The organism is Bacillus sp. MT94 (assembly GCF_058792475.1).
In genome coordinates, this window is the sequence record NZ_JBXAEZ010000009.1 from 57,672 (window position 1) to 115,342 (window position 57,671).

Annotated in this window: 37 protein-coding genes and 1 pseudogene (1 of these 38 only partly in view); 21 read left to right on the forward strand and 17 right to left on the reverse strand. The window is 31.7% G+C overall.

Annotated features, from left to right (window positions below; genetic code table 11):
- Both AC1Q51_RS24825 and AC1Q51_RS24830 read left to right on the forward strand, forming a co-directional pair.
- Window positions 1-846, forward strand: the 3' portion of a protein-coding gene (locus tag AC1Q51_RS24825) for a VanW family protein (RefSeq protein WP_000488980.1). It extends 66 nt beyond the left edge of the window; 846 of the gene's 912 nt are visible here — the last part of the coding sequence; its start codon lies off the left edge, out of view; it ends in the stop codon at window positions 844-846.
- Window positions 847-1,019: 173 nt separating this feature from the next.
- Window positions 1,020-1,928: a VOC family protein gene (locus tag AC1Q51_RS24830; RefSeq protein WP_000249880.1), complete on the forward strand. Its 909-nt coding sequence runs from the start codon at window positions 1,020-1,022 to the stop codon at window positions 1,926-1,928.
- A gap of 47 nt (window positions 1,929-1,975) precedes the next feature.
- Here the strand turns inward: AC1Q51_RS24830 and AC1Q51_RS24835 are convergent, their stop codons facing one another.
- Window positions 1,976-2,494: a GNAT family N-acetyltransferase gene (locus tag AC1Q51_RS24835; RefSeq protein WP_001054138.1), complete on the reverse strand. Its 519-nt coding sequence runs from the start codon at window positions 2,492-2,494 to the stop codon at window positions 1,976-1,978.
- 289 nt (window positions 2,495-2,783) lie between these two features.
- Between AC1Q51_RS24835 and AC1Q51_RS24840 the strand changes: the two genes are divergently transcribed.
- Window positions 2,784-3,461: an MgtC/SapB family protein gene (locus AC1Q51_RS24840; protein ID WP_000109722.1), complete on the forward strand. Its 678-nt coding sequence runs from the start codon at window positions 2,784-2,786 to the stop codon at window positions 3,459-3,461.
- Window positions 3,462-3,662: 201 nt separating this feature from the next.
- Window positions 3,663-6,578, forward strand: a complete 2,916-nt coding sequence (gene colA, locus AC1Q51_RS24845; protein ID WP_492331783.1) for a collagenase ColA — start codon at window positions 3,663-3,665, stop codon at window positions 6,576-6,578.
- A gap of 307 nt (window positions 6,579-6,885) precedes the next feature.
- Here colA and AC1Q51_RS24850 read toward each other — a convergent pair whose 3' ends face one another.
- The gene (locus tag AC1Q51_RS24850) at window positions 6,886-8,139 is read right to left on the reverse strand and encodes an ATP-binding protein (protein ID WP_090977443.1); all 1,254 of its coding nucleotides are present in this window, start codon (window positions 8,137-8,139) and stop codon (window positions 6,886-6,888) included.
- A 618-nt stretch (window positions 8,140-8,757) separates the two neighbouring features.
- Here AC1Q51_RS24850 and AC1Q51_RS24855 point away from each other — a divergent pair.
- Window positions 8,758-9,198 (forward strand): hypothetical protein, encoded by a 441-nt coding sequence (locus AC1Q51_RS24855; protein ID WP_071714644.1) that lies wholly within the window; start codon window positions 8,758-8,760, stop codon window positions 9,196-9,198.
- Between the two features lie 372 nt (window positions 9,199-9,570).
- Here the strand turns inward: AC1Q51_RS24855 and AC1Q51_RS24860 are convergent, their stop codons facing one another.
- Window positions 9,571-9,924, reverse strand: a complete 354-nt coding sequence (locus tag AC1Q51_RS24860) for a hypothetical protein (protein WP_000913814.1) — start codon at window positions 9,922-9,924, stop codon at window positions 9,571-9,573.
- Between the two features lie 584 nt (window positions 9,925-10,508).
- On the opposite strand from AC1Q51_RS24860, the gene AC1Q51_RS24865 reads away from it, so the two are divergent.
- On the forward strand, window positions 10,509-13,790 hold the full coding sequence (locus AC1Q51_RS24865) for a VaFE repeat-containing surface-anchored protein (RefSeq protein WP_090977445.1): 3,282 nt from the start codon (window positions 10,509-10,511) through the stop codon (window positions 13,788-13,790).
- Between the two features lie 78 nt (window positions 13,791-13,868).
- On the opposite strand, the gene AC1Q51_RS24870 is transcribed toward AC1Q51_RS24865, so the two are convergent.
- Window positions 13,869-14,123 (reverse strand): SunI/YnzG family protein, encoded by a 255-nt coding sequence (locus tag AC1Q51_RS24870; protein ID WP_000900689.1) that lies wholly within the window; start codon window positions 14,121-14,123, stop codon window positions 13,869-13,871.
- 258 nt (window positions 14,124-14,381) lie between these two features.
- Here AC1Q51_RS24870 and AC1Q51_RS24875 point away from each other — a divergent pair.
- From AC1Q51_RS24875 to hlyIIR, 4 genes and pseudogenes are all read left to right on the forward strand, one after another.
- Window positions 14,382-15,124 (forward strand): annotated as a pseudogene (locus AC1Q51_RS24875) (M15 family metallopeptidase).
- Between the two features lie 750 nt (window positions 15,125-15,874).
- Window positions 15,875-17,107, forward strand: coding sequence for an N-acetylmuramoyl-L-alanine amidase (locus tag AC1Q51_RS24880; protein ID WP_000875659.1), 1,233 nt, complete (start codon window positions 15,875-15,877; stop codon window positions 17,105-17,107).
- Between the two features lie 303 nt (window positions 17,108-17,410).
- Window positions 17,411-18,649 carry a hemolysin II HlyII gene (gene hlyII / locus AC1Q51_RS24885; RefSeq protein WP_000709371.1) on the forward strand — a complete coding sequence of 413 codons (1,239 nt, stop codon included), beginning with the start codon at window positions 17,411-17,413 and terminating at the stop codon, window positions 18,647-18,649.
- 385 nt (window positions 18,650-19,034) lie between these two features.
- Window positions 19,035-19,640 (forward strand): hemolysin II regulator HlyIIR, encoded by a 606-nt coding sequence (gene hlyIIR, locus AC1Q51_RS24890; protein ID WP_090977449.1) that lies wholly within the window; start codon window positions 19,035-19,037, stop codon window positions 19,638-19,640.
- A 152-nt stretch (window positions 19,641-19,792) separates the two neighbouring features.
- Here the strand turns inward: hlyIIR and AC1Q51_RS24895 are convergent, their stop codons facing one another.
- Window positions 19,793-21,271, reverse strand: coding sequence for an Lsa family ABC-F type ribosomal protection protein (locus AC1Q51_RS24895; RefSeq protein ID WP_000061792.1), 1,479 nt, complete (start codon window positions 21,269-21,271; stop codon window positions 19,793-19,795).
- 947 nt (window positions 21,272-22,218) lie between these two features.
- On the opposite strand from AC1Q51_RS24895, the gene AC1Q51_RS24900 reads away from it, so the two are divergent.
- The 8 genes from AC1Q51_RS24900 (at window position 22,219) to AC1Q51_RS24935 (ending at window position 38,002) form a co-directional block, all read left to right on the forward strand.
- Complete coding sequence (locus AC1Q51_RS24900) at window positions 22,219-24,948, forward strand: sensor domain-containing protein (RefSeq protein WP_139213273.1); 2,730 nt, start codon at window positions 22,219-22,221, stop codon at window positions 24,946-24,948.
- Window positions 24,949-25,101: 153 nt separating this feature from the next.
- Window positions 25,102-25,332, forward strand: coding sequence for a hypothetical protein (locus tag AC1Q51_RS24905; protein WP_029948057.1), 231 nt, complete (start codon window positions 25,102-25,104; stop codon window positions 25,330-25,332).
- Window positions 25,333-25,844: 512 nt separating this feature from the next.
- Complete coding sequence (locus tag AC1Q51_RS24910; RefSeq protein WP_090977453.1) at window positions 25,845-27,113, forward strand: glycoside hydrolase family 5 protein; 1,269 nt, start codon at window positions 25,845-25,847, stop codon at window positions 27,111-27,113.
- 568 nt (window positions 27,114-27,681) lie between these two features.
- Window positions 27,682-29,922, forward strand: coding sequence for a M60 family metallopeptidase (locus tag AC1Q51_RS24915; protein ID WP_090977455.1), 2,241 nt, complete (start codon window positions 27,682-27,684; stop codon window positions 29,920-29,922).
- Between the two features lie 141 nt (window positions 29,923-30,063).
- Window positions 30,064-32,430, forward strand: coding sequence for a putative mucin/carbohydrate-binding domain-containing protein (locus AC1Q51_RS24920; RefSeq protein ID WP_090977457.1), 2,367 nt, complete (start codon window positions 30,064-30,066; stop codon window positions 32,428-32,430).
- 104 nt (window positions 32,431-32,534) lie between these two features.
- Window positions 32,535-35,258, forward strand: coding sequence for a putative mucin/carbohydrate-binding domain-containing protein (locus AC1Q51_RS24925; protein ID WP_492331784.1), 2,724 nt, complete (start codon window positions 32,535-32,537; stop codon window positions 35,256-35,258).
- A 324-nt stretch (window positions 35,259-35,582) separates the two neighbouring features.
- Window positions 35,583-36,131, forward strand: a complete 549-nt coding sequence (locus AC1Q51_RS24930) for a fascin domain-containing protein (RefSeq protein WP_000834557.1) — start codon at window positions 35,583-35,585, stop codon at window positions 36,129-36,131.
- A 1,535-nt stretch (window positions 36,132-37,666) separates the two neighbouring features.
- Window positions 37,667-38,002 carry a hypothetical protein gene (locus AC1Q51_RS24935; protein ID WP_000524431.1) on the forward strand — a complete coding sequence of 112 codons (336 nt, stop codon included), beginning with the start codon at window positions 37,667-37,669 and terminating at the stop codon, window positions 38,000-38,002.
- A 260-nt stretch (window positions 38,003-38,262) separates the two neighbouring features.
- Here AC1Q51_RS24935 and AC1Q51_RS24940 read toward each other — a convergent pair whose 3' ends face one another.
- The gene (locus tag AC1Q51_RS24940; RefSeq protein ID WP_000088962.1) at window positions 38,263-38,637 is read right to left on the reverse strand and encodes a hypothetical protein; all 375 of its coding nucleotides are present in this window, start codon (window positions 38,635-38,637) and stop codon (window positions 38,263-38,265) included.
- Between the two features lie 387 nt (window positions 38,638-39,024).
- Here AC1Q51_RS24940 and AC1Q51_RS24945 point away from each other — a divergent pair, with 387 nt between their 5' ends.
- From AC1Q51_RS24945 to AC1Q51_RS24955, 3 genes are all read left to right on the forward strand, one after another.
- Window positions 39,025-39,150 (forward strand): hypothetical protein, encoded by a 126-nt coding sequence (locus AC1Q51_RS24945; RefSeq protein WP_002026153.1) that lies wholly within the window; start codon window positions 39,025-39,027, stop codon window positions 39,148-39,150.
- A gap of 33 nt (window positions 39,151-39,183) precedes the next feature.
- Window positions 39,184-39,468, forward strand: a complete 285-nt coding sequence (locus AC1Q51_RS24950; protein ID WP_090977645.1) for a hypothetical protein — start codon at window positions 39,184-39,186, stop codon at window positions 39,466-39,468.
- A gap of 869 nt (window positions 39,469-40,337) precedes the next feature.
- Window positions 40,338-42,320 (forward strand): methyl-accepting chemotaxis protein, encoded by a 1,983-nt coding sequence (locus tag AC1Q51_RS24955; protein WP_141549199.1) that lies wholly within the window; start codon window positions 40,338-40,340, stop codon window positions 42,318-42,320.
- Between the two features lie 161 nt (window positions 42,321-42,481).
- Here AC1Q51_RS24955 and AC1Q51_RS24960 read toward each other — a convergent pair whose 3' ends face one another.
- The 11 genes from AC1Q51_RS24960 to AC1Q51_RS25010 form a co-directional block, all read right to left on the reverse strand.
- Window positions 42,482-42,634, reverse strand: coding sequence for a hypothetical protein (locus AC1Q51_RS24960; RefSeq protein ID WP_000724110.1), 153 nt, complete (start codon window positions 42,632-42,634; stop codon window positions 42,482-42,484).
- On the reverse strand, window positions 42,634-43,749 hold the full coding sequence (locus AC1Q51_RS24965) for a Rap family tetratricopeptide repeat protein (RefSeq protein ID WP_090977461.1): 1,116 nt from the start codon (window positions 43,747-43,749) through the stop codon (window positions 42,634-42,636). The genes AC1Q51_RS24960 and AC1Q51_RS24965 overlap by 1 nt, the downstream gene beginning before the upstream one ends.
- Before the next feature lie 1,103 nt (window positions 43,750-44,852).
- Window positions 44,853-45,941: a CDP-glucose 4,6-dehydratase gene (gene rfbG, locus AC1Q51_RS24970; RefSeq protein ID WP_000934344.1), complete on the reverse strand. Its 1,089-nt coding sequence runs from the start codon at window positions 45,939-45,941 to the stop codon at window positions 44,853-44,855.
- 28 nt (window positions 45,942-45,969) lie between these two features.
- Window positions 45,970-46,929: an NAD-dependent epimerase/dehydratase family protein gene (locus AC1Q51_RS24975; protein ID WP_000561952.1), complete on the reverse strand. Its 960-nt coding sequence runs from the start codon at window positions 46,927-46,929 to the stop codon at window positions 45,970-45,972.
- Window positions 46,930-47,011: 82 nt separating this feature from the next.
- Window positions 47,012-49,078 carry a glycosyl transferase gene (locus AC1Q51_RS24980; protein ID WP_492331785.1) on the reverse strand — a complete coding sequence of 689 codons (2,067 nt, stop codon included), beginning with the start codon at window positions 49,076-49,078 and terminating at the stop codon, window positions 47,012-47,014.
- Between the two features lie 20 nt (window positions 49,079-49,098).
- Window positions 49,099-49,848 carry a sugar phosphate nucleotidyltransferase gene (locus AC1Q51_RS24985; RefSeq protein ID WP_000864429.1) on the reverse strand — a complete coding sequence of 250 codons (750 nt, stop codon included), beginning with the start codon at window positions 49,846-49,848 and terminating at the stop codon, window positions 49,099-49,101.
- A gap of 563 nt (window positions 49,849-50,411) precedes the next feature.
- Entirely contained in the window at window positions 50,412-51,086 is a 675-nt protein-coding gene (locus AC1Q51_RS24990; protein ID WP_016512478.1) for a papain-like cysteine peptidase, read from the reverse strand.
- A 430-nt stretch (window positions 51,087-51,516) separates the two neighbouring features.
- Complete coding sequence (locus tag AC1Q51_RS24995; protein ID WP_000619978.1) at window positions 51,517-52,644, reverse strand: Ger(x)C family spore germination protein; 1,128 nt, start codon at window positions 52,642-52,644, stop codon at window positions 51,517-51,519.
- Window positions 52,641-53,744 carry a GerAB/ArcD/ProY family transporter gene (locus AC1Q51_RS25000; protein ID WP_000527368.1) on the reverse strand — a complete coding sequence of 368 codons (1,104 nt, stop codon included), beginning with the start codon at window positions 53,742-53,744 and terminating at the stop codon, window positions 52,641-52,643. Before AC1Q51_RS25000 ends, AC1Q51_RS24995 begins: the two co-directional genes overlap by 4 nt.
- A 1-nt stretch (window position 53,745) precedes the next feature.
- On the reverse strand, window positions 53,746-55,239 hold the full coding sequence (locus AC1Q51_RS25005; protein ID WP_000055701.1) for a spore germination protein: 1,494 nt from the start codon (window positions 55,237-55,239) through the stop codon (window positions 53,746-53,748).
- An 857-nt stretch (window positions 55,240-56,096) separates the two neighbouring features.
- Window positions 56,097-57,140, reverse strand: coding sequence for a Fic family protein (locus tag AC1Q51_RS25010; protein WP_001204217.1), 1,044 nt, complete (start codon window positions 57,138-57,140; stop codon window positions 56,097-56,099).
- Window positions 57,141-57,671: the final 531 nt, after the last annotated feature.

Below are 57,671 nucleotides of genomic sequence, written 5' to 3' on the forward strand. Positions count from 1 at the left end.
GCAAAAGTAAGTGATGTTGCATTGGTAAGTGATATTGGTGGGCACACTGTAGAGGCTAAAGCAGAAGTGCAAGATACTATTAGTTTAGTTGATGGTCGAACTGGTACTGAAGTGAAAAAATTAGATTTATCTGGTTTAGGCTATTTTGAAGATGAAGCGAAATTTAAAAAGTCTGTAACAAAGGTTGTTGGTGAGGTTGGAAAAAGCGTCGACAAAAAAATGGTTCCTTCACGTATAGCACCTGATGGAAGTTGGCAAGAAGGAAAACCTTCTTATGAATTAATGGAAAAAGAATTAGTAGATAAATTGTTAAACGTTGGTATGTGGGATGCTACGTATCAGTTGCCGATTGTGGAGAAAAAACCAGTCGCAACATTAAGTGATGCGCAAGGAAATGGTACGGTAATTGGTAGATATGAAACGAACTTAGGTGGTTCAACAGGTGGCCGTATTGAGAATATTCGTTTGTCAGCAGCGAGCATAAATGGAGTTGTGTTAGCAAAAGGAGATCGTTTCTCTTTTAATTCATTAATCGGTGATACGACACCAGATAAAGGATATCAATTAGGGAAAGAAATAGTTGATGGTAAATTAGTAGATGGATATGGCGGTGGTGTTTGTCAAACATCTTCAACTTTATACAATGCAGCAGATCAAGCTGGCCTGAAAATGGTGGAGAGAACTACACATTCTAAAACGGTAGGTTATGTTCCACAAGGAAGAGATGCTACAATTGCATATCCATATTTAGATTTAGTATTTGAAAATACGAATGATGCACCTGTGAAGCTTTATATGGGCATTCAGGGTGGAAAGCTAGTTGCTGAAGTACATAAAATGAGATAAGAGTTAAAAAGCCACCTTTTCTAAAAGTTAGAAAAGGTGGCTTTTTATTATGAAAATAAAAATGCATGTAAATTCTGACTTTTCTTATTTACATAGGATGATTTTAGTTGTATCCTTCATAGTAACGGTTATATGTAATGGGAAAATATAGGGATAAGGAGATGAAGTTATTCATGGTACAAATTCATCCGAAAACACGTATTGGTCATGTTGAATTTAAAGTGAAAGATTTAGAGCGTCAAATTGCTTTTTATGAGAATGTTGTAGGATTAGAGGTAATTAAGCAAGAGGGGAATAAAGCATATTTATCTGGAAAAGGTGGAAAGAACACGTTACTTGTTCTTGAAAAGTTAGAGGACGGGGTACTGCAAGAACCGCGTACGACTGGTATATATCATGTAGCCTTTTTAGTTCCGACTCGTGAAGCTTTTGCTTCTGCGCTATTTGGGGTTCTTCGTAATAAGAATGTAATTGACAGCCCGGCTGAGCAAGAAGGGCGTTATACATATTCAAATGAAATTTTACCAATTTCAAGGTTTAATAGTGCAAGTGATCATACATATAGCGAAGCTTTTTATTTGCAAGATTTAGAGGGGAATGGTATTGAAATTTATGCAGACCGTCCGCGCGATCAATGGGGAGAAGGACCAGGAGGAAGTACACCACTTGATTTAAAAGAATTGGCAACACTCGTTGATTATGAGTTTGATGGTTTGCCTGCTAATACTGTCGTTGGGCACGTACATTTAAGAATAGCTGATGTAGAGAAATCACATGAATTTTATGTGGAAACAGTAGGTTTTGAAGTACAGCAGCGTGAAGAGGATTGCTTATTTATTTCAGCAGGGGGATATCATCACCATATTGGTGCAAATACGTGGAACGGAGTAAACAATCCACACCCACCAGTACATGCAACTGGACTAAAGGTATATGCGATTGTACTACCGCATAAAGAAGCGTTAGATGAAGTGAAAGAAAGATTAATAGAAAAACAACATGAAATAAATGAAACTACAAATGGGTTTGCGGTAGTAGATCCAAGTGGTATTACAGTGCAGTTTGAAATAGAAACAGTGTAAAAGAAGCGAGAAAGTGTATAATCACTTTCTTGCTTCTTTGTGATCATTCATATCTCAATCCAATATCTTCTTACTACATTCCCATCTTCCTCAGTGAAATCATCATTACGAAGCCCACCGTTATGTAAAATCGTTTTTTCAGAAGCGGTATTCACTGCGTCGCAAACGACAAGTACTTTCTCGATGTTTAATTCCTTCGTTTTTTCTAGCGATAATTTTAATAACTTTGTAGCATAACCTTTTCTTCTTTCAGAAGGGCGAATGCCATAACCAATATGACCGCCAGCGTTAAATAAATGTTCGGTTAAACTATGACGTATATTAACAGCTCCCACAATTTTATTTTCATCTGTAACAAGCCAATATGTAGAGTCTGGTACCCAAGTTTCAGGGATATTTATTCCGTTATGCGCATCGAGAAGTTCTTGAACCATAGCTGGGAAGTTGGCAGGATTTTTTGTGATAACCCACGGGATCATTGTTTCACCGCTATCTTTCCATTCGTTATAGAAATCTAAGTATTCTTCTTGTAAATCAGTAGTAGGTGTAAGTAATGAGAGGTTCATTGTTAGTAAGCTCCTTTAGTTATGTAGTTTTTATAAAAAATTATGAAACAAAGTGAAAGCGTTTTCTAAAATTTCTCAACCTAATTTCATGCAATCCACCTTTGGTTTTTTAGAAAATTAGTGAAGGTTTAAAATTAGGAGTTATTTATTTTATGTTAATATTTAAAATATTAACATGAAAAGTCGGAGTATTAAGTGTATTTTAGTGGTATTCTTTCATGTTGATAAATGGATGTTTGTGATAATTTTTGTTTTATCTATCTATAATGAATGAAAGGGGGAAGTGCCCGTGAGTGTAGATTTTGATTTTATTATACGAATCGGTGTTGCTGGCTTGTTAGGAGCAATGATTGGTATTGAAAGAGAAATTCGATCGAAAGAAGCTGGATTAAAGACTCATTTCCTCGTAGCGGTAGGAAGTGCGTTAATAATGGTTGTTTCGAAATATGCCTTTTCAGATATTGTGTTTGAAGAGCATACGTCTCTAGACCCAAGTCGTATTGCAGCACAAGTCGTTAGTGGAGTTGGTTTTTTAGGTGCAGGCACAATTATTATTCAAAAGCAGGCGGTGAAAGGATTAACGACCGCGGCTGGTTTATGGGCTACTGCCGGTATAGGATTAGCAATTGGAGCGGGAATGTATGTAGTAGGCATTGGAGCGACGATTCTCGTTTTAATTGGTTTAGAAATTGTAAGTCGTATTTTTAAGGTGCAATTTTTATTTCCACAAAATATAACAGTGCAAATGTTTGTAAATAAACATGAAGCGGTACAACAAATATTAGAAACACTACAAGTGAAAGGCATCCCAATACTCTCATATGAGGTGGAAGCTTCACAGCAAGGTACAGAAACTGTTTATAAGGTAGGGATGCAACTGAAAAATATATCGTCAGAAGAAAAGAATGAGTTTATTCAGCATATGCAAACATTACCGGAAGTTACGTTTATAAAGTTAAAATCATAGTGTTGAAAACGTGGGTAGATGTAGCAGGAATTTTGCTATTATCTATCTTTTTTGATATAAAATGCACGGAAAGTCAAGCGTTAATTTTACATGAAATGAATATATGTGTGAACGTTACCTTATTTTTTCTCAATACAGGACAAAAAGTAAAAATAGTAAAATAATGGAGCGGGACACTAAAAATGTAAGGTAGGGGAGAGTATGAAAGGCTATTCAAAGAAAATGTTAGTAGGGGTAAGTTTTGCTAGTTTAATGTTAGGGAGTTTTCAAGGGGTAAGTTTGGCAGAAGATACTAAGGGAGAGCAAGTTTCTTATCGAAATGTGCTCAAAATGGAGCCAGTCGGTGTACAACTACCAGTACAAGAATTAGCTCATTCATCGAAAGTGCTCGAAAGCAAGTCTTTTGAGAAAAGGCTACAATTTGCCGATTTATCACAAAGACCACCTGAGGTGAAAAAAGAAAGTAAGCAATTAGCTGTAGCGAAAACTTATACAATTGCTGAATTAAATCAATTAAGCAATCAGCAGTTAGTAGATTTACTTGTAACAATTGATTGGGAGCAAATTACGGGGCTATTTCAGTTTAATACAGACAGTCTAGCATTCTATCAAAATGATAGTAGGATGCAGGCGATTATTGATAAATTGAAGCAGCAAGGACAAGCCTATACGAAGGATGATTCAAAAGGGATTGAGACATTAGTGGAGGTATTACGTTCAGGATTTTATTTAGGATTTTATAATTCGGAACTTAGTAAATTAAATGAACGGAGTTATCATGATAAATGCTTACCTGCATTAAAAGCGATAGCTAACAATTCAAATTTCAAGCTGGGTACATTAGAGCAAAATAGAGTGGTATCATCATACGGAAAGTTAATAGGAAACGCTTCGAGTGATGTGGAAACGATAACATCAGCTGCAAAAATTTTTAAACAATATAATGATAATTTTTCTACATTAGTAGATAATCTTTCAGCTGGAAATGCTATTTACGATATTATGCAAGGTGTTGACTACGACATTCAATCGTATTTGTACGATACGAGGAAAGCACCGAAAGATACAGTATGGTATCAGAAAATAGATAGTTATATTAATGAATTAAGTCGTTTTGCATTAATGGGAACGATTACAGCAAAAAACGGTTGGCTTATTAATAATGGCATTTATTATACAGGTAGACTCGGTACGTTCCATAGTACAGGAACGAAAGGGTTACAAGTTGTAACAGATGCGATGAAAATTTATCCGTATTTAGGGGAGCAATATTTCGTAGCTGCTGAGCAAATCGCAACGAATTATGGCGGAAAAGATGCAAATGGTAAAGTGGTGAATTTAGATCAAATAAGAGAAGATGGAAAGAAAAAATATTTGCCAAAAACGTATACGTTTGATGATGGGGCAATTGTTTTAAAAGCTGGAGATAAAGTGACAGAAGAAAAAGTAAAACGTTTATATTGGGCGGCAAAAGAAGTGAAGGCACAATTCCATCGTACGGTTGAAAGTGATCAACCTTTAGAAAAAGGAAATCCTGATGATGTACTAACGATGGTTATTTATAATAGCCCAGCAGAATATCAATTTAATCGTCAATTGTACGGTTATGAAACGAATAACGGTGGTCTTTATATAGAAGGAACAGGTACGTTCTTTACTTATGAGCGTACGCCAGAAGAAAGTATTTATAGTTTAGAAGAATTATTCAGACACGAGTTCACGCATTATTTACAAGGTAGATATGAAGTACCAGGGTTATGGGGACAAGGGAAAATATATGAAAATGAAAGATTATCTTGGTTTGAAGAAGGGAATGCTGAATTTTTTGCAGGGGCAACGAGAACGGATAATGTTGTACCGAGAAAGAGTATTATAGGAGGATTATCTTCAAATCCAGCAGAGCGTTATACGGCAGAGCGAACGTTAAATGCAAAGTATGGAACGTGGGATTTCTATAATTATTCCTTTGCTTTACAATCGTATATGTACAATAAGAGATATGATATGTTCGATAAAATACATGATCTTATTAGGAAAAATGATGTAACAGCATATGATGCATATCGCTCTACATTAAGTAAAGATGCGAATTTAAATAAAGAATATCAAGATTATATGCAAATGCTAGTTGATAATCGTGAGAAATATAATGTGCCATTAGTATCAGACGATTATTTAGCGAATCATGTATGGAAGCCAGTTTCAGATATTGCGGCAGAAATCACAGCGGAAGCAAAATTGAAAAATGTATCAGTAAAGAAAAATAAATCACAGTTCTTTAATACATTCACACTACAAGGAACATATACAGGAACCGCAGCAAAAGGAGAATATGAAGATTGGAAAACAATTACACAAAACGTTAATGATACGTTAAAACGTTTAAGTGCAAAGGAATGGACAGGCTATAAAACAGTAACAGCATACTTCGTAAATTATCGCGTGAATGCATCAGGACAATTTGAATATGATGTTGTGTTCCACGGTATTAATACAGAAGAAGGTGCAGAGAATAAAGCACCAGTTGCAGTTATAAACGGTCCGTATAGTGGAAATGTAAATGAAGCAATTTCATTTAAAAGCGACGGATCAAAAGATGAAGACGGGAAAATTACTTCGTATAAATGGGAGTTTGGTGATGGAGCAGTAAGTAATGAGCAAAATCCAACTCACGTATATACAAAAGAAGGAACGTATACAACGAAATTAACGGTAACAGACGATAAAGGAGCAACTAATACTGCTACAGCGACTGTAACTGTTCAAAAGAAAGAAGATAACAGTGTAGAAAAAGAACCGAATAACTCATTCCAAACAGCAAACAAACTGCAGTTAAATCAAGTTTTACGTGCTAGTTTAGGAAATGGCGATACAAGTGATTTCTTTGAAATTAATGTGGAGACTGCTAAAAACCTTCAAATTAACGTAACGAATGAAAATAATATCGGAATGAACTGGGTACTTTATTCTGAAGCAGATTTAAATAATTATGTTACGTATGCTCAGCAACAAGGGAATAAACTAGTAGGTAGTTACTACACGTATCCAGGGAAGTATTATTTACATGTGTATCAGTATAGTGGTGGAACAGGGAATTATACGGTGGAAGTAAAGTAGTAAAAAGGGAGTTGTCTTTTTCAATGAATGGCATAAGGTCTGTACTTTAATGGAAAAACAATTGTAGGAAATGTCTATAATGATAATAACAAATTAAGTGCCGAGAGATGTTATATTTACATTAAACAAATCTAATCAGTAAATGAGATAAAGTCGATGAACTATTCTTTCATCACGATGTAAGAATAGTTATAAATATTAAGTGCGTTTAATGTAATTAAACTAAAGGATTAGAGTTTATCTGTAACAATAGATAAGCTCTGATCCTTATTATTTTTAATTAACTAAACAGAAAATTTTTGTCGCATTAGCAAGGGATACTAATAGAAAAGCGTGTCCCTTTACCTAAGTTACTCTCTATCTCTATATCTCCGTTTAATTCTTTAATAATACTATAAGCAATCATAGTACCAAGCCCAGTTCCTTTTTCTGTTGTTGAATAGAATGGCAAAGCAATTCGTTTTATTTGTTGAGATGACATCCCAATTCCTGAATCAATAATATCAATTATGATATTTCCTTTTACTTTTTGTATATTTATTTGTAATAATCCACCATTTTTCATAGCCTCAATTCCGTTTTGGATGATGTTGTTTAGACAGAGTTTGAATTTTTCGGGGTCCCCATTTATATAAAAGGAATCTGTACTATTTTGTTTGATTTCAACTTTGTATGATAGAGCGAGTGGTGAAATAGTATCTTTCACCTGATTTAAAATGTGATTAATATCTATTTTCTCTTTTAGGGTGTTCTGTGGTTTGGTTAAAGATAAATAGTTATTAATAGTAGATTGTATTTGCTGCATTTCAATTAACATGATTTCTAAGTATTGATCCTGAGATAGCTTAGAGGCATGTTTTTCATTTAATAATTGAGTGAATCCATGTACCGTGGTTAGTGGATTGTGGATTTCGTGTGCAATTGACGCTGCTAGTTCGCTAGCTATATAAAATTTTTCAGCTCGTTGTAGCTTTTCTTTCATTTTATATTTCTCAATCATTCCCTCTATTAAATAAACTGATAATAATACTGTGAAAATATTAATGATTATGTAATTTAATAAAAATTCTATGAGAGTAGAGTCTATTTTCCCTCCTGTATGTATTTGAGTTACAATACCGCAAATAGAAAGTGAAGTTGTACATACTAAAATAAGGAGTAAGCTTAATAATACTTTTTTTTCTTTAACATACATAGGTAATAAGTAACGAAAGAGCATTGTTATACCAAAAATAATAGTGAAGATAATAAATGATGGAAGAACGCCATTTCCGCCTAAGTAAAACCGATAAGAAAGATATAAAATTCCTATAAAAACAATGTTTTTTGTATTTCCATATAGAAAAACTAATATTATAGGAATAAAACGTAAATCATAAATAAATCCCACATGTAAATGAAAAGGAAAAGTCATACAAAAAATAATAGCAATGGAGGAAAGGATAGAAAATAATATATTATTACATGTTGTTTTTTCTTTAAACTCTAGCCAAAATACGTGATAGCTAAGGATACAAATTATTATAATAAAGGTATTTAATAAAAGAGTAGAAATTCCCATAGTTTTGCATCTCCAATAGTTTGTAAGTAGAATTATGTATGAGTTGGACATAGATGTTTAGTATTAGTAGACTTTTTATCTAAAAAAGGAAGGGTACTTGAAAAATGCTGTTATATTACTCGTATTAAAATTGATAAGGAAAATAGAAAAAATCTATTTAAATTTATGTACATATGAAATTATAAACTAACTTGTGTATAGGTAAAATTGGGATTAAGTTACTGATAAAATAAGGTTTTTTAAGTATGAATATTCTGTAAAAATGATATACATGGTGACTCCTGTTTTGTAGCCTTCGTTATATTAACATGGAATATATCAAATTACAAAGTGAAATTTTAGAAAAATTTTATTAGTACATTTTATCTGAAATAGAAATGCTATTTATGTGAGTATTTTGGTACTTACTCGTATAAAACTTTGTTAGAAAAAGACTTTAAAATTCACATGTTTTTTATGAAGCGTAATATTGTAGCTTTATCTATGTGGGTTTCTCAATAACTATTAAGGTGAAAAGTTAAGATATATAGGTTTATAGATATGAATTATTACATAAAAACGTACTTGGAAAAGGATGTATGATGGTAATAGAATACAAACATCAAGGGGGAACTTAAAATGAAGTTAAATAAACTAGTGCTTAGTTGTGGAGTAATTTCAGCATTAACACTTGGTGTGTTAGGGAATAATACTTATGCTGAAGAAGTACACAAAACGAATGATCCAATTCATGTAGTTGAACATGTTTCTGCAGACTTATTATTAACCCAAACAATGGATTATAGTGGCGAGGCTGAAACTTCTTTCGTATATGATGGGAGTACTGACTTAAGCTTCTCTATGAAAAATAATGGTCAAAATACAATGGGATATAGTGTAAAAGGTCCAAATACAGAGCTAATTGTTGGTGGTTATATAAAACCTGGAGAACAACAAATTAATGTTACAAATGTACGGAATGCTTTATCTCCATTACCGAATGGAACATATAAAATTTACGTTTCAAATGATGATGGTTCTAAGGGGCAATTCCAAGTTTCAGTAAGATCTATGAATTAAATTTAAAACGCTTTGCTTTTAAGTTAATTTAATCTTTACTTATTGGAAAGAAGCTAAATTGAATTGAGAATTACCGATAAAAATGAAAACGAGCACCTTATCTAATTGTGAGAGGGTGTTCGTTTTTGGCTATTAAACAGAAAACAATTATAAATACATTTTGATATTTCCATTGCTAACCTACTAGATTGTGTCAACGAGAGAATGTCTACTATAAAAGATATCAAAATAAAGATGATGTAACATTCCGCTAAATTATATGGGGAAATAGAAAAACCACTCTTATATGAGTGGTTTTTAGTAATTATTTTTAGGTTATACATTTAAAATTAGGCTAAGTTATAGAAATAATAAACATTTAATCCGTTGTTATTATTTTGGTTCTGGATAATGATTGTAGTATGAGATTCTAATAAATTCTTGGTAGACATTTGTTAATTTGGCATCTCTAAGAGCATCGTTGAATTTTTGCATACGTACACTCCCTTGAGCGTAGCCTCCACCTGGAGTATAAGGGTTTCTTGCTTCAAAGTCATCCAAAAATACTTTTAATTTTTTATAGTCTTGAGATTGATAGAAAGCCACGGCCTCTTCAGGAGTGACATCAAAGTAAGAGGATGACGTTGAGTTATAAGAAGCTGCTTGAGCAGTAGGTGCCTCTAGCATAGTTGCAGCTCCACCGAACATAGTAAGCGCCATAGAAGATACAATAATTTTTTTTAACATAATAAAACCTCCATGTAGAATATTGGATTAACAGTAACCCTGTAATCATTGTAGTTACATTGAAAATGATTATCAAATGCAATATTGCATAATGTATCCCGCTATTTGTGGGCAGTAAGACTCACGCCCAAAAATTCAATGAAAGTAAAGAAGTTAGATGGGGATCGAGCTGAATAAAGTTTTACTTTATTCTTTAAATGAGGAGTCACCCTTATATCTCAATGAAGGAGCGTAATAGAGAATTAATAGATTAAAAGAGGTGTATAAATTATTCGGATTAACCAGAAAATGAAAAGGCTATTTTTAATAGGGAGAAAGCTTAATAACTGAAGTGAAGGAATTGGTATTTATATATTTAACATACATATTTGTCTTTTAACTTGTAGGCGTGTTTTAGAATTTGTATATAGTAAATTCGTTAAAAAACTTGATAAATAATAAAATGTGTAAATTTTTTTGACTATTTCATTAAAATTATTTAATATTTGTAATTTATTGTTTTATAATGATAATCGGGTCGATCGTGAATGTTTTAGATATTGCGATATATACTCGGATTAATTTATTCTAGGGAGGTTACAAAATTGGGTAAGAGAGTCATTATAAGAGTTTTTACATTATTATCAGTACTGGCATTATTCCTTAATGTATTTTTACCTAGGGCTAGTGCAGAGGTTATGACGCATGAGAAATATTCAATGGACTGGAGTTATAGTAATAGTCTAGGTAAGTACATTCGCACTGAAATGATTAAAAATTCAAGTGGTCAAATTGCTTATTGCTTAACTCTTGGATTAAAATCACCAAATGGTGAAGATCTTCCTGAAATGGGGAAAACAGATAATGTAGTATATAGAGTCTTATTAAATGGTTTCCCACAAAAAAGTGCTGAACAGCTGGGAGTAACTAATAAAAATGAAGCGCATTATGCAACGCAACTTGCGGTTTGGAATGCATTAGGTCAACTCGATGTAAATGAATTAAAACATGAGAATAAAAATGTTGAAAAAGCAGCTAAGGCTATTATTAGTAATGCTAATAATAGTGAAGAGACTCAAGATGTTTTTATGAATGTGATTCCTGCTGAAAAGCAAAAAGCAGAATTAAAGGGTGAATTCTTCGAAACAAATCTATATTCAGTACAAACAAATGCTAAGAGTGGTTCTTATAAGGTAGTAGCGAAAAATGCACCTAATGGAGTTAGAATTGTTAGTGAAAATGGAGAAGTGAAAGATCAGCTTTCAGTTGGAGAAAAATTTCGTATCCAAATTCCTAAGAATACAAAAACGGGTGAATTTAATTTAAGTGTAGCTGCTAATTTAACTAAAGTTCAAGCAATTGCTTACCGTGGTACGGATACTGTTCAGAACGCTACAGTACTATTAGAAAGAAATGAAGAAAAGCTTAGTAGTGATCTTGCAGTAAATTGGGAAGCAGCTGGTTCTTTAAAAATTAAAAAGGTTGGAGAAAATGGAGAAGTTTTAGCTGGTGCAGTATTTGAGGTCTTTAATGCAAATAATGAATCAGTTGGAAAAATCACGACTGGTGCTGATGGTATGGCAGAATTAAACAACTTACCAATTGGTATTTACACATTAAAAGAAATTAAAGCACCAACAGGCTATGTTTCAGATGATAAACCACAAACTATTGAAGTTAAGACAGGAGAAACAGGAGCTGTCCAAATAGTAAATAACAAAGTAAAAGGTAACATCGAAATTAAAAAGCTCAGTGATTCAGGAAAGGTTTTACCAAATGTTGAATTTACAGTCTTTACTGAAGATGGAAAAGAAGTGCAAAAAGTAGTAACAAAAGAAAATGGAATTGCAAACGTTGAAGGTCTTACGTATGGTAAGTATTATTTCTTAGAGACAAAAACACCTAATGGATATATTGGAAATAAAACAAAGTATCCTTTTGAAATTAAAGAGCACAATAAAACACTTACTTTTACAGTGGAAAATACCGAAGTGAAAGGTAGTGTAAAATTACTAAAAGTAGATAATGAAGATATTAGCAAAAAATTAGAAGGTGCAGTATTTGAATTGAAAGATGAAAGTGGAAAAGTAGTTGGGGAATATAAGACAGATAAAAATGGCGAGATTAACGTCAAAGATTTAGCGTATGGTAAATATTCATTTGTAGAAAAGGCTTCTCCACATGGTTACGTTCTTGTTAAAGAACCAATTATGTTCGAAATAAAGGAACATGGGAAGATTATTGAGTTATTGGCAGTTAATCATCTTATCAAAGGTGATCTAGAAATTACAAAGGTAGATGTAGCTGATGGAAATAACAAGCTTCCAAATGCAGAATTTACGATTTATAACGAAGCAGGAAAAGAAGTAGTAAAAGGAAAAACAGACGATAAAGGAATCGCTAAATTTGAAAAATTACCATTTGGAAAATACACATATAAAGAAACTGTTGCGCCAAAAGGTTATGTATTAAATGAAGAAACGTTCTCTTTTGAAATTAAAGAGAATGGTCAAATCATTAAACACATTGTCAAAGATGAAAAGATTCCTTCAATAAAAACAACAGCTACTGATAAAACAGATGGTACAAAAGAAATACACACGTCTAAGTCTGTAACAATCCAAGATAAAGTGGAATACAAAGACCTACAAGTAGGTAAAGAATACACTTTAAAAGGTAAATTAATGAATAAAGAGACTAATAAACCATTAGTTGTAAATGGAAAAGAAGTAACAGCTGAAACGAAGTTTACACCAAAAGAAGCAAATGGCTCTATTACATTAGACTTCACATTTGATGCAACTGGTTTAGAAGAAAAAGAGGTAGTAGTATTCGAAGAGTTATTGAAAGAAGGAAAAATTGTTACAACACATGCTGATATCAATGATAAAGGTCAAACAGTTAAGTTCGTTAAGCCATCAGTAAAAACGACAGCAACAAACAAAGCTGATGGTGGAAAAGAGATTCATTCAAAGGATTCTATCACTATTCAAGACAAAGTGGAGTATACTAACTTAGTTGTAGGTAAAGAGTACACTGTAAAAGGTAAACTAATGAACAAAGCTATTAACAAACCATTATTAATTGATGGAAAAGAAGTAACAGCTGAAACGAAGTTTACTGCAAAAGAAAAGAACGGTTTTGTAACATTAGACTTTACTTTTGTTGGTGCTGAACAGCAAGGAAGAGAAGTAGTCGTGTTTGAAGACTTATTACATGAAGGTCAAGTAATTGCAACACATGCTGACATTAACGATGTAGGTCAAACAGTTCGATTTGTAGAACCTTCTATTAAAACGACAGCAACAAACAAAGCTGATGGTTCTAAAGAGTTAGACGCTTCTAAATCTGTAACAATCCAAGATAAAGTGGAATACAAAGACTTAATCGTGGGTAAAGAGTATGTTGTAAAAGGTAAACTGATGGATAAAGCAACAAACAAGCCATTATTAGTTGATGGAAAAGAAGTAACAGTAGAATCTAAGTTTATTGCTAAAGAGAAGAATGGTTCTATCACACTAGATTTCACATTTAATGCTTCTGCATTACAAGGTAACGAAGTAGTAGTATTTGAAGAACTGTATCAAGATAATATATTAGTAGCTATTCACGCTGAAATTGAAGATAAGGAACAAACAGTGAAATTTAAAGAGGTAAAGCCGGAACAACCTAAACCAGAACAGCCAAATTCAGATAAAAATACTCCAACACCAGAGCAGCCTAACGAGCAAGTAAAAGAACAACCACAACCTAAGCAAGAAATTCAATCTAAAATTGGATGGTTACCGCAAACAGGTACTAATCTTACAAGTTGGATCTCTATGGCTGCAGGCGCATTACTGTTAATTGTTGGTGGAGTGATTTTCTTAAAACGTAAAAATGCATAGAAATTAAAAAATAAGCACATCTGTTTTTATAACAAGATGTGCTTATTTTTATCATTTTAGCCAAGAAGACTCCTATATTCAAGCGTGAATGGCATTTAAAATAGCAAATTTATTTGTAGTAAATAATACATAATTTTGTTTTACTGTTTTAATTAAAATACGGTCTGTTGTCCCATAAGCTGTTCCAATACGTATGACATCTACTTCTTCAACACCAGCATAGGTAGCATCTTCGGTAATCTCAATCACATCACGTAATGGAATTGTAATCTCCGCCAATTGCCATGAAATAATTAACTCTTCATTTGTTTTTTTTACATTAATGCCTAGCATTATACCAAGACCCTTCAATAATAATACGCTACACTTCTAATCTTATTATATAAATTTTTAGATTTTTTATCTATATGTAGGAATAGAATTTATTTATATTTGTGAGCATCTTAATGATGTCAAACAAATAGAAGGATATACAGTCTTTCTATTAAGAAATATGGTAAGAACAAAAGTTCACTTCAAATTAATATGAATTTGATATGGTTGAGATATTATGAACGAGAAATAGTAAGAGTTGCAGGAAGGAAATGAATAATGAGACTTAAATTAGTAGGAATTTTCATTTGTGTAATTATGATGTTAGGTATCTTTATAATTACACCAATCAATCTATTGGTAAAGAACCAGATAAGACGAACTATGAATCTCGTGAAAACTCCATAAATAAAGAGAAAGATAGTAGAGGAAAAGGGCAATCCAAATACAATGAAAGTTCTTTTGCTAGTATACAGGCTGTAGTTAATAAGGAATATGGATTACCCGAAGACTATAAACCAGAGGATTTAGTTGTACCAAATGTACCATTCTCATTTAGTGGAACGGTAGAAAAGAGCCACCTCCGTAAAGAGGCGGCAGAAGCACTGGAAAAGTTATTTGATTTAGCAAAGCAGGAGGGGATTCAGTTAAATGCTGTTTCGGGATTTCGTTCCTATGACTATCAACAACGATTGTATACAAACAATGTGAAAAGAAAAGGACAAGAGCATACGGATCGCTTCTCGGCAAAACCAGGACATAGCGAACATCAAACAGGGTTAACAATGGACGTTTCTTCTAAAAGTGCGAACAATGAACTAGAGTTATCCTTTGCTAATACGAAGGAAGGAAAATGGCTGAAAGAAAACGCGCATTGCGCAGGGTTTATCATTCGTTACCCTAAGGGAAAGGAAAGTATTACAGGTTATGCATATGAACCTTGGCATATTCGCTATGTAGGAGATATTGCTGAAAATATATATAAACAAAAGCAGACTTTAGAAGAATACATGAATCTATGAAAATAGAATTGAAGAATTAAACTGGCTATCAATAGACGTGAGATTGTAAAAGGCAGGGGATATAAATTAAGGTGTTTTTTAATTTTTTTGGTGAAGAGGGAAGGTCTCCCTCTTCTTTTTTCATTCCTTGTAAAATTTGAGGATGTCTTAAGGGAATGAAAAGATGGATTGTGTGAATTTATTAATATAGGCTACTTTAGGTGGCTTCTAGAGATGTTTTTTGAGGGAATACAATGTTATAAGTTTGTAGTATTCATTGCAGCAATTGACTATATTATAGGAGCATTCACGTTGGAATATAACAGAGAATTATAGAGTAAAGTAGGATTCAAAAGCATTGTTAAAAATGTTGGTGTTATAAGTTATTTTCCTATCAAAATAATTAGTCTTTTTTCAAAATTTAAGGTTGTTATTTTATTATATCTAGTAACTATTTATATTATTTAATAATTACTTTGTTTACTATTAAGGTGATTATCTTACAAAATTGTAAGGTTATTTTAATTGACACTCGTATGTATAAGTAACTATACTGGTTACACAATATTGGTGAGTATATTTAATAATCTCTATCTATAAGTGTATGTCCGAGGATTATTTTTGGAGTAATAGTTCGATTTTAAATTCGTTATACGATATATAGCGATATAAATAACGTGATCTATTCTTTATTCAAAGTCGTATTATTTAAAGATTAATTATAAATGATATATTTACCAAATTGTAATAAATTGATAGAGGTGTTACATTTTGAAATATAAATTAATTGCTACAGGAATTCTTGCTGGAAGTCTATTATCCTACTCATCTAATACATTTGCAAATACTCATAAGTTCCCAGATGTTCCTGCATGGGCGGACAAATCCGTTAATTATTTAGTTGATAAACAGGTATTGAATGGCTATCCAGACGGAACTTTCGGTTCAAATGACTCATTAGACAGAGCTTCGGCTACAAAAATTATGACAAAAGTTTTAGGTATACAAATTGACTCTAATGCAAAACCATCATTTACAGATTCACAAAACCACTGGGCTACTCCGTATATTGCTGCTGCTGAAAAAGCTGGTATTGTTAAAGGTGAGGGTAATGGAATCTTCAATCCATCCGGAAAAGTAACTCGCGCTGCTATGGCTACGATGCTAGTAAATGCATATAAACTACAAAGCACATCAAATCATAACGAGCAGGTTAAATTTGAAGATTTAAAAGGGCATTGGGGAGAAAAATATGCCAATATTTTAATCGGTTTGAAAATTTCCAATGGTACTGAGAACGGTTGGCAACCAAATAGATTTATAACACGTGCTGAAGCTGCTCAACTTACTGCAAAAACAGATATGATGCAACATCGTCCAAAAAACCCATTAGAAAGTAAAACAATCATTATTGATCCTGGACATGGTGGCGAAGATCCTGGGAAATCCACAAAGGGATTACCTGAAAGTAAGATTGTACTAGACACTTCTTTACGTCTACAACAATTACTTGAAAAGCATACACCATTTACAGTTTTATTAACTCGTCAATCTGATAATAGACCAGGACATGATCAAAAAAGTTCTTTACAGGAACGTGTTAAATTTGCTAAGAAAAATCAGGGTAATATCTTTATAAGTGTACATGCAAATGCTTTTAATGGTAATGCAAAAGGGACAGAAACATATTACTATAAATCTTCTAAATCCGAAAAAACAAATCCTCATGTGGAAGAAAGTCGCGTTTTAGCAGAAAAAATTCAAACACGTTTAGTAGAGGCACTTCAAACACGAGACAGAGGAGTTAAACATGGAGACCTTCATGTTATAAGAGAAAATGACATGCCAGCTGTGTTGACGGAACTGGCGTTTATAGATAATGGTATTGATTACAGTAAATTATCTACGGAAAATGGCAGACAAATTGCAGCAGAAGCCATTTATGAAGGAATTTTAGATTATTATGAATGGAAAGGAAATAATGTATCTGAATATAGGCTGTAATAAGTAATTGAAAATATAGTAATTCTCGAAATGAAGAATTCTATAATTTTTTTGTATTTTTTTAAACAACAATTTTAAATTTGTATTTAAAATTGTTGTTTAAATCGTTACTTTATGTTTTAATAATATTGATAATAGTTATCAATAATAGTGAGAGGAAGATTAGTGAAACATGTGTTTTTAGTTAGTGTCATAAAGTTAATGAATTTCTATATTGTATGGCTATGAATCTATCTCTATTTTTGTGAACTAGAAATAATATATTTATATCTTTTAAATGTTTAAGAAGGAGTGGCTGTCTGTATGAAAAAAGCAAAAGAAATAGCTAAATGCGTTGCGGTAGCGTCCGTTATTATGTCTGGATCATTTGGTTTACAAGCAACATCTGCATTTGCAGAGTCTAAAGGAACTGTAGAAAATCTTCAAAATGGTGGGAAGGTCTATAATAGTTTTAAAACTACTTATGACATGAAGCAAAATATCAAAAATTCAATAAAGGTTTCTTTTATTGAGGATCCTTACGCAGATAAAAAGATTGCAATTGTTACCACCGATGGTAGTAATATAGATGCTAAATATACAATTAATAGCGGATACTATAACGCAGGTTTAAAATGGCCATCAGCCTATCATACTGAAGCAGAAATAACAAGTGGTGATAGTGCTCAATTCCATAAAGCTGCCCCAGTTAATACAATGACTTCAGCAAAGGTCACTTCTGAGGTAGGGTATACACTTGGTGGAAGTGTTAAAGTAGGAGTAAATGATAAAGGGCCAAATGCCGATGCAAGTATCACAGGTAGCTTTGCTTGGAAAGAAAGTGTATCTTATGATCAAGTAGATTATAAAACGGTATTGGAGACTCACACAGATAAAAAATTAAATTGGAAAGTAGGATTCCAATCATTTAATTTCCCAGAGTGGGGAATTTATAATCGTGATTCATTCAATACTTTCTATGGTAATCAACTATTTATGAAATCACGTAGTTATAATGAAGGAACGAATAATTTTGTTTCAAAAGATACAGTACCAGCTTTAACAGGATATGGTTTTTCTCCAAACGTAGTAGCGGTTATTACTGCTGATAAAACAGAAACTACATCAGATTTAAAAATAACAAATCGTAGAATTTCAGATCAGTACAATATCGAATGGGTAAGTTCAAAATGGTGGGGAACAAATAATAAAGATACATATAATGAATTCTTTACGAACCACTATAAATTAGACTGGAAAAACCATCAAGTTACTCTTGATAAACAAAAAGCCCTTGAAGAACAAATGAATAGTATCAACAGTGTGAATGATAAACTTAACAAAGGAAAAGGGAAATTATCTCTTTCAATGAATGGAAATCAACTCCAAGCTACGTCTAGCAATGCTGGTTATGGTATCAGTTACGAAGATAAAAATTGGGGTATCTTTGTAAATGGTGAAAAGGTCTATACTTTTAATGAAAAATCAACTGTAGGCAATATATCTAATGATATTAACAAATTAAACATTAAAGGACCTTATATCGAGATTAAACAGATTTAGTCAGAAAATGATGGACGATTGATGGACAATTATCTCATCAAGATACGAGTACGCTAGTTTATTTTAAATTTGTATAATGTAACGAAAGGACCAGATCTTATTTATTTTATAGATAAGATCTGGTCCTTATTACTTTTTTGTTTGCACACGAAGTTAAGATAACATTAGATGTTTTTTGTCCAGACTTTCACTCGATTAGAAAAGAGCATAAAGTATTTGAAAGCTATTGATGCTACGCAAGGGGATATTGTTTAAAGTAATCAGAACTTCATCGGTTGTTAAGTTACCACTTTAAATATATAATTAAATTTCATTAAAAAGATACTCTATTCAAAGTCCTTATTGGGTTTTTGAAGTGAAATATATACTATTTGAGGTGTGTGAAATGGGGAAATCTCGAGAGCAGACGATGGAAAATATCTTAAAGGCTGCTAAGAAAAAATTTGGAGAGCGTGGCTACGAAGGTACGAGCATACAAGAAATTGCAAAAGAAGCGAAAGTGAATGTTGCTATGGCCTCTTACTATTTTAATGGGAAAGAAAACCTATATTATGAGGTGTTTAAGAAATATGGTCTTGCTAATGAGCTACCCAATTTTCTTGAGAAGAATCAATTTGATCCTATCAATGCCCTTAGAGAATATTTAACGGTTTTTACTACACATATAAAAGAGAACCCTGAAATTGGATCATTGGCATATGAGGAGATTATTAAGGAAAGTGCACGATTAGAAAAGATTAAACCGTATTTCATAGGTAATTTTGAACAGTTAAAAGAAATATTACAGGAGGGTGAAAAGCAAGGAGTTTTTCATTTCTTCTCTATAAATCATACGATACATTGGATCACTTCTATTGTTTTATTTCCAAAGTTTAAAAAGTTTATTGATTCTTTAGGCCCAAATGAAACGGATGATACAAATCATGAATGGATGCCAGAAGACTTAGTGAACAGGATTGTTACTGCATTAACAGATAAACCTAACGTGTAAATTATTCAGTGTATATGAATTCTATTATTACTATTTAAAGCCTAATTTCTCAATGTATTGTAGAGAAATTAGGCTTTTTTCAACACGTCATTAAAGTATTTATAATTCAATGACTCAATTTGCTGATTATATTTTCAAGTATTCGTTTTGAGCTACATAGATATAGTTTTTGTTGCAACTGTTTGTTGAAATGCTTTATCATGCTCAACAATAACCATTGTGGGATTAAATTGTTGAATAAGCTCTTCGATTTGCATACGGGAATAGATATCTATAAAATTTAGTGGTTCATCCCATATATATATATGAGCTTTTTCACATAAGCTTTTAGCGATAAGCAGTTTTTTCTTTTGTCCACCAGAATAATGAGATATATCTTTCTCAAATTGAATTCGGTCAAAGTCCATCTTACGTAGGATGGATTTAAATAAGGTCTCATCAATCTTGTGCTGTTCAATAAAGTCTGATAGCGATCCCTTTAAATGAGAAGTATCTTGTTGGACATAGGAAATGATGAGTCCTGTACCTAAAATAACTAAGCCTGTATGCTGTATCGGATGTCCTAGAATTAGTTTTAGGATACTACTTTTTCCGCTCCCATTCGTTCCATCAAGTACAATTCGGTCACCTTGTTCAACTATGAAGCTAATCGAATCATTCACAATTTGGTCATCGTACTTAACGGACACATCAACCAAAGTAATCAATTCATTTGATTTAAATTGTAATTGTTCCAATTTTAAGGACTCAGTTTTCTCCACATTTTTTAGTAATTTTGACTTTTCTTCAATAGCTTTTTGTTGTCTTGATTCAAGGTTTTTTGCTCTTTTCATCATCTTGGCTGCTTTATGACCTACAAACCCCTTATCCAACTTAGAGCCTGAATTCCTCGTTCCATTTTTTGAAGCTTCCACATCATGAGACCAACTTGCTGAACGCTTGGAAGACTGTTTTAATCTCCCTATGTCTTTTTGTAGACGCTCATTTGTAGCCTCTTCGTGCTCTTGCTGTCTATCAAAATTTAACTTCCAAGAAGAATAGTTACCACTCTGAACTTCAATATTTGCTCTATTTATAGATAGGATATGGTCAACGCACCCATCTAAAAAGATTCTGTCATGTGAAATTAAAATAAATCCTTTTTTCTTCCTTAGATAATCAGAGACTATCTTTCGTGCATCAGTATCTAAGTGATTTGTTGGTTCATCAATTAATAGGAATTGGCCCTCATTTAAAAACAGTGCAGCAAGCAACACCTTTGTTTGTTCCCCATTTGATAATGTTTTAAATGGTCTGTATATGACCTCAGCATCAACATTTAAATAGGATATCTCACGCAGAAATTCCCAATCTTCTGCTTGGGGACAAATTTCTTCAAGGATTTCATAAGTGAATTTGTTCTTATCTGCAACAGAGTAGGGGAAGTAATTGAATTCTACCGAAGCAAGGATTTTCCCGCCATACTCATAATTCCCTAACAATAAATTAAAGAATGTCGTTTTACCTCGTCCGTTTCTACCGATAAATCCTAGCTTCCAATCCGTATCTATTTGGAAGTTTACACTTTCAAAAATATTATCAAAGCTACCTGGGTATGAAAAAGTTAAATCTTGGACTTTTATCATTGACATAATAATTCCTCCTTTATATATCGAAACGTTTCATATAAAGTCGGAACATCCATCCATTTTTTAATTGCTCTATATAAGTTTGATGGATATTAACGACTTATATAGAGCATTACATGTGTAACAATAGTGTCTGAAGTACTCATTTTTCTCGCTCCTTTATTTGTTAGGTACATTTAACAATTAATAAGTTCCAACTAACATAAACGGGAATAAAAAAATCCCCCAATTGTAATCGGAAGGATTAGTCTTTCGTCTATACTTAATAAGTACTTATTAATCATTTGAATCATGACAAATAAAGTATGAACTGAATTTTAAAAATGGATAGACTAACCCTATATTTTGTAGTTTGAAGTTATAAAATTCAACTTAAAATATAAATTAGTTAATCATTATTCATCCATCATTCCTTTCATAATTCTATTTTTAGAGTAACATTCTTTTTAGAGAGATGCAATATCAGCTTCAGCTTCACCTAATCCTAGATTATTTATAATTCTTTGAGTAAGGAGGAAATATGAAATTGACATCAATCTAAGTTGTAACTATAATTGTTACAGTTAGTTTCGAAAACTAATTCGAATTTCTATGTTAAAGATAGTATATTTTCATTCCTTTTTAAGTGTGACAGTTAGCAACTAACTATAATTCAATAGAGGATTAGATTTTATCTCATATTTAAAGAGTAGATAAGTTATACAATCCAAATTTACGATGCACAAATACTTGAAAAACTACATTTTTTAACTGATCCTTTTTGGAATCCTCAGTATTGAAAATTGTAAACATCTACAAAAAGTTAATAAGACTGTTGTATGTAGAAAGAAATCTTTTAAAAAGGTCATAATATGGATAATAGGTAGCACACATTTTAATTAGTAGGAGTTGTGCTACTATCAAGACATTTCTTAATAAAAGTATAGAAAAAACTCAAGAAGGTGAGTCCATTGCGTAAATATGCATATGTGCAATTTTATGTATTGATATTGGCTTTAATAGCTTATATAAGCTTTTGCTGTATATTTTTATTTGTTCTTCCGAATCATTATTTCGTATCAGATTTTAATATCCGGCTATCATCTTTAGTCGTTGAAACTACTGTATTTATCTCATTACTGTATTCTATATTATCCAGAAAAATTAAGTTAGGAGTATTCTGGATTTGCATAATTATTGCGATAGGGTGTTTCCTGATAGGAAATTTCATATCTGCTTTTCAAGTACTTAATGTAGAATTACCAATACAAAATTTTAATATCTCTGATATATTTTTGTTGTTTTTCTTATTTTTCTTTCTCTTTGCGTTTTTTTATAAAATTATGATGGAATGTAACAAATGGGAGAGAGCGTATTTACTTTGTGATTTATGCATTGTTGTTACTGCTATTTTTACATTAGAGTGGTACCTATTTAATAAACCTTCCGCAAATATCTTATTCTTTTCAATTGGAGATGTTTTTCTTTCATTTATTTTTCCGATTATAGATTTATTGCTTCTATTACTTGGAGTTACACTAATCTTTCGACCTGCTATTTTCAATGCAAAAAGTAAATTGTTTATTTTTATCTTAGTATTAACTGGATTGGCTATTACGGACTACTTATATTTTTACTTACAAGATGATTTGTCAGATCGTTCAGTTATATTATTAAGGTGTTTGTATAGAGTTTTCCTATTATTTATCGCTATTGCTGCTACAATCCCAAAGAATACTTCTTCTAAAAGAAATTATTTTATTGTCAATCCGAAATTTGGAAGGGAACTTCTTGTCATATTTCCTTATCTTGCAGTTGCAGTCTTAATTGGCTTTACTTTGAAAGAACAAACTTCTTCAGCTACATTGATTACGGGAAATTGTATTGCTTTTGTATTTGTACTGATTCGTCATACAATTGTACGAATGCAAAACAAAGATTTAACCGAGACCTTAAAAGTGTTTAATAATCAATTAGAACAAACAGTATCTCAAAGAACAAGGGATTTAATAAACAAATCTAATGATTTGGTAAAAAATCAAGAGAGATTTAAGTCTTTATATGAGTATCATCCAGATCCTATTTTAACGATTGATTCAAATGGTATCGTATTAAATATAAACCAGGCTGGAAGTATGTTATTAGGAAAAGAAAGTGCTGCATTAATAGGGAAAGAGTGCTTCTCTATTTTTTTAGATGAAGATAAATCTGAATTGGAATCGGCTATAAAGAAAGGGAAACGATGTAGTTCATCTTCGTTACAGTTACGTGTGAAAAATAACAATGAGAAGGATATTCTCTTTTGGTATGTCACTATAGTTCCTATTATGATAGAAGGACAAACCTTTGGGAGTTATGTAATGGTAAAAGACATAACGAGGATGAAACAACAACAGGATGAGATAAATTATCTTGCGTTCCATGATACGGTGACGGAGATTGGAAATCGTATATTCTTCCAACAAGAATTAGATAGATCCATTAAGCGTGCACAAAAAACACAGGATAAGTTCGGGCTCCTGTATATTGATTTAAATCGCTTTAAGACCATTAATGATACATTGGGTCATTCGATTGGTGACAGAGTTTTAAAAGAAGTTGCCAAACGTTTTAGGACATGTCTGTCACCGACTATTCCTCTAGCAAGAATAGGTGGAGATGAGTTTGCAATCATTGTCCATAACCAAACAGAGCAACAGCTATTGGATTTGTGTAAAACTCTATTTCGTATAACTGAAGAACCATTTGTAGTAAATCAGCATAGTTTTTACTTATCTCTTAGTATAGGAATAGCAGTGTATCCATTTGGAGGAATAAATACTACTACACTTTTACAACACGCTGATATCGCTATGTATAGCGCAAAGGAAAAAGGTAACAATGCTGTTTGTATGTATGACGAGACATTATCACAAAAAGTAACTCGTCGATTACGATTAGAACAGGATTTACCAAATGCAATTGAAAATAATGAGTTATTTTTATTGTATCAACCACAAATTGATAGTAAGGCAGGTAAGGTTATTGGTGCAGAGGCTTTAATACGCTGGCAACATCCAGAGCTTGGGCTGATTTCTCCTTTTGAGTTTATACCTATCGCAGAAGAAACGGCGCAGATTATTTCAATTGGGAAGTGGACGTTACAGAAAGCGTGTCGACAACTGAAAGAATGGCATTCTGCGGGCTATTCAAATCTAAAGATGGGGATAAATTTATCAGCTATAGAGTTTGAACAGAAAGATTTTGTTCAAACAATGATATCTACCATAGAAGAGATAGGAGTACCTGCTAATTCAATTGATTTGGAATTAACAGAGCGAATAGCAATGGTAGATGAAAAAGAAACCTTATCGAAGTTAAAAGTATTAAAATCATATGGTGTACATTTATCAATTGACGATTTTGGTACAGGTTATTCTTCACTAGCGTATCTGCCTCTTTATCCAATTGATATTTTGAAAATTCCAAGAGAATTTGTTAATAGGATCGGAATTTCTACTGATGGAGATGAAATTATACAAACCATTATTTCACTTGCTCATACTTTAAACATGAAAGTGATAGCAGAAGGGGTGGAAACGAAGGAACAATTAACAGTGTTACAACGTAATGGATGTTATCTAATTCAGGGCTATTACTACAGTAAACCTGTAAATGAAGATGAATTTATCGATTTTTTAAGTACAATGCAAAATGAATAAGTGAAAAATCAGTATCTGTATAAAGTAAAGTGAAAAGACGTTCTATCCATATGGATTTGAACGTCTTTCTTATGTTTATTTTCAGTAGTTATGCAGCAAGGTTTCAGCCTTTGAAAGTAAAATACGTATCTATATTCCTTGTATTTTGGGCTAATGGGATATGAGGTGAAAATTGCTTCTTGTGAAAACGCATTAGGGACAGCTTGTATATTCTTAAAGCAATTTGAAAAAGGATTAGCAGTTTGTATGGAATTAGGAAATGAAGAGTATGTATATCATTTCAATATTTTACATTCTCTTAATGAATATGAAGCAATTAAACTCTTAGAAGAAGTGAAAAAAGTGTTTCTTACTTCGAAAAGCAAGGTTTATGGGATTTCGTAGAAGAATATGCAGATCTAAAAAAGGAAGAAATTATACAATAATCACATGCTATCATTTTTAATAGCTAATTAACAAAGGGACTCCAATTATGGAGTCCCTTTGTTAATGGGGTAATGCTCTGGTTTATCTAATTATAACAATATTTGTAAAAAATGCGAAGGGGTCCTAGTTTGGAGGGGGAATTATTTAATCTTTTTTATTTAATAAAAGGGATAATATTTAGTTATCTTCGCTTCTTAATTATGTTTTCTATCACAATTTGAAGTGAATTTCATTTAATCTTATTTATTTTATAGGAATTATAAGGTATACTAAAAATAGGTGCGAAATGTACCATTTGAAAAAGAGTGAATTGCAAAAAGGAATCCGTAAAGGATTCCTTTTTTGTTTCTTTGAAAATGAAGCAATGTTCTAATTATCCCTTTCATTTCTATGAATGCGCTGCGATCTTATAAACTAAAAAAGAATTTTTGGGAAATTGCCATATTCCTGTAACAAAACAAAGGTATGTTATGTGTGTTAAATATAAAGAGAAAGAAGGAAAAGTTGTGAAAAAAATTTTGCCAATTGTTGCGTTATTAGGCATGATGAGTTTCGGAGTACAGGAAATGAATGTAAGAGCTGATACATACCACAAAGGCGATTCAAAAATTAGTTTTTGGGATTCGAAAAGAAAGGGTACTAATTTCATGAATAGTACGTCATTACCTGAAAACTATAAAAGTGCAAAAGAAGCTAATATTGAATATGTACGTTTAGCACCTGATAAATGGGCAAAAGATAAAGATTTTCTATTTGAGGATAAACCAGATACTTCTGGAAAGGATTTTCTGATAGGTAATGCAGATAACTATCAGGGATTAGTAAAGGAGGATTTAGAAAAATTAAAGGCGGATTTAGATGCCGCACAATCACAAGGAATGAAAGTTGTTCTTACAATGTTATCCTTACCTGGTGATCGATGGCGCCAATTTAATAATAACAAGAATGACGACAGAATATGGGAGGAAGAGAAGTATCAAGAACAAGCAAGTCAATTTTGGAAGGATCTTGCTTTGGAATTAAAAGATCACCCCGCGGTGGTTGGTTATAATATTATAAATGAACCACATCCAGAAACAGTTAAAAATAATAGATATAATGATTTTTGGACGGAAGATTATGAGAAATGGTATGCAAAAGTGAAGGGAACGACAGCGGATTTAAACAGATTTTATCAAAAAGTAATCAATTCCATTCGTGAAGTAGACCAAGAAACACCGATTATTTTAGATTCAGGTTTATATGCTACTCCATGGGCCTTTAAATATTTAAAACCAGTAAATGATAAAAAAACCCTATATGCATTTCATATGTATGAACCATATGAATTAACGAGTCAAGGTGAAAAACAAAATAAGGAGTATCAATATCCAGGATTAGTAAAAGTAGGAGATTTAGAGAAACCTGTAATGTGGAATAAGCAGGGATTAGAGCAATTTTTGAAGCCAATCCAACAATGGTCTAAGAAAAATCATGTATCATCTAATCGAATTATTGCAGAGGAGTTTGGAATTAACCGTACTGTTCCAGGAGCTACCCAATACATGCAAGATCTTATTTCTATCTTCAACCAAAAAGGTTGGCATAAATCATTCTATGCATTTCGTGAAGACACATGGACAGGGATGGATTATGAATTGGGAACAGGAAAAATAAAATGGGATGAAGAGGGTAAACCGATGCGTCAAGATAATTCACTCTGGGATGTAATAAAAAAAGATTTACAAACGCGTAAATAGTTTAGAATATTAGGCCTAAGGACTAAATGTAAGCATCTAATTCAAATAGAATTAGATGCTTTTTATTTCGAAAAAAGGTGGAGTTGAATTAAAGATTCCATCTTTTCTTTTGCATAAAGAGTACCAATCAGGTTTATTTACAACGAAAAATAAGATTTTTAGAGAATAGCTTAGAAAAAAATTGTGGAGGTTCAAACAAATGTGGTCACAATTGTTTAAACCTTTAAAGTAAATAAGTTTTATGAATTTTTTGTGAGATTCCAACCCTTAAATGTTGAAAAATATTTACTGATTTCTCCAATTGGGTGTATTTCTCCAATTAGATGGGAGTTTAGAATACAGAATCAAAACATAATAGGCTGTTATCGATGAGTTTATCGTAAAGTTGTTATTTAATGTGTCATCAAATAACATTTATATACAATAATAAATAAAGAAAAGGAGATATTTATGAAAAAATATAGAGTAATAGACACAACTTAAATAGTATGAATAGTTTAGATTGTAAAAACATGAAGAAGAAAACAAAAAATCCTTAAGAGTACTAAGGAAAAATGAGGGAGATAATATGGGGAATAATTCAAAACATAAAACTAGAAAAATACTTGCAGCTACTGCTACAGTAACTATGCTTGCGACTGGAATGATTTCTTCATCAGATGTCTTTGCGGAGCAAAAGGAGCAGCAAAAAAATTTATCGACATCACTGCAAAGTGAAAAGTCAGTTAAATCAGAAAATATAACATTTACAGTCCCAGGAAAAGGAGATGTTGAGGTACTAAAACAACAGGAAAGAAAAAGTATGGCATTTAGTCCATATGAACCAACTGGTTTATATGCAAAACCAAATGAACAAATAACGATTAATGTAGAAGGTAATCAAGATATTCAGGTATATATTGGAACGTATTCGTATGATGCTTCTTGGAGAGAAGATTCTAAGATAAAATCATTTACATTAAAACCTGGTGTAAACACAATCCAATCTCCAAATGGGGGGCTGATTTATTTTTATAATAAACAGCAAGGTGGTACCATTCGAACAACAATCACAACAGGTGGAACGACTACGCCTTTCTTTGAACTAGGAAAGCATACGAAACAAGATTTAATAAACATGCTGGACCAATATCCTAATGCACATGCAGTGGAGTTAAAAGGCGAACGTGTATTAATTACGGCCAGCCCTGCACGTGTTAAGAAATATTTGTTGGGTTCTAATACAGATCCTGTACAACTCTTAAAAAAGATGGATGAAGCTACTCGAATTCAAGACAAAGTAGCTGGATTATCTGAAGAACAAGTAGATAAACATTATGTTCATTACGTAGAAGAAAATCATTCTCCTGATTATTATATGTATGCAACTTCTTATCGAACAGCATATGTAGGAGATGCAATCCAATACGTGTTAGATATTAATAAATTTATAACAGATGGCTGGGGCCCTTGGCATGAGGCAGGACATTTGAGACAACAATCGCCCTGGAAGTTTTATAATATGACAGAAGTACAAAATAATATATACAGCCTTTCTGTAGAAAAAGCATTTAATCAACCATCCAACTTAGAGAAAAGTGGAATTTATCCAAAAGCATTTCAATATTTAGAACAAGTGAATAAAAATTATGATGAAATTAGCGATGTTTTTGTAAAGCTTGTTATGCTTTGGCAACTACAGTTAGCGTATGGAGAGGATTTTTATCCTAAATTGCATCAATTGTATAGAGACATGCCTTCAAGTGAACTTCCACAAACTGATGAAAATAAAAAACAATTATTTATGATTTCAGCATCAAAAGTAGCCAAACAAAATTTGATTCCTTTCTTTGAGAAGTGGGGATTACGTCCAAATAACGATACCATTCAAAAGGTAGCTGCATTAGGATATCCAATTTTAACAGCAGAGATTTGGAAGGGTACGGATTCTAATCCAATTAAACCAGATATGCCTGATGTAAATAATATTTTAGAAGGAAACCAGTTTGCATGGTCGCTGAAAGGGATTGGAGATTTTGAATTCGCAAAAGTAAATTTAAATAAATCAACAGAAGAAATGCAAATTGATCTAAAAGCAGGTGTACCACATAACTACTTTGATAGTACATATGCAAGTATTAAAGTGCAAAACACATCAGGTAAAGTAGTATATAACAAGGAGTTTTATGGGAATAAACAGCAAAATGCTGGAACACAAAAAGTTTCAGTAAAGACCGGCGATTTTATTGAGCTTACACATTTAGAAGGCGGAGAGAGGGCAACATTAATAAATTTAGATAATAATAAACGTGAAAGTCTTGATAAAAAAGTAATGTATGAAGTTACAAAGGATGGCCTGAAAAAAGTAAATCAAATTGTTAATCCGAAACCAGATACAGAAGCTCCCACACAGCCACAAGGATTATATGCAAACAATCTTACTTCTAACAGTGTAGAGCTAAAATGGAATCCTTCTACAGATAATATAGGTGTAAAAGAATATCAGGTATTACGTGATGGACAATTGATTCAAACCGTACAAGGAACGACATTTATTGATCAAAACTTAACAGCTAATAAGGAATATAAATATGCAGTGAAGGCTGTAGATGCAGCTGGAAATACATCAATTCAAAGTGAAATTCTTCCGGTAAAAACCAAAGATCAAAATGTATCTTATGAAAAATGGGATCCAAAGAAGGCATATACAAAGGGCGATAAAGTAGAACATCAAGGGACGGTGTATGAAGCGGTTCAAAATCATCAAGGAAATGGTGACCCGAATTGGATATTTGCGTTATCTTTATGGAAACCACTTACAATCAAATAACATGTAAGAATCAGATGTGAAGATAGAACAACATAAAATTGGGGCAGTATTTTAAAGATTTACTGGATGTTGTTTGAATTTTGATAGATTTCTCTACTAAGTTATTATTCAATAATAAAAATTAGAAAAGGATGTAGATTAGTGATTAGTCAGAAAACGAAGAAAAGATTTAATAAAGTTATTATAATGACCGCAGCATGTAGCATGTTTTCTATGTTTGGAACGTCTATTTCGCACACTAAAGCTGCAACACATTCAGCTGCTCCAGCAGTTTATGTGAGTCCCCAAAATATACCTGCCTCAGATATTATTAGTATAGACTGGTCACCAGTTCAGACTCCACCTTATACGTACTGGGCTGTACACAACTGGAATGCAGGTGGTGAAGCTGGAGGATATGCTGGTTTTCAACAACAAAGTGGGTTTGATGAAAATGGAAAACGTACTTTACATTTTGCCTTATGGGATCCAATTTCCTCTAAAGAAGCAATAAAGGCCGAATACTTATCTCCGAATTCGCAAGCTGGACCCTTTGGGGGAGAAGGAACAGGAATGAAGGTTCAAACAACTTATGGTTGGAAAGACTACAATTGGTACACAATGACAATGCGTTCATGGCAAGAAAATGGTCATACTAAATTTGGACAATGGATGAAAGATGTAACAAAGAATAAATGGCATCAGATTGCAATTATGGACTTTCCGGTTGCTAATGTTGCATTTAATCATGGATTAGGAATGTTTCAAGAAGACTGGGCTGATAGTGGACAGAATGTTCGAGAAGCGCGCCTAAAAAATGGTTATAGCCGAAAATTAGTTGATAAACAATGGAGTTCTTGGAATAATCAAAGTATTTCTGGAACGCATGATAATACTTATCAATATGATGGAGGATCTACTTCAGAATATGTATGGGTCAAAGCAGGAGGTAATACGCAGTCTACTATTGGGTCAGGAAAAATATTCACGCTAAATCAACCTACTCAACCTGAAATAGGAAAACTAGATTTTGATATCCAATCTATATATTATGAAAATGAAAAATTAAATGTATCTTGGAAACTAAAAGAAAATAGTACACCGCAATTTAAGGGGAAAATTGAAATTTATAACAATGAAAATATGACGGGCCAACCTATTAACGTAATTAATGATATTAAATCTTATCAAAATGGAATCAGTCAATCTATATCATTACCAACAAATGCTTATGCAAAAATTGTATTAACGGATATATTTGATCAAACTGTTGAGAAAAAGGTACAAATCAAAAATGAATCTCCAAACATTTTTGAAGGTAATGAATTTGCATGGTCGCTGAAAGGGATTGGAGATTTCGAATTTGCGAAAGTAAATTTAAATAAATCAACAGAAGAAATGCAAATTAATCTAAAAGCAGGTGTACCACATGACTACTTTGATAGTACATATGCAAGTATTAAAGTACAAAACACATCAGGAAAAGTGGTCTATAACAAAGAGATTTATGGAAACAAACAGCAAAATGCTGAATCGCAAAAATTTCCAGTCAAAGTAGGGGATTATATAGAGTTAACACATCTAGAAGGTGTACATAGAGCTACTCTTACAAATGTAGATAATAGTAAACAAGAAAGTTTTGGAAAAAAAGTCATGTACGAAGTTACAAAGGAAGGCCTGAAGAAAGTAGAAAAGATGCCAGAAGCAACAATTTTAGAAGGAAACAAGTTTGCGTGGTCATTAAAAGGATATAGTGATAGAGAAATTGCAAAAGTAGATTATGATAAAACGGTAGAAGAGATGAAGGTAAAACTAGAAGCAGGTGTACCACATTCCTATTTTGCTAGTACGTATGCTAGTATTAAGGTCCAGAATTCTTCTGGTAACGTTCTGTACAATAAGGAAATCGTGGGAAATAAACAACAAAATGCTGAAAGCCAAACTGTGCCCGTCAAGGTAGGGGATTACATTGAATTTACCCATATAGAAGGAGAAGTAGCAAAGGAAAAAACGCGAGCAACTTTAATTAACCTTGAAAATAACAAAAATGAAACCATTGGAAAAACAGCAAGATATCAAGTTACAAAAGAAGGCTTGAAGAAAGTAGAGAAAATGCCAGAAACAACGGTTTTAGATGGAAATCAATTCGCTTGGTCATTAAAGGGATATAATGATCGAGAAATCGCGAAAATAGAATATAACAAAGCAACAGAAAAAATGCAGCTTAAATTAGAAGCGGGTATACCCCATTCTTATTTTAGTAATACGTATGCAAGCATTAAAGTCCAGAATTTATCTGGTAATATTTTGTACAATAAAGAAATTATAGGGAATAGACAACAAGATGCTGAGAGCCAAACCGTTTCAGTCAAAGTAGGAGATTGTATTGAGTTTACTCATATAGAGGGAGAAACACAAAAGGAAAAGACACGCGCCACACTTACTAATCTTGAGAATAGTAAGCAGGAGTATATGGGAAAGAAAAGAATATATCAGGTTACCTCTATGGGATTATTAATAAAGTCATAGATTTCACTACAAAAGTTAAATTATAGATTTATATATTATATAAAAATCTTAACCATTATACGCATTAAAAAATTCTCAAGAGAATATAGATCGGCGGGTATAGTATGAACATATTTAAAGGGTTTCTAATTTCATCAATTGCAATGACCACATTTGTAGGAACAGATCTAATTTTACAAAATGATAGTATTCATAATAAAGTTTACGCTGAATCTTATAATGTCACATACAAAGAAAGAGATTCACAGGAAGAAAGATTAGTTGTAAAGTTTAAAAATCAAATTGACTTACCTTATGAAGATGGTATTGAGAAACGAATAAAAAATGGGGATTATGATAACAATTTAAAGAAGTTATTTTCCGAAAATACAGAACTTACTTTGAATCGTCTGTTCTCATCTGTAAATCCGATAGAGATTGAAAAGTTATCAGTACAATCTAAATCAGTTGCTAATGAATCAGCTAATAATTTATTAAATTATTATATTGTACAAGCTCCTAATAACATAGAAATAGAATTATTACTGAAAAAATTTGAAGCATCTCCTCTCGTAGAGGAGGCTTATATACAAGAAAAACAAATTTTGACACCTCCTGAAATACATTTACCAAATTTATCTGTTAATCCGTACGATGATCCTAGATTTACAAATCAAGGATATCTTGAAGCGGCACCAAAGGGAATTAATGCCTCGCATGCTTGGAGCATTAAAGGTGGTGACGGAAAGGGTACAACTTTTGTGGATATGGAATATGGATGGTTATTGAACCATGAGGATCTAGTTAATAAAAATATAAAGCTTATGTCGGGACAAAATATAAGCCAGCATAGAGCTCATGGTACTTCTGTATTAGGAATTGTTTCATCTGAAGATAATCAAATTGGAAATATTGGAATTGTACCAAAAGCAAATGTAAAAGTAATATCCCAGATTAGGGACAATGGAATTTATAATACAGCGGATGCTATTTTAAGTGCTGTACATAATTTACAAGCGGGAGATATTCTTTTATTAGAGGCACAAGCTTCGTATGATGGGTATGGGGATAAATATTTACCTGTAGAAGTACATCCAGATATTTTTGATGCAATTCGTGTTGGTGCAGATAAAGGGATTATTATTATAGAAGCTGGCGCAAATGGTTCAAACGACTTAGATAATTTTAAAGATCGTAATGGAAAAAAGATCTTAAATCGAAATAGTCCAGACTTCAAGGATTCAGGTGCTATTATGGTTGGGGCGGGATCATCAACTGTTCCACATAAACGTTTATGGTTTTCAAATTATGGAAGTCGATTAGATGTATATGGATGGGGAGAAAATGTTGATACAACATCAGCAAATCCAAGTCAAAATACTACAAATTTATATACATCAACATTTAGTGGAACATCAAGTGCTTCACCAATTATTGCTGGAGCAGCAACTTCGATTCAAGGTATTGCTAAAGAACATCGAGGTTCTCCTTATACACCAGCCGAATTAAGAAATATCTTAAGTAATCCGAATACAGGAACAAAATCTCAAGATCCGTGGAATGATAGAATAGGTGTTTTACCTGATCTAAAATCTATATTAGATAACTTAGGTTTTAATTCAGATATACCGGACTCTTCTAGTATTTTAGAAGGAAACCAGTTTGCATGGTCACTAAAAGGAATTAGTGATTTCGAGTTTGCAAAAATTAATTTCAATAAGTCAACAGAAGAAATGCAAATCGACTTAAAAGCAGGCGTACCGCATCATTATTTTAATGAAACGTATGCGAGTATTAAAGTACAAAATGCATCAGGAAAAGTAGTATACAATAAAGACATTTATGGAAACAAACAACAAAATGCTGAATCGCAAAGAGTTCCAGTCAAAGTAGGAGACTATATTGAATTAACACATCTAGAAGGTATTCATAGAGCTACTTTAACAAATGTAGGTAATAGTAAACAAGAAAGCTTTGGAAAAAAAGCAATATACCAAGTTACAAAGGAAGGTCTGAAGAAAGCAGAAAAAATGCCCGAAGCTACAATTTTAGATGGAAATCAATTTGCATGGTCACTAAAAGGAATTAGTGATTTCGAGTTTGCAAAAGTTAATTTTAATAAGTCGACAGAAGAAATGCAAATCGCCTTAAAAGCAGGCGTACCGCATCATTATTTTAATGAAACGTATGCGAGTATTAAAGTACAAAACACATCAGGAAAAGTGGTCTATAACAAAGAGATTTATGGAAACAAACAGCAAAATGCTGAATCGCAAAAATTTCCAGTCAAAGTAGGGGATTATATAGAGTTAACACATCTAGAAGGTGTACATAGAGCTACTCTTACAAATGTAGATAATAGTAAACAAGAAAGTTTTGGAAAAAAAGTCATGTACGAAGTTACAAAAGAAGGCTTGAAGAAAGTAGAAAAAATGCCAGAAACAACGGTTTTAGATGGAAATCATTTTGGGTGGTCTTTAAAAGGATATAGTGATAGAGAAATCGCAAAAGTTGATTATAATAGGACAACAGAGAAAATGCAGGTGAATTTAGAAGCAGGCGTACCACATTCTTACTTTAATAATACGTATGCAAGTATTACAGTAAAGAATTCGACCGGTAGTGTTGTGTATAATAAGGAAATAGTAGGAAATAGACAACAAACTGCTGAAATCCAAAAGGTGCCCGTAAAAGCGGGAGATTACATTGAGATTACCCATATGGAAGGGGAAGCAGTAAAGGAAAAGACACGCGCTACACTTATTAACCTTGAGAATAATAAACAAGAATATATAGGCAAAAAAAGAACCTATCAAGTTACTTCAACGGGATTAAACAAAATAGATTAACATGAAGAACCTTCTAATTATTAGTTAGATGCAAATAGTCGTTCATTATGAACGACTATTTGGCTTTTATTTAAAGAAAAGTGAAATGAAAATACTCTCTCTTTTGTATATACTCTCCTTGCCATCAACTGCTACATTTGTTTATCAGGGGGTAAATTTTAAAAATGTGCTTGAGAATTGATAAATGTTTAAGTGTTATAGATTTGAGAAAAAAGAAACAGAATAGTAAGGTATTTGTTGATAAATCCTCTCTTTCGTTACAATATTTTACATATTTGGTATGATATATATATGAGTTCTATGTATATTAAGGGAGGAATGAGAATGAAAAGTTTCATAACACGTGCAAGTGGTAATACAATCTCAAAAAGGTTAGTTTTAATGGTGTTGTCGATGGTTTTAATGATATTGATGATTACACCATCGAATGATGTATCGGCAGCCAATCTATCAAAAGCAGGTTCACTAAAAGGCGTAAATTTATTTAATGGAAGTTGGACAGTTGCTATACAGGCAGCAAATTTACAATATGTTTCGGCTGAGCCTTCGGGAAATATAATAGCAAATCGTAATGCAGTTAATGGATGGGAGAAATTCGAATTAATTTCGACTGGGGAATTATATACGTACGCTTTAAAAGCTAAAAGTAATGGGAAGTATGTTTCGTTTGAGCCAAATGGTAGAGTAGTAGCAGATCGTACATCAATTGGTGCATGGGAAAAGTTTATCTTATATAATGGTGGAGACAATAGGATATATGTATTACAAGCACTAAGTAATGGTAGATATATATCAGCAAATGGTGGTAGAGAATTAACAGCTACTAGTTATGTAGCTGGAAGCTGGGAAAGATTTGTTATTGTATACTTCTAAACTTTGAAGTGTTATATATCTAAATGATAATGGCATGTTTAGTTGGTATAAATACCTAATACAATAAAGTTTTAAGCATGTAATACAAGTGTATATTAACGTGTAAAAGGGCTGCAAATAATTAGCAGTCCTTTTTGCATGGACTTACTGAGGTTATAATGAGAAGAAAAAGAACCCTATAGGGTTCTTTTTCAAGGCATATTAACAGTAAGGAGAATCATGAAATGCTACTTCAAATCTTTATTAGGGGAAAGATTTTGAAAAAGCTTAACACGTATTTATTTTTACATAAATGTAAGATGTAGTAAATTGATAATGTTTATACTTACTATTACTAATATTCAATTAAGATAGTTAATACTATTTGTATGGTGTTAATGAAGTACATATTTAGAAAACTAATAATAGCCCCAAGTTGGTTAAATATGTCTAATATTATATTTTATTTGTTAAAAGAGCTTATAGTTATATCATTTCAAAAATTAATTAACATTTAAACAATTTTAACTGAAATTGGATGTGTATTAAATAAAATAGACAAAGACCCTGTAATAAATACAGGGCCGGATACAGGGTTAAGGGAACGCATAGTTTCTTAATATCATAGTAGCATATATTCTTTGTATAGCTACATGAGGATTTTGACAGAATTAAGAACAAGACAGAAAATCTGTAGGAAAGTAAATATAGTGCTGGAAATGTGATTTTAAATTAAGCTATAGGTATATTGAAATGGATGAAAACTCTTGAGTACCATGATTAAATTGCCTTTAATTATGAGGTTTAGGTTAGAGGGATAATTGGATCTTACTGAAAAGAAAAAATGTTTTTTAGATTAAAAGAAGAAAAGACACCTTTTGGGTGTCTTTTCTTTAGGTAAACAGTTCACATATTGCTGAATTAGATACGAAACCATAATTCGACTACGAAGTAAATCCTAACATAATCTGAACAGAAAAAATATGTAATATTACATTTTTAGTTTTTAATTATTTTATTCAATATAGAGAAGCAACGTAAATAAAAGGGCATGCAGTAGTATCTGCAGCCCTTTTTAGGAGGAACTCAAGACATCATTAGGACACGTATTGGAAACAGGTTCAAGAATAGTATGTGTGAAAAGAAAAAGTCCTATACCAAAAGTAGACAGGACCTTATCTTTTTTACATTTTAAAAAATGAAATTCTGTCCTTTTGAAATCAGTACAGCACACACTTGGTTCGAAATGAAATTAGAAAAAGTACACATGAAAATGGCAGACAACTATTTTGTTGCCTGCCGGTGCCAGTGGGTTGAATGAGTTAGTCAATTCAATAAATTGTGCTATCCCATTACCAGAAGATTGAAGCCGCTAGTTCAAACGGCTTAGACATAGTTTGTCTAATAAAGAAAAAATTATGAGTAGAAATTTTGTTTGCTCTATATGAAAAGATAAATAGATATTCATCAGACAAGGATAATTTAGCATATCTTGAATAGGGTGTAGGAATGAATTAAAGAAATGGATATTTGTTTAGGAAGGGACTGACTCAGGAGTGGGACTTTCGGACAGGGTTTGGGGAGCGGTGATTGCCTTTGGCATTGCGACTAATATCGTTGCTTGTATAATGGCAGTATACATTCAAAAATATGAGCTAATGATAAATCATCTTACAAATATTTTATTTTTAATAATTATCTCTTTAACGTTTATAAAGATGAAAATTAACAGATGGGTGGCTTTAGGATTTACATTAGTTGTAATAGAGAAAGGTATTAAAGCGGGATATGACTTCTACACACATAATTATTATAGTGTCAGTTGGAGTTTAGCTATTATTGTCTATTGCATATACGAGATGGAAAAGTATCATATTGAAATAAACGAATAGGCGCAACAAAAAGGTGTTAGTAGGTGGAATTCTTTTTAAAATACTATAAAAAAGACACTACAAGAGTGTCTTTTTTTTGAAAATACTCTATAATTAACTTTGGGGAAGGTAATGTTAGAGTATTCGTTTAGCATTATCTTTATATTTGATAAACCATGAAATCGAAAGATTTTGTGGTTTATTTTATGAACAATAGATATTACAGTATTGGCAGTGAGCTATTAATCATTTTAAGCATTAGGGGAGAATGGATTAAAAGTCTAACATCGAATAACGGTTCCGGAATATAGTGTTGCGAAATGATCTCCCATATCCCAAACGGTACTTGCCTGTATATAGCCCTTAAAGCCTTCTGAAGAATAATAAATCTCTTTTGGTATACTTTCTTTAGTTTGGAAATGTGCTTTAGAGTACTTTACATAATGGTTTTTAACAACTTTTGCTTCTGGAACAATAGTGTTTTTTTGTTCCAATGTTGGCCTAGCACTAGAAGGTGGTATGAATTTTACATTGTCTTGGTAATTAGGATCTAAGGTGTCAGCTTGTACACTGTGTGACGAAACAAAGGTGCTTAGACTACTTCCCGCGATTAAAGTTGCAAATACTAACTTTGAGAATTTTGTTAATCTACTCATTCTATAATCTCCTTTTTATTATTTTGTAAGGTATCTCCTTACACCTCACAGTCTATATCCACTACAAAAGGGTGTACATACATATTGATAGACAAAATTCTACAAAATACCGCATGTTTTTGGGATTTATGTATAATAATCCAATGTCTAATAGTCTATCAAAAGTAAAAAGTAGGTCTTATATAAAAGAAAATGAATAATTTATGCAGGTAATGTATATGGAATTATTGTTTAAATATTCTAAAATGAGTTGATAAAGATGTTGGTAGGTTTTTTGGAAAACAAATAATTTCCTAGGTGAAATTTGGAAGGAAGATTCTCTGTTAGAGTTTTTATAAGGGAATTCATTTTCGTAGATTCAAAATGTAAAAATAACTAAAAGAGCAAGTGTTTCAATGGGTAAAAAGCTATGTTGAGTCTTTTTTCTCTGTCGGTGGTCGTCTAATCAATGAAATGACGGATGCTTATGATAGTTTGTGTCTAGCAACATTCGTGTATAAACGAATGAATTAAGAAAAGGGTGAAATATTGGATAACTCGAAATGGATACCTTTAAGTAATGTTGATGATGATGAGGAAATTTGGGTAGGAGCAAGAGTTAGGTTGTACAATGTTGGTATGAATAGAGAAGATAAAGAAAATAATTTCTATGAATATATTATTTCTTATATCTACGACAACACTAAATACTTACAACTAACTAATTTAACAACAGGAAAAGCAGGTTATATTATTTGTGCCATTGAAAAAGAATTACCAAATAATTATGCTTTGGGCAGAACATTAAAGCAAAGAATAGGTTTAGAAAATACCTATTTTAGATTTGAATAATCAACAAATAAGGGAAGCACCAACTCTAAGGTGTCTTCCCTTATTTAATACTTTTTATCAATAATCAATATTAACAGAGCCTAAATAAAAAAGTGAGAAAAATGATAAACATTCTTCTCACTTTCAGCAATTAGGGTGGCATATACATAAATATGCGTTTGGGTGGATTTTTGGATGAAAAATCCACATGCATAGTATAACAAACTACATAAGGTAGATTATATGTAATATTGCATATAGGGAAAGATTCTTCTATAGAAATAAAATACAGTTTATACTGAATTATTTATTTATTATAAGTTAATAATATATTATCGGATTTTATATCTATTACTTATGTATACGTGTTACAATGAATTTCTCCAATTTATTTTATTCTTTTATATAGAATTTATGGTTTAGTTATCTCTTACAACAAAATCGGCCGTAGTAAATGATTCATGAATAGTGTGATGCATTTAGAATGGTTCAAAGGCTGTTAAACATAATCATACAAAGAATAAATTTATGTAGTTATTTTTTAGAGAATTTATTATGGTAAAGACTTCATCCGATTTGAATAGCGCTAAATTAAAATTTTTATCCAATCAAGGTCAAATAATATCTGTTAAATGAAGGGTATGTTTCATCCATTTTATTGGGAACAATTCGTAGTTTTAGAATTGCTGAATATGGAAAGATAACATATTCGAAAGGAGGATAGATAAAACGCTGCCTGTGAAATTTAAATCGTTAAATAAGGAAGTTGAGATGATAGGATTTAATAGGGGTTTCATTTCGAATGGTACTGTAAATATATGTAGAAAAAATAAAGGAGAAAAATTTAAATAAACTATATCAGTAGTAAAAGTGAAAGGGAGAAGTATCTAGTGTTTAATATAAAAGAAAGATTGGGACAAATAAAGCTTAAAACGAAGTTGTCTATGGCATTTATTGCAATATTAATTATACCAAGCCTTATCGTAGGAATATCATCTTATAATAAAGCAAAAACAGATCTTAATGAAACAATTTTACAATCAGCACAAGATAATATAAGTATTTTAGATAAGATTGTTGATGATGAATTAGAAAATAAGCAAACAGATGTCTCTCATTTTGCAAAGGTACTCACACAAAGGGATTATAATCCTGAACAATCGCAAAATGTACAGAGTAAATTTGATCAATATATACAGTTACATCCAGAGATAGAAACGATTTATACGGCATCCAGTAACAATCAATTTATTCATGCACCTGTTGGAAAAATACCAGAAGGGTTTAATCCGTTAGAAAGCAGTTGGTATAAGGATGCAGTAAAAGCAAATGGAGAGATCATTGTTTCATCTCCATATAAATCAAAGGCTACAGGAAATATGGTAATAGCAATTGCAAAGCAAAATGCAGATAAAAGTGGTGTCATTGGCGTAGATTTGAATATTAAAGATATAGTAAAAACATCCAAAATGATTAAAATTGGAAAGCAAGGATTTGTATCTATAGTCAGTCAAGATAAAACAATAGTTATTCATCCATCACTAAAGCCAGGAGAGAAATTAGAGAAAACTTTAGCGGATGAACTGTACAAAAAAGAAGATGACGTAATTACTTATAGCCTTAACGGGGAAGATCGAAACATAAGCTTTAAGACAAACAAAAAAACAGGTTGGAAAATAGCTGGCGTAATGCCTACGAAAGAAATTGAAGAAGCTACCAATCCTATTTTTTATAAAACGCTCACTATAATAGGGGCTTCATTATTGTTAGGTGGAATTGTAATTTTATTCATACTTAGATCTATTATTAATCCACTAAGACAATTAGTTATTTCGGCCCAAAGAATTAGTCAGGGAGATTTAACCGAGAAAATAGATATTCGTTCAAAGGATGAACTTGGTCAATTAGGCGGTAGTTTCAATACAATGGCAGAGTCGTTACGTAATATTATTTCTCAAATTAACACATCTGCAGGACATGTAGCTGCGTCTTCTGAGGAACTAACTGCTAGTGTAGAACAAGCAAGCGTTGCGACGGAACAAATTACAAAAGAGATGGAAGAGATCTCGAATAGTGCAGAGGTTCAAAATAATGAAGTTGAGTCTGGAGCTGAATTAATTGGTGAGGTAACACGAAATATTCAATATGTAGCTGAGAATGCATCTGAAGTATCGGCTTCATCCATATATACAAAACAAAAAGCCAATGAAGGTGAACAATTAGTAGAACAAACTGTAACACAAATGCAGTCTATCCATCACTCTGTTTCTCAATCCGATAATGTAATAAAATTATTAGATAAGAAATCGCAACAAATTGGAAGTATATTAGAAGCAATTCAAAATATTGCGGAACAAACAAATTTATTAGCATTAAATGCAGCAATTGAAGCAGCTAGAGCAGGAGAACAGGGGCGAGGATTTGCAATTGTTGCCGATGAAGTTAGGAAGCTAGCAGAGCAATCATCCGATTCTTCGATGGAAATTGGAAGTTTAATTAAGGAAATACAAGCAGACGTACATGAGACTGTAAAAGCTATGAATGAAGTAGGAGTAGAAGTACAGTCGGGAATTAAGGTTGCGAATGATACAAAACAAAGTTTTTATGAGATTTCAAAATCTGCAAATGAAATTGTATCAAAAGTACATGGTATGGTAGAACTATCAAATAAAATGACAACTGATGCAATGAAAGTTGATACATCGATTGATCAAATAGCTATGGCTGTAAAAGAGAATTCTTCAAGTATGCAAACGATAGCTGGTTCATCTGAGGAACAACATGCTTCTATGGAAGAGATAAATTCTTCAGCAATACAATTAGCACAGATGGCGGAAGAACTTCAAGAGTTAATTGGTGGATTTAAGATTTAAGTTGAGATTCTAGGAGAGAATGCTAGAATCTTGTTACAGAGTGGAAATGAAAAATCTTATAACATAGTATATAAGTATAATACGTACTCTCTACACGTATTGAACAGGCAGATAAGCCATTTAAAAACCCTCCATTTGGAGGGTTTTTAAATACATTTACATTAAATTTGTTGTGGTGCACCACCAACACTATATGAAGGAGTAGGATAATGACCATGAGTAGCAAGCTGATTTGTTTTAGAAAACTGAAAAATTCCCACCGTTAATACCCCAATAAAAGCAATGCCTGATAATAATAAGCTAATTTTTTTCATTATTTTAACACTCCTTTTGCGATTGATTTTTGTCTTGCCTGATAACAAATATGGAAATAGTCACTTACCTTTTGGTAGTTCTCTAATTGTCTACATTTTGTGGCAAATAATTCAGCGTATTCGACAACATATTCCCATAACTCTTCTTTCTCAAAGTATAAGATTCCTTCTTGAATGATTTTTTCTAATTCTTCCAATGGAATGTTTTCGTTTAAGCTTTTTAAAATAAAGAAGTGATGCATATATTCTTCGTTATGGATTTCTCGGCAGATTTTTAATCCCTTAACAATGAGTTTGCTAGCCGTCGATTGTTCTCCTAACTTATAATGTTCCTTAGCTTGTAGGAAGATAGCCTTGAAGTGTGTAGGGATTTTCTCTGTTACTTCTGAAAGGTGGCGAATAGCTAAAGTAGACATACTTTGATCAGAATACAGCCACCCCATAGTACTTTTTACGTATAACAAGGAATCTTCTACCTTATTCTTTTGTAGTAAATCAATTGCACATTGTAGATATTCTTCAGCTTGTTCGTACTGTTTTAAATAGATGCAGCAACCACCTAACAAACTATTACAAAAGGCTGTTTTTACTTCATAACCTTCATATTTTGAAAAGATTACTCTCGATTTATTTGCGTATTCGATAGAAGCAAGCATGTTATAGGTATGGTGATAAAAAGTAGCAATTCTATAGTAGAACTCAGCGTGTTCAATTTCATCTGGTATGTCTACTAATATCTTTTCTGCCAGTTTATAATGTTCCTCTGCCTCAGTAAAATTTGATATAAAAGTGGAATGAATGGATTTAAAAAAGTGATAATAGAAGCGTAGAAAATGGTCTGTAGGCATATCATAGTCACTAATGGCATCAAAGCTATTTTGTTGAATACCAAGGCTATCTGTTAAGACATTATAACGGAATTCAAGTAGTGAATAATATAGTAACAAATTTTGATCTTGATGTTCTTGATTTGGCTCAGTACTTAATTTGCTGATTTTTTCATCAATTTTCTTTTTTAGATTAGTAGCTTTTATAACTTGTTGAGATAGCATAGATCGATACCAGTCGTTTAATAGAGAGGTTAACTGCTCATTTCCTTTTACTGAGACACTCATAATATACGCCCCCATCTTATAGAAATATCCTAATCCAATTTAATTGTAACTATCATAGCAAAATAGAAGAAAAAATAGTATGATTTTACAACTTTTTCAAGAAAATTCAGAAAATAATCAATTGTTGTCGAATGTACTTAGAATAAAACATCCAAAAATTATCAAAAAATGATATGAGTCTTTATACGTTCTATTAGGTGAACTAAGAAACTGTGATTGAAGATTTATGAAATTTCCTTTTCTTAAAACGGATCAATTACATATTACTTTTTAAATTGTTTATCAGATACTATAGTATGTATTACAAACAAATATATAAATCTTGTGTGTGTAAATAAGAAGAGAATAAAGAAAACAAAAAAAGAACTTGTAAGAATTCCTACAAGTCCTTATTTAGATAATGTAAAAAGGTGAAACAGAATACCTCATTATTTTTAATAGGGAAATTATCTTACTTATGGCTTGGTTTTATAGAAGATTTGTTCTTATTGTTGATTAAAGGGAAATTTAAGATTGGTAAGGGGAAAGTGCATAAAAGAGAAAGTCTCCTTTACTTATTCTGAAAAGATAATTCAAAAAGCTATTTGTGTATAGAATAAGCTATGCATAAATTCATCAACATTGGTGATAATAAATAAGAGAATCAATATATAAGCATAAACTTGTTAAAGCTCAGTGTAATTCTATAAATAGTAGATATAATTATCTGAAAAATAACATTATTTACTTTTCGAGTAGGGTAAGTAGAAAAAAATAGGAAGTTTTTCTTTGAAGAAAGCTCTTTTGACAGGAATAGATTTTTTCATAACTAGAACAAATAAATTAATAATCGCATATACTGTATTGTCGTTAAAGCAAGACATTATTTTCTCAGAACAAGGGAATCACTAGAAAAATACGTGATTCCTTTATTCTTCAATATAATATCAATAGTTGATTTGAAATAACCGAAGAAATAAAATCTTTGTTAATGGACAATCACATAATTTTAGGTATAGTAGGTTTATAATTTAGACTATAAAAATTAATGTGTCTTTTATTATTTAACCAAGAAGACTCACTCCATAAGGAACTCACAGCAAGTATGAGCATGTGGGAGTAGTTCAAAGCATGCAATATTGTTTGATTTGGCTAATACATAGATTTATCATCTCAGAACTGGTGTAAGAATTATAATGTTTATACCATTCTATTGTATTTTCTAAAGTCTGTTGTAGGGACCATTTTGGCTGCCAATTAAGATTGAATTTTGCTTTGCTAATGTCAAGATTCAGTAAATTTGCTTCATGGAAATTTATTGGACCTATATTTTCTGCTGTCCAATCCCCGCAGCCCCAAATATCTAGTAAACTGGTCACTAATTTTTCTACTGGAACAATATTGCTTAGGGATGGCCCGAAGTTCCATGCTCCTGAATAAAGGATACCATTATTTATAATTTTTTCTGTAAGGAGTAAATACCCGCTTAAGGGTTCTAGTACATGTTGCCAGGGTCTAATAGCAGTAGGGTTTCTAATAATAATGTTTTTGTTTGATTCTAATGCTCGTATACAATCAGGAATAATTCTATCTATTGACCAATCGCCACCACCAATTACATTACCAGCTCGAACGCTTGCAATTATTTTCTTGTGTTGAGAAAAGTTTTCTTCTGAAAAGTAAGAATTTCGATAGGAAGAAATTAAAAGTTCGCAGCATCCTTTACTTGAGCTATATATGTCATGGCCGCCCATAGGGTCAATTTCACGATAACCCCAAGGCCATTCTTTATTTTCATAGCACTTGTCACTTGTCACCATAATTCCTATTTTAGCTGATTCATGTAATCGAATTGCCTCTAGTACATTCATAGTTCCTACAACGTTTACCTCGTATGTTTCTCTAGGATATTCATATGAATACTTAACTAGAGGTTGGGCAGCTAAATGGAATACAATTTCAGGTTTATAATCTGTAAAAACCTTATTTAATTTATTAAAATCTCTAATGTCTCCACGAATATCAATTATATTATTTTGAAGGTTAGTAATGTTAAAGTTATCATTTTTATTTTTAGGATCTAATGAATATCCGATTACAGTAGCACCTAATTCATTCAACCATAGGGATAACCAAGAACCTTTAAAACCAGTATGTCCAGTAATTAAAATTGTTTTTCCGTAAAAAGCATTATTAAAGTTTTGGTTTAACAATTAGTCCACCTCCTTTAGTACCCTATTTTTAGGGGGTTAGGTATAAATGTTTATTATTTTTATACCAATTAACAGTTTTTATAATTCCTTCTTCAATATTAATTCTAGGTTCCCAGGAAAGAGAGTTTTTTATTTTTTGCACATCTGCTTCAGGAACCCATCTTTCATTTGTTCTAGAGGAAATTGCACCGTAATTTGGTCTGGAATTGGTTTTCAAATGTTTGAATAATAATTCTACATAATGTTTCAAGGGGTGAATAGTGCCGCTCCCAATATTAAAGATTTCATTTTGTACAGTAGTATTTTCTACTGCTAGGATACAGGCATCTATTACATTTTCTATATAACAATAATCTCTTAATTGATTACATAAAGTTAAATTTACATCTTTGTTTTGTAATACTCGCAAGATTATATAGCTAAAAATTTTATGCGGCTCTTCGCCTTCTCCGAATATGCCAAAAGGTCTTAATGTTATAAGATTAATATTGTTTTCGCTAGCAATTTGATGGGCGAGTATAGTAGCAGCAGCTTTGGTACTTCCATAGATATCCACAGGAGTTAGTAACATATTTTCATGAATAGGTTCCATCTTGTTACCGTATTCAGAACTACTCCCAAAATTGATGATTTTTTTACAATTCACCAATTTTGCTGCTTGAATAATGTTACAAGTCCCTATAACATTTGTTTCTATAGCATGGATGTAATCTGTATGGGCAGAATTTACACCATAGGCTGCCAGGTGAAAGATATAATCGGGATTAATTTTCTTTATTGCATCTTGTACTTGTTTTTTATCTCGTATATCTATTTCATAGGTTTCAATATATTTTAGAATATCCTTTAGTCTCCAAGAGTTTGATGGTGTTCTTATGAAAAGAACAATTTTTGCTTGTAAATTTAAAAGTCTTCGTGCCAAGTGAGAACCAATAAAACCGTATCCACCAGTAATAAGGAAAGTTTTATTTTTAAATGAAGCAATCATAGTGATAATCTATCCTTTATTAAGATGTATTTTTAGTTGCTGAAATAAATAGATTTATTTTTAAATAAGGAAAGTATCAGTCTTAATTGTGATGAGGGGAGGGGTATTTAAAATGATTTTTTATTGTTGTTGTATCAATTTGGTCAGCAAATAAAGAGGAGGGAGATTTTTGAAAAGTATTATGAAGGGTATGACATGTCTTGTTCAATTGTTCAATATAAGGAATGTATATATAATCTAAAACTGCTGGAGGTAATTCTAAAGTTTCTTGTTTCCATAAATCGAACTCGTTTGGATTAATAATTTGCATACTTCCAAAATGAAAAGCTATTAATTCATCTTGATCAATAAAAACTTTATTATCTGTTTTAGATATAGAACTGCTATTTAAAATGACATTCCAAGGTGCTGCATCAATACCTTTATGAGTCATGATTTTTATATTAGAAAAGATGTTAGGAATGTGATTTAAATATTTTTGGTCACCCCATCTATTCATTTCAACATCATAATGATTATTACAATATTCTAGGCATTTATCTTTCCACCATGTTAAAATTTCTTTACTATTTTGATCGTTTTTGAAGCCTACTAAACCAGCTTGGTATATACCGTGTATGCTTTCAATTGCAGTAGAGCTTCTTTGAGGGCAAAGGAATACAGAGTATTTCCACCACTCATCAAGAATGATATTAGGTGCTGTAAAGAAATACATATCAGCATCACAATATATAATGTGATCAACTTCCGGATAAAGACTAAGGACATGTAGACATAGGGGCGCTTTTAATGTCCAACAATATTCTTGTAAACTTCTATCATTTTTTATACTGAGGAGTTCATGATTTTCAATTTCTTTTACTGGAATTAGTATGGCGTGCTTTAATTTTAATTTCTCTAATATTTGATAAGTTAAATCATCCATACAACAGATCCATACAGTAAATTTAGCGTTGAAATTTTCTAAGGAATAATAAGAGGTCAATCCTTGAATTAATCGTTCTTTACTTGTAATCATGGAAAAGTTCATAAAATGATTGGATTGATTCATTTTTCTTCTTAATTGTGAATCTTTATATAAAGTTTGAGCTTTATTTATATCTTTTTTACTTAAAAATTGTTTAGTATCTTTATTGAATTTATCCTTTAATTGCTTTAAAACAAATTGAATTCTCTCTAAATACGGAGTGTAAATATGGTTTAATATATTATTGGGTATTGAAATTTCTCCCAAAGACCAAAGGTCAAAATCATTTTCAGTAAAGATAGTAATACATGCAAAATGGTAAACAACTAGTTTGTCGTTTTCAATAAATACATCGTTTTTAGTCTTGTCAATTTTATAATCGTTATTATATATACAGTTCCAAGGCGCAGCATTTATACCTAAGTTATTTGAAATTTTTACTTTTGGAAAATATATAGGGATATAATCTAAATACTTTTGGTCTCCAAATTTCCCCTCCTCAGCCTCGGCACTGCACCAATCTATACATTTATTTTTCCACCATCTTACACTTTTTAGTCCATAGAGATCATTCTTAAATCCAATTAGACCGGCCTGATATTTTCCATACATCTTTTCTACCCAATCACGATCTCTTTGGGGGGTTAGGAAAATAGAATGGTCACCCCATTCCTCAAAAATAATATTAGGGTCAGAGAAAAAGCATAAATCACCATCACAATATAGAATAGATGGTAAATCATAATTGACCAATAAATATTCTATCAAGACAGATTTTAAAGTCCAACAATATTCATTTACTTTTCTTTTTCTCTTAATTGCTTTTAGTTCACGATCTTCTAATTCTTCAACTTGTAAAAGGTTTACATTAATTAAACTCATTTCTTTTAATAGTGAATATGCAAAAGGATCTATACAACAAATCCACAATGTGAATTTTTCTGAGTACTGCATTAGTGATTGCTGTAAAGCAATAATTTTCAAGACATACTCACTACCTACAATGACGCAGAAATGATTATTTAGATCATGTTGTTGATTATAGAATTGGGGATGTCTTTTTTGAGTATTTTTTTTGGAGAGATTTGAAGATTTAATTCCTGTTGAAAGTGGGTTAACTATTTTCTCATTAGAGGGGATATACAATCGAGGTAAACTTATTTTTTTATCATTAGAGTTCAATGCTTATTCAGTCCTCTCCACTAAAATTTATTTGGATTCCAACTTTCATTTACAGTTTTTAAATCTTTAGGTGTATCGACACTAGCCCAAAAGTCATTGTGTTCATAGACTGCGAGCTCATTGTCTTTTATTAAATTTCGAAGAGGATCTTCTTCTAGAACACAATCATCATTATTACTTAAATAATCGAATATTTCTTTGTTAAATACAAAAAACCCGCCATTAATTACTTCATCAAGTAATGGTTTTTCTTTAAAATCAATAGCAATTCCATCTTCGACCTCCAATAGGCCGTATTGACTATTTTTTTTAATTCCAGTTAATGTAGCAATTTTTCCTTTTTCTTTATGGAATGCTATTAGTTGATCAATATCTATATTAGCTAATCCGTCACCATAAGTTAATAAAAAGGTTTCACCCTGTACAAAGGATTCAAGTTTTTTTAGTCTTGCCCCGGTCATTGTATCAATTCCTGTATCTATAAAATGTATATTCCAATTTTCTAATTCCTGAAGTAGCGTATATTGACTGGTTTTAAAATTCAAACTAAAGTCATTCTCTTTCCAGCTAAAGTCCATAAAATATTCTTTAATTTTCTCACCTTTATATCCTAAGGGCAAAATGAAATCAGAATGTCCATATTTTCTATACCAATTCATTATATGCAAGAGGAGAGGCTTTCCTTGAACTCGAACTAATGGTTTGGGAATGTCCTCTAAAATTCCTTGCATCCGAAGCCCTTTTCCGCCACACAAAATTATGACTTTCATAGATTTATTTCCTTCCTCTCTATATATTTTACTAATTTAAACTATGTAGTTTGTTTGATAAATGTATACACGGTTGTACCATAATGACAATCAACTAAAAAATATATGTTAGATTTATAATTCAAATGCTGATTAAACGTGAAGAATACGCACTGTAGTTTATTCTCAATCTTATGTAAATTAGGTTATTTTAAAATCAATGCTTTATTTTATTTAATACTAATGAAAGAAATTGCTTGTTTATAAGATAAAAGAAGGGGAGGGGAAACAAGGGAATTGAAGAAGCTTATAATGAAAAATCTAAGAAGGAAATTAACTATTTAAAGGAAAAGTGAACAAATATTAAATTGTAGATTTTACAAATTTAAAAAAGAGCACCGTATAAAGGTGCTCTAGTGATGGGATCAATTTTGTAAAGAACCATTTATTCAATAAAGAAGGACTTATGAATTATTATATGAACGGTTTATTAATTAAGTGTGTATCAATTAGATGGGAATTTTATTTCTCTACACCTATTTTAATTTACTGGCAAAATCATGTTAAAAGTAAGAAGGAAAGTATTAAGTTAATGTTATTTTATTTAAAATATAATCCCAATCGGAATCATCACCTTCCCATCTATCCTGATAACGTGGGAGTTCAATTGAACAAACCCTTGATATTCCCCAATTTTGTTCAACGATATTAGATATATCCTCCTTAAAATTGACAATAAGAATATTAAAATCTTTATTTGTAATTTCGGATAATACGTTTTTTAATTCAATCGCTTCATCTCGATTTCCCCAAATCCTAATGAATAAAATCGATTCACTACTATTTATTTTTTCAAGGAATCGATTAATTCTAGTGTCTAATTTAGCTTTAAAAGAAGGATAAGTTGATTTCCAATTCTTTTCTGAGTCAATAGGAAAGTCATGCATTGAAAAACAATTATAATAAGTGTCCTTTATACAATAGGTAATTCGTTCTGCCCATTTAGTTTGATTATCAAATTCTGATTCAATAAGACCGTAACTTTCTGAACCTTCTATGACCATATTTTCCAACTTCATAAATTTTTCAAACCGACTTTGAAGTAATCTGTTTACATCTGAAAGTGATGGATAATAAAACCAATCTAAAGGTCCAGAAAATGTTCTTAAATGGTGCCTTTTGATTTGGTTAGTGACTTGACACAATCCTCCTAAACTTACAATTACGCCATAGGATTTTTGTATATCATCTAGGTTCATCCTCATCATCCTTTTTAAAAATAATTTAAATTATCTATTCAGTATATGATGCAATAACATATTGATGTGGACATATATATCAAAGTACATAGAACTAAGACAATGGTATAAATTTGAAAAGTCAAAATCCCTAAGTTAAGGGATTATATCTTTAATGTTATATCATTGAGTTGCTATTGGAATGAAAACTGGTAGGGATATTGCACCAGAGTTATTTACTCTCCAGTAACTTAAATTAGAAACCAGTCCTTGATTACTGTAGTAAAATTGTTGTCTTTTTAAAAGAATACTTAGATAAAAAAAGAAAACCCTATTGGTTAGCATTTAACGAGTAGAGTTTTCTTTGAAGTAGCACCTTTTACATGATAAATATTGAAGAGGGAAAACCCACTTAGAAAAACTTTTAAGCAGAAAAATAGACTAGTCTATTTTAATTTCTAATGGTCCCAGTATCTTTTATTTTGACGTGTGTCTTTACATTTATTTTAGCCTCTGCTAACGCTTGCAACCAATCTCCTTTTACTTTTTTCCACTCTTTATATTGAAATGCTCTAGCATATAGGGATAATCCGATTGGATCAATTTTATTCTGCTGTATTTCATACAACATATTTTGTAAATTATTATTAATTTCTTTTTGAATGGCACTTTTTAAATTATTTATATTTTTTTTATTATCATAGTGCCCCTTAATTAAATTCGCATTGGTTTTTTCTATTAAAGCTACATTAGCATATATATCGAGATTAAATACAAACTTTCCGTTTTGAAAATTAACAAATACCTTCCTTGTCGCGTTCTGTACGAAGATAGAAGTGTTTATTTTTTTGTTGGACTTTTTAGGAGGAAGCGCAAGGTGTAGTATCATTCGCCCGCTACTTTTTTGCTTATTTATAAGATTAAAAAATTTAACATCTTTTTTAGGGATATGAGTTAAATATTTCCCTTTTCGATTTAAAAATGCAATTCCTACTGTGTCGATTTCATTCTTTGTTTTTTTGATAATTGGAACAGCTTGCGTCATTCCTTCTTCATTTTGTTCTCTCATTAATTGTTGAATTGTAGAAGAGACGGATTGGTTATTTTGAATTGACGATTCAATTACACCATTTATATAAGATGAAAGTGATGGTTTACTAGGCTTATGAATTTTAAAAATTTCTTCTGCAGGTCCATCTACAAGTACTACTTTAGCATTAATGGTAGCGTAAGGATCACGGTAAGAAGAATCAAGCTCCTGCAACCAATTTGCTTCTTGCGCTAATTTTTTCCCAATTAAAATGATTTCAGCTTTGGAAGCTGTCATAAAGCCTGTTAACTTTGTATCTATCTTACTGAATCCAGTATATACAGTTGATGCTTGTGTCCAATGTTCTATAGTACTTTTTGGTTGTTTATGATGAAAGAGTGGTATGCTTGTTCCAACTTTTATGTCTCCATTAGGGGTTCTATCCAAGCCAATTAACAGGATTAATGAAACCTTCTCAAGAGGAATTCTCTGACTACAACCAATTATATATACACAACAAATTACAATCCATATCCATTTTCGAATCAAAGTTGTTTCCTCCTAGTAATCCAAGTAAAAAGAATACTGTAAGCGAAAAATAAGATTGGTAATAGAATAAAGAAAACGACATTTAAGATATCCATAAGAGAATATATAAACAAATATTGATCCACATCGGGATTTAGGAAAATAAATAGGCCAACTATAAGTAACATAAAAGCAAGTAGCGCCCAATTGCGGGCGTTTTTTTGAAGTGAAATGGTCACAGATTCAAAACTGAAAAATAAATACGGATATATTGTAGTGGAAAATACAATTAAATAGTAAGCGATATATATAATTTCTAATCGTTCCATGAAAGAAAAACGAACCCCTTTTAACAGATGAAATACTGGCCAGATTACATCTTTTATCCCTTCTGGACTAAAGTATATATAAGAAAGGATAGTAACATATAGATAGAAAAACATGGTTCCAGTATTCGCTATTAGTAGTCCTTTTATGGCTTTTTGTTTTTTTTGTAAGAATGGGTATATATAATATGCAATTTCTAGGCCAGCATAAGGAGTAATGGTTTCTTTTGTTGCCTTTACAATAGGGTATAATCCTTCTTTAAATATAGGTAGTAGGTGTAAAGGATTGTAGTTAGTCTTTAGTGAAAAAAGAAGAAATAGCGGCATCCAAGTAGTGAAGAAGAAAACAAGCATAGAATAACTAGTAAGAGCCCTTAACCCACTCAGGGCTAAAATAATAAAAGGTAATAGTAATAATATGGTGATTTGATAAGCAGGAGTGGAAGGGAATATCCACACTTTTACAATATCAGTTGCCTTTAATAAAGTATTAAATCCAGCAAAAAATAGATAAAAGGCATATGCAAGAAAAAGAATTGTCCCTATCCATTTACCAAAGTATGTTTTTAAGATTTGTGAGAAATTTTTGTTAGGATTTTTTTGTAACATTAATATAATAAATACACCGATTATAGAAGTAACTATCCATCCGAGAATGATCGAAATCCAGCCATCTGTACCAGCAGTAGTAGCAAGTGGGCTTGGCATAATTAACATACCAGATGCGAGTTGCAGCGAATGAATGAAAATAATAAATTCGAATAAAGTTACTTTTTGGAACTTAAGATTCCCCATGTTAACCACCTTCTTTTTTCTTTCTTTGTTTCGGCTGTCCTGTACTCGAGCGGGTGGTAATCATCGAAATAGGAAATCTTACAAAAGAATCTTTTAACTCTTGGAGACGAAATGGTGCGATTGGCATTCCGTATGGTGAACCATAGGAAGTTAGTGAAACAAAATGAGCAAATAAGAGCATTAATCCACTAACAATACCTACAATCCCATAAAAGTAAGCCAATAACATCATTGGAAAACGGATAAGGCGTATAGAACTTGATAAATCATAATTAGAAACAATAAATGAAGCAATGGCTGTAATAGATACGATAATAACCATAACGTTACTAACAAGACCAGCTTGAACAGCTGCCTGTCCAATTACAATCCCTCCAACGATTCCAATAGTTTGTCCAATTGGTTGTGGTAAGCGAATGCCAGCTTCACGTAGCATTTCTAGTGTAATTTCCATTATAAAAGCTTCCAATAAGGGGGAGAAAGGGACTTTGACTCTTGATGTTGCAATAGAAGTGTATAAGTCTATAGGAATAATTTCAAAGTGAAAAGAGACTATAGCAATATAAAATGCGGGTAAAAAAATAGCTATAATAAATCCTGCAAATCGTAATAAGCGAAAAAATGATGCGATGAGCCAATGAATATTATAGTCATCTGGGGTTTGAAAAAATCCAATCAAATTCATCGGAACAACCATTGCACCAGGGGATCTATCCATTAATACTGCTACTTTCCCATCAAGTATATGATTTGAAATGGCGTCTGGGCGCTCGCTTAAATACGCCTGTGGAAAAGGAGTCCAATTTTGATCTTTTGTATAATTAGATAGCTCTCCAATACTTAATACCGCATCTGTTTTGATTTTACAGATTCTGGTTTCAATTTCTTGGACTACATCTGCGTTTGCTACATCACCTAAGTAAATTAAATAGACTAAAGAAGTGGCTCTTTCTCCAATCGTCAGCTTTTTGATTTTTAACTCTGTAGAAGGAATATATCGACGGATAAGACCTATATTTTTTGTGGCATTTTCAATAAATCCATCATGGGATCCTTTTATAGTAACTTCTGAAATTGGCTCTTGAATTGCTCTCTCTGCCCAGCCTTTTGTATTTATTAGAAGTGAACGCTTTTCTCCCTCCATAAACAGTACACATTGCCCCTCAAGTAATCCTTCTTTAATTTCATTCCATGTATATACTATTTTGGTATGAGTAGCAATAATATTAGAATTAAATATTTGACTGTCTTCATTTACTTCTTGTAATAATGGTGTAACAACATTGGTTTTTAATGCAACACCATCTGTAAGGCCTTCGAAATAATATAGTAAAATATTCGTGTTTGTTTTTAATTGCAAAGGATGTTCAATTAAATCTGCACTAATATCAAAGATGTTATCTAATGTATTTTTAAGTTCTTTTAAGTTACTTGTTTGGATCTTTTCAATGGTTTTATCTGTCTTAGTTTCTAAGGTCTCTTCATTTAAGGACAAAATTGACACCTCTTTAATATATAACGATTAGTTGTATTTATTATTTTTATATGATTGAATTTTATTCACTAATTTAAACTAATTGGAGATAAGAATTAATAAATTTGATGTGCTATATTATTAATTCAATAATTGGGAGCAAAAAGCAGATGTAATTTGTGTGGAAATTTCAGTATTAAGATAGAATTGAAATTTGAATGATTATAATAAAAAGAGCCCTTGATAGGTTCTTTTTTTAGTTGGTAAATATGATGTCAACAATAGATGGCGATAAAGGTAGTAATTTAGATGTCTTTATGTTAATCTGCTAAATTTTGTAAGGAGAATTCTTTTTTTCATACCTTCATACTCAATGAAAAAGGATATTTCATTTATTTGGGTGTTCTAGTGTATTTTAATTTTGCGCACCAACAAATTTTGTTTAGGGACAAAATGCGTTTTCTTAATTATCAGAAAAAACAGTGCGACAAAATTCCTATTAATTATTTTGGTAGGTATCAAATATTTCTTTGACCTTATTTTCTTGATATTACCGTACGTTTATATGTTTCTAAGGGAAAGAAATACTTTCATTTTTATTACCATCTATTGTTTGATTAAGATGGTAACATGAAAGTGAAACGTTTACAACCAGAAAATAAAGAAAAAATATTAAAATACGACTTTTTTCGACAATCATTCTATGTTTATATTTCATTTTATTATAGGAAAAGGCGGGGGAAAGCGGACCTTTTCCTATAAAATGTTTTGTTGGAATTAGAAATAACTAAAAAAGTAATATTATCTTAAAATTAAAATGAAATTCAATGATAAGGTTATAATTGAATTTTTAAACCTCATGTGTATTGAAAGTATGGTCAAATCTTAATCCACGTTGCGTTTCTTCCTTTTGTAACTAGCTTAATATGGCCAAACACTTGCAAGGAATTTAAAGCCTTACTGATTGTACTTTCTGCAATGTCTGGATAAGTGTTACGAATACTTTCCTTAGTAAAGGGTTGTTTTTGTTTAAGTATAAAATCCTGAATTCTCTCAACTTTAGTATGTTTACATATAGAATCTAGAACTGTGTTATGTAGATCTTTGTAAGCCTCTAATATAATGGTTAAAAACGTTTTTAACCAAAAGCTATTATTATGTTCCTCGCAGTACCAATTCACCGAAGATTTATAAATCGAATTGTAATAATCAGATTCGTTTTTCTTAATATATTTATCCAAACATACATATTTTACAAATGTATGTCCACTCTTAATTAACAGCAATTGCATTAACATAAATGCCAGCCTGTTATTACCTTGATTGAAAGGGACTATGCAATAAAAATTTAATATAAAACGAGCTATTAATAAAAGTGAATGTAGCCCCTTACTAGTATTTAATGAGTTGTATTGATCACATAATTGCTCCATAAACCGTGGGATAAGTTCATGCGGAAGAATGCGGTAACTATTCAAGTGCATTCCATGTTCTGGAACTCCTGGAATAATAAAAGGTTTTTCACGCCATTTGGCACTGTCAGAGGTAATATAATGTATTAGTTGAAAATGTAATTCCTGTATAGTTGCTGGGTTAATTAATAAAGTACAGGAGTTTTTATGTACAAAAGAAAGTGTTTGATAATAGCAGAAAATAGCATCTTCAGAAATATTTTGAGGTACTATATCATCTAAAATAAGTTCTTTTAATCTTTTATTAGGAACTTTTATATCCTCATAAATAGTTGTGAAATTTTTTATGTAATGTAGTGGTATAGTTTTTTCTAAACTATTAAATATGTCAGGGTTTTGTTCCTGATAAGCAGCTAATTTTCCTTTGAATTCGCTAATTTCACTTATTAAATTGATTAACCTCCTTTTTAATTCAATATTTTTGTACTTATCATCAAAAAAGTCTCTCATTTTTGTTCCTCCTGTAACCCCTTAACACGTTGTTGCATATATCTTTCCATTCTAAAGGTATGCCACGAAATCATTGTAAAATAAAGATATTGTAGGTCTGATTTTGAATATATATATCAGAATCTATATTTTTATTTAACAATTAAAATGTGGAAATTATAAAGAAGAATCGTTACGATTCAATTTTAATAGGCATAATCCTAACATCAAATGCAAAAATGTACAATAAAAAAATATAAAATATAAAACTATCAAATCTTTTGAAAGATTATCTAAAAGAGTTTTAAGAAGTTGTAGGTATAGATGTTCTTTGGTTTAGGAGTAAATAATAAAGCGATAATAAAGTTTTCATAGGTAATTAAAAAGTAGATAGACTATTAATTTGTGACAATTACGTGCCTAATCTATCATATGCTTTTATGAGAATTCTAAAATTAAATCCTAACGAGCTGAATTTTCTATATTTAGCATAAATATTAGGGAGGCGTGCTGATGAAATGTATCATTTTATATAGAAATATGTAACGTTTA

Coding starts and splice junctions, on each gene's coding strand:
- AC1Q51_RS24830 (WP_000249880.1), top strand. CDS start 1,020: ATGGTACAAATTCATCCGAAAACACGTATTGGTCATGTTGAATTTAAA.
- AC1Q51_RS24835 (WP_001054138.1), bottom strand. CDS start 2,494: ATGAACCTCTCATTACTTACACCTACTACTGATTTACAAGAAGAATAC.
- colA (WP_492331783.1), top strand. CDS start 3,663: ATGAAAGGCTATTCAAAGAAAATGTTAGTAGGGGTAAGTTTTGCTAGT.
- AC1Q51_RS24850 (WP_090977443.1), bottom strand. CDS start 8,139: ATGGGAATTTCTACTCTTTTATTAAATACCTTTATTATAATAATTTGT.
- AC1Q51_RS24855 (WP_071714644.1), top strand. CDS start 8,758: ATGAAGTTAAATAAACTAGTGCTTAGTTGTGGAGTAATTTCAGCATTA.
- AC1Q51_RS24860 (WP_000913814.1), bottom strand. CDS start 9,924: ATGTTAAAAAAAATTATTGTATCTTCTATGGCGCTTACTATGTTCGGT.
- AC1Q51_RS24870 (WP_000900689.1), bottom strand. CDS start 14,123: ATGCTAGGCATTAATGTAAAAAAAACAAATGAAGAGTTAATTATTTCA.
- hlyII (WP_000709371.1), top strand. CDS start 17,411: ATGAAAAAAGCAAAAGAAATAGCTAAATGCGTTGCGGTAGCGTCCGTT.
- hlyIIR (WP_090977449.1), top strand. CDS start 19,035: ATGGGGAAATCTCGAGAGCAGACGATGGAAAATATCTTAAAGGCTGCT.
- AC1Q51_RS24895 (WP_000061792.1), bottom strand. CDS start 21,271: ATGTCAATGATAAAAGTCCAAGATTTAACTTTTTCATACCCAGGTAGC.
- AC1Q51_RS24905 (WP_029948057.1), top strand. CDS start 25,102: ATGGGATATGAGGTGAAAATTGCTTCTTGTGAAAACGCATTAGGGACA.
- AC1Q51_RS24910 (WP_090977453.1), top strand. CDS start 25,845: ATGTGTGTTAAATATAAAGAGAAAGAAGGAAAAGTTGTGAAAAAAATT.
- AC1Q51_RS24915 (WP_090977455.1), top strand. CDS start 27,682: ATGGGGAATAATTCAAAACATAAAACTAGAAAAATACTTGCAGCTACT.
- AC1Q51_RS24925 (WP_492331784.1), top strand. CDS start 32,535: ATGAACATATTTAAAGGGTTTCTAATTTCATCAATTGCAATGACCACA.
- AC1Q51_RS24930 (WP_000834557.1), top strand. CDS start 35,583: ATGAAAAGTTTCATAACACGTGCAAGTGGTAATACAATCTCAAAAAGG.
- AC1Q51_RS24940 (WP_000088962.1), bottom strand. CDS start 38,637: ATGAGTAGATTAACAAAATTCTCAAAGTTAGTATTTGCAACTTTAATC.
- AC1Q51_RS24960 (WP_000724110.1), bottom strand. CDS start 42,634: ATGAAAAAAATTAGCTTATTATTATCAGGCATTGCTTTTATTGGGGTA.
- AC1Q51_RS24965 (WP_090977461.1), bottom strand. CDS start 43,749: ATGAGTGTCTCAGTAAAAGGAAATGAGCAGTTAACCTCTCTATTAAAC.
- AC1Q51_RS24975 (WP_000561952.1), bottom strand. CDS start 46,929: ATGATTGCTTCATTTAAAAATAAAACTTTCCTTATTACTGGTGGATAC.
- AC1Q51_RS24985 (WP_000864429.1), bottom strand. CDS start 49,848: ATGAAAGTCATAATTTTGTGTGGCGGAAAAGGGCTTCGGATGCAAGGA.
- AC1Q51_RS24990 (WP_016512478.1), bottom strand. CDS start 51,086: ATGAACCTAGATGATATACAAAAATCCTATGGCGTAATTGTAAGTTTA.
- AC1Q51_RS25000 (WP_000527368.1), bottom strand. CDS start 53,744: ATGGGGAATCTTAAGTTCCAAAAAGTAACTTTATTCGAATTTATTATT.
- AC1Q51_RS25010 (WP_001204217.1), bottom strand. CDS start 57,140: ATGAGAGACTTTTTTGATGATAAGTACAAAAATATTGAATTAAAAAGG.